Below are 54,570 nucleotides of genomic sequence, written 5' to 3' on the forward strand. Positions count from 1 at the left end.
CGGACCTGACGGCCCACGGGGCCGCAGGCCGGCTTGTGCAGTCGCAGGGGCTTAGACGGCGTCGCGGAGGGCGCGAAGCGTGACAAGAAAGAAGCGCACAGCGCCCGGGCGCGCCATGCGTATCTTTCAGAACAAGAGGTAACGTATGAGTAAAACACCGACTACTCTCATCATCATGGACGGCTTCGGCCTGCGCGGCGACAAGAACGGCAACGCCATCGCCGCCGCCCACACCCCCAATCTGGACAAGATCTTTGCCGAAAACCCCGGCTGCAAGCTGGCGGCCTCCGGCATGGACGTAGGCCTGCCCGAGGGGCAGATGGGCAACTCCGAGGTGGGCCACACCAACATCGGCGCCGGCCGGGTGGTGTTCCAGGACCTGCCCCGGATCACCAAAGCTATCCAGGATGGCGACTTCTTTGAGAACGAGGCCTATCTGGAGGCCATGGACGACTGCAAGGAGCGTGACAGCGCGCTGCACGTGTTCGGCCTGCTCAGCGACGGCGGCGTCCACAGCCACATCACCCACATTTTCGCCCTGCTGGAGCTGGCCAAGCGCCGGGGCCTCCAGAAGGTGTTCGTCCACTGCTTCCTGGACGGCCGGGATGTACCTCCCGCCTCCGGCAAGGACTATGTGCAGCAGCTGGTGGACAAGTGCAAGGAGATCGGCGTGGGCCAGGTGGCCACCGTTATGGGCCGCTTCTATGCCATGGACCGGGACAAGCGGTGGGACCGCCTGCAGCGGGCCTATGACGCCATCGTCCTGGGCGTGGGCACCGAGAACGCCGACCCGGTGGACGGGGTGCAGAAGTCCTATGACGCCGGGGTCACCGACGAGTTTGTGGAGCCCATCGTGTGCGCCAAGGACGGTAAGGTGAAGGAGGGCGACTCCATCATCTTCATGAACTTCCGCCCCGACCGGGCCCGGGAGATCACCCGCTGCTTTGTGGACCCCAACTTTACCGATGTGGAGCGCAAGCACGGTTACTTCCCCGTCACCTATGTGTGCACCACCGAGTATGACGCCACCATGCCCAACGTGCTTATCGCCTTCCCCCATCACGAGCTGGTGAACATTTTTGGCGAGTATATTGCCCGTCAGGGCTACACTCAGCTGCGCATTGCCGAGACTGAGAAGTATGCCCATGTGACCTTCTTCTTCAACGGCGGCGCCGAGCAGGTGTTTGCCGGGGAGGACCGGTGCCTGATCCCCTCCCCCAAGGTGCCCACCTACGATCTGCAGCCCCAGATGAGCGCCCCCGAGGTCACCGAGGAGGCCGTCAAACGCATCGAGAGCGGCAAGTACGACGTGGTCATCCTGAACTTCGCCAACTGCGACATGGTGGGCCACACCGGCGTGTTTGACGCCGCCGTGAAGGCCGTGGAGGCCGTGGATGAGGGCGTGGGCAAGGTGGTGGAGGCCACCACCAAAATGGGCGGCGTGTCCCTCATCACCGCCGACCACGGCAACGCCGACCGGATGCTGGACGACGACGGGGTCACCCCCTATACCGCCCACACCACCAACCTGGTGCCCTTCTACATCGTGGGCGCTGACGTGAAGCTGCGGGACGGCCGTCTGGCCGACATCGCCCCCACCATGCTGGACCTGATGGGGCTCGAGAAACCGGCCGAGATGGACGGGGAGACCCTGATTCTGAACTGAGAACGGGCGGACCTGGTGTCCCGCCCCTGCGAAGGCGGTATCCGGCGGAACTCCGCCGTACCAAATATAGCCCGGCGGGCATAGCCCGCCCCCCACAATCCAAGTTACCCCTGCGGGGCAGAAAACCGCCCCAAAATTGAAAGGAGTTTTTCACCATGAAGCAGATCATCGAGATTGTTGACGTTCTGGGCCGTGAGATCCTGGACAGCCGCGGCAACCCCACCGTGGAGGTCGAAGTCTATCTGGAGGACGGCACCGTTGGTCGTGCCGCCGTGCCCTCCGGCGCTTCCACCGGTATCTATGAGGCCTGTGAGCTCCGGGACGGCGACAAGAGCCGTTACCTGGGCAAGGGCGTGCTCACCGCTGTAAAGAACGTGAACACCGAGATCGCCGAGTGCCTGGTGGGCATGAACGTGCTGGATCAGGTGGCCATCGACAAGGCCATGATCGCCCTGGACGGCACCCCCAACAAGACCAAGCTGGGCGCCAACGCCATTTTGGGCGCTTCCCTGGCCTGTGCCAAGGCCGCTGCCGAGAGCCTGGGCACCTCCCTGTACAACTACATTGGCGGCGTCAACGCCAAGACCCTGCCTGTGCCCATGATGAACATCCTCAACGGCGGCGCTCACGCCACCAACAACGTGGAGATCCAGGAGTTCATGATCATGCCTGTGGGCGCCTGCTGCTTCCGTGAGGCCCTGCGTATGTGCGCCGAGGTCTTCCATCAGCTGAAGAAGACCCTGAAGGACAACGGCACTCCCGCCGCCGGCGTGGGCGACGAGGGCGGCTACGCTCCCAACCTGAAGAAGGACGAGGACGCTCTGAAGGTCATCGTGAAGGCCATCGAGGAGGCCGGCTTCAAGCCCGGCGAGGACTTCATGATCGCCATCGACGCCGCCTCTTCCGAGTGGTGGAACGAGGAGGAGAAGTGCTATATCCAGCCCAAGTCCGGCAAGAAGCTGACCCAGCAGCAGCTGGTCAACATGTGGAAGAAGTTTGCCGAGACCTACCCCATCATCTCCCTGGAGGACGGCATGGCCGAGACCGACTGGGAAGGCTGGGCTATGCTGACCCGCGCCATCGGCGACAAGGTGCAGCTGGTGGGCGACGACCTGTTCGTCACCAACGTCACCCGTCTGTCCACCGGCATTGAGAAGGGCGTGGCCAACGCCATCCTCATCAAGGTCAACCAGATCGGCACCCTGACTGAGACCCTGGACGCCATCCAGATGGCTAACCGGGCCGGCTACACCGCCATCGTGTCCCACCGTTCCGGCGAGACCGAGGACGCCACCATCGCCGACATCGCCGTGGCCCTGAACGCCGGCCAGATCAAGACCGGCGCTCCCAGCCGTACCGACCGCGTGGCCAAGTACAACCAGCTGCTCCGCATCGAGGAGGAGCTGGGCGATGTTGCTCAGTACCTGGGCAAGGACGCCTTCTTCAACCTGAAGTAAGAGGAAGCGCTGAGCGCCCGGGAGCAGGCGCACAGCGAACCGCGCAGACAAAAAAGCAGTTTGGCCGAAGGCCAAAGGTATTTTTTGCGGAGCGGTGAGCAGTGTGCCGTTGCGGAGGGCGCGAAGCGTGACAAATGAAGCAAGCGCAAGGGGCCGCTGCCACATGGCAGCGGCCCCGCTTTTGTTTTGGGTTAGCGGCCGCCATATATGGCGGCCCTACATGCAAATCACAGCCCATTGCAGGGACGCACATCGTGCGCCCGGCGGGACGTTTCCCGCTCTGTCACGGGCGGGCGGATGATATCCGCCCCTACAGACGGCAAAACTATCCCGGCGAAACAACTCACGCCATCCCATTTTCCGCCTCCACAGCACAAAAGGGCCCCGTCGCTATCGCGGCGGGGCCCTTTCACACCCTTATTTGTCCTCCAGCACCTGGAAGATATAGAATTTCAGATACAGGGACTGGTCCGCCCCCCACAGCACCGGATGGTCAGGGGCCTGGGTGCGGAACTCCACCTGCCGCAGCCGCCGGCGGGCGTCTCTGGCGGCCTCCCCCACGGTCTTGGCGAACAGCTCGGGGGTCATGAAGTGGGAGCAGGTGCAGGTGGCCAGATAGCCCCCGTCCCGCACCAGTTTCATGCCCCGCAGGTTGATCTCCCGGTAGCCGGTCACCGCCTTTTTCACCGAAGCCCGGGACTTGGTGAAGGCGGGCGGGTCCAGGATCACCAGGTCGAACTTCTCCCCCCGCTGTTCCAGGTCGGGCAGCAGATCGAACACGTCGTGGCACTCAAACCGTACCCGGTCCTCCATGCCGTTGAGCTGGGCGTTACGGGTGGCCTGATCCACCCCCAGCTGGGAGGCGTCCACCCCCAGCACCTCCCTGGCCCCGCCCTTGGCGGCGTTGAGGGCAAAGGAGCCGGTGTGGGTGAAGCAGTCCAGCACCCGTCCCCCTTTGGCCAGGGGCTGGATGGCCAGGCGGTTGTACTTCTGGTCCAGGAAGAAACCGGTTTTTTGTCCCTCGGCCACATCCACCTGGTAGCGCACCCCGTTTTCCACGATCTCCACCACCGGGTCGAAGGGGTCGGACAAAAAGCCCTTCACCCGCTCCATCCCCTCCTTCAGCCGCACCTTGGCGTCGCTGCGCTCGTAGATGCCCCGGATGGCAATGCCGTCCTCCGCCAGAATGTCCACCAGCAGCTCCAGAATGGTGGATTTCAGCTTGTCGATGCCCAGGGCCAGGGACTCCACCACCAGCACGTCGGAAAACTTGTCCACCACTAGGCCGGGGAGGAAGTCGGCCTCCCCGAAAATCACCCGGCAGGAGGAGGTGTCCACTGTGTCCTTGCGGTACTGCCAGGCAGCCCGCACCCGGCCCTCCAGAAAGGCCCGGTCGATGACGGCGTCCCCCTTCCGGGACAGGACCCGCACGGCGATGGTGGAGGCCCGGTTCAGGAACCCCACCCCCAGGGGGTAGCCGTTGTAGTCCTGGATGGCCACCACGTCCCCGTCGGCAGGGTCGCCCACAATTTCACCGATCTCATTGTCATAGATCCAGGGGCCGCCGGCCTTGAAGGCCCGGCCCTCTCCCCGTCTCAGGCGGATGGCAGGTTTATCAGACATAAGGAAGTTCCTCCCTGTATGGAATGGCCCCGCAGGGGCGTCTGGGCCGCCGACGGTGTGGCAGGCGGAGGGTCGGCATTACACGCTGTGCTTCACCCGGTCATGCTCTTCCGCCCGCTTGGCGTTGTTGAACCGGTCCAGGGTGCCAACCAGGTAGCCGGTGATCCGGCGGATGCGCTCAAAGGGCACGTCGTCCTCGGTGCGGCCGCAACCGGGGCAGCGGTCCCCGATGATGCCGGAGAAGCCGCACACCGGGTCCCGGTCCACCGGGTGGTTCACGGAGCCGTAGCCGATGCCGCTCTCCTTCATGCAGCGGATGACCTTCTCAAAGGCCTCCAGATTGTCGCTGGGGTCGCCGTCCATCTCCACGTAGCTGATGTGTCCGGCGTTGGTGAGGGCATGGTAGGGCCCCTCGATCTGGATCTTCTCATAGGCGGAGATGGGATAGTATACCGGCACATGGAAGGAGTTGGTGTAATATTCCCGGTCGGTGATCCCCTCCAGCACCCCAAACCGGGCCTTGTCCAGCCGGACGAACCGGCCGGACAGTCCCTCGGCGGGGGTGGCCAGCAGGGAGAAGTTGAGTCCCCGCTTTTCGCTCTCCTTATCCATCCGGGAGCGCATGTGGGAAATGATCTCCAGGCCCAGCACCCGGGCCTTTTCGCTCTCTCCGTGGTGGACGCCGATGAGGGCCTTCAGGGTCTCGGCCAGGCCGATGAAGCCCACCGACAGGGTGCCGTGTTTGAGGACCTCCCGCACCTCGTCGTTCCAGTCCAGCTTGTCGCTGTCCAGCCACACCCCCTGACCCATGAGGAAGGGGTAGTTGTACACGTGCTTGCGGCACTGGATCTCGAACCGCTCCAGCAGCTGGGCCACGCACAGGTCCATCATCCGGTCCAGGGACTCAAAGAAGGTGTTCACATCCCCCCTGGCCTTGATGGCCAGCCGGGGCAGGTTGATGGTGGTGAAGCTCAGGTTGCCCCGGCCGTTGCAGATCTCCCGGCTGGGATCGTACACGTTGCCGATGACCCGGGTGCGGCAGCCCATGTAGGCAATCTCGGTCTCCGGATGGCCGGGCTTATAGTATTGCAGGTTGAAGGGGGCGTCGATGAAGGAGAAGTTGGGGAAGAGCCGCTTGGCGGAGCACCGGATGGCCAGCTGGAACAGGTCATAGTTGGGCTCCCCGGGATTGTAGTTGACCCCCTCCTTCACCCGGAAGATCTGGATGGGGAAAATGGGGGTCTCACCGCCCCCCAGGCCGGCCTCGGTGGCCAGCATCACGTTTTTCATCACCATGCGGCCCTCGGGGGAGGTGTCCATGCCGTAGTTGATGGAGGAGAAGGGGGTCTGGGCCCCCGCCCGGGAGTGCATGGTGTTCAGGTTGTGGATCAGGGCCTCCATGGCCTGGTAGGTGGCCCGGTCGGTCTCCTTCACCGCCCGCTGCTGGGCGAACTGCTGGGCCTGCTCCAGCAGGGTCTGATCCCCGTACCGGGCCAGGGCCTCCCGCTCGGCGGCAAAATAGGCCTCGTCCCCCGCCAGGGTGGGGCACAGGCCGGTCTCCTGCTCCAGGGCGGCCATCATCCCCTTCAGCTCTCCCTCCGGGTCCTCCGCCCCGGCCAGCAGCATCAGGGCCCGGGCCAGGTTCTGGCGGTACACCCGCTTAAAGGTCTTGCGTACCCCGTCGGCCATGCCGTAGTCGAAGTTGACCACGCTCTGCCCACCGTGCTGGTCGTTCTGGTTGGACTGGATAGCGATACAGCACAGGGCGGCGTAGGAGGAGATATCGTTGGGCTCCCGCAGAGTACCGTGGCCGGTGGAGAAGCCCCCGGCAAACAGCTTTTGAATGTCGATCTGGCAACAGGTGGTGGTAAGGGTAAGGAAATCCAGGTCATGGATATGGATATCCCCCTCCCGATGGGCCCGGGCGTGGTCGGGGTTGAGGACAAACATATCGTAGAACTGCTTGGCCCCCTCGGAGCCGAACTTGAGCATAGACCCCATGGCGGTGTCCCCGTCGATGTTGGCGTTCTCCCGCTTGATGTCGGAGTCCTTGGCGGCGGAGAAGGTGATGTCCTCGTAGGTCTTCATCAGCCGGGTGTTCATCTCCCGGGCCCGGCTGCGCTCCTCCCGGTAGAGGATGTAGGCCTTGGCGGTCTGGATGTAGCCGTTGTCCATGAGTACCCGCTCCACCAGATCCTGGATGTGCTCCACGTCGGGCTGCTGCTCCCCCTCTACCTCCAGAATGGAAAGCACCTCATCGGCCAACCGCCTGGCCTCGGCCTCCTTCCCCGGCTTATAGGTGGCCCGGAAGGCCTTGTCGATGGCTCCGGCGATCTTATCCTCATTGAACTGGGTGAGCCGCCCGTCCCGTTTTCTGATCTTGGTGAGTGTCATTTGCGCTCCGTTCCTTTCTCCGCAGGGGAAACGATTACGTTTGGTTATAATTGGACACAATATATTGTGTATATAGTCTTCGCACAACCACAATGATACCGTATCTTGACAGGCCTCGTCAAGGCGCAAAACAAAAAGCACGTCCCAAATTCAGGACATGCTTTTTGTCTGTTTCGCTGATTTGCGGGCATATGGCTTGACAGCCTTACAGCAGCACCAGACCGTACTTTCGGGCCATGTCCCGCAAAAAGTCCTCCTCCAGGTCCACGGTGCCGTCCCAAAAGGCCCGGCCCTGATAGAGCCGCAGAGCCTTTTCCAGCAGCTGGGGCACGTCGGACCAGAGGCAGAGGGCATCTTTTACAACATACTGGTGTTCGGCAAAGATATCCAGGTCGTCCTCCTCCAGGATAGCGATCTTCAGAGCTCCCTGGGGAGACTCCTCCTCGGCCTCCAGAATGTCCTCCATCAGGTCGGGGGTGCACTCGATGGTCTCTCCCACATCCACGTCGGGAGTAATGAACCGTGCCTCCTTCTCGCTGGCGCAGGGGATCACGTCGGGGTCCCGCTCCACCGGGGGGAAGGCGGAAAAGTCCACCCGGGCCACCGCATGGCTGAGGGCGGCGATGTGGGCGGCGCCGGTGCCGCAGCACCCGCCGAAGATCCGGGCCCCGGCGGCCGCCCAGACCGGCACCAACGCCGCCAGCTCCTCTGGGGTACAACAGGCTCCGGGCAATCCGGCGGATGGTTTGGCGATGAGGGGTACGCTGGCATAGGGGGTGAGGCGGGCCAGCTGCTTCGCCGTGTCCGCCGGGGCGGTGCAGTTCAGACCAAAGGCGGCCACTCCCATGCCCTGCATGACGATGAGGGCGGCCAGCACGTCGGTGCCGGCGGGGGTGCGGCCCTCGTCGTCGCAGGTAAAGCACACCCACACCGGCTTGTCCGACACGCTCCTGCAGGCCAGCACGGCGGCCCTGGCCTGGGCCATATCGGTCATGGTCTCCAGGAAAAACAGATCCACTCCGGCCACGGCCAGGGCGGCGGCCTGCTCGGTATACACCGCCACCATTTCCTCAAAGCTGCTGTCACCAAAGGGGGTAAGCGTCAGACCCGCCGGGGCCAGATCTCCGGCCACCAGTACGCCCGCTCCGGCGGCCTGCCGGGTGAGCTCCACCAGCCGGCAGTTGAGCTCCGCTACCTGACCCGCCAGGCCGTGGGGCTCCAGCATAACCCGGTTGGCCCCGAAGGTGGGGGCCAGCAGCACCCGGCTGCCGGCGGCCACATAGCTCCGCTGGACCTCCAGCAGGGCCTGGGGGTGATCCAGCGCCCACCGCTCGGTGCAGGCCCCGGCGGGCATGCCCAGCTCCATCAGCCGGGTGCCGGTGGCGCCGTCCATCACAAGGGGCAGGGATATAGGGGTGGTGTCCATGGTTCTTCATTTCCTCCTGAGCAGGCATATTTGCGCATTATTATAGCACAGTCCGTCTACCCGGCGCAAGGTGGCGTTCCAGGAAAAATGGCCGCCCATGGCGGCCATTTTTCGGATCCGTTTGAAGTTCAGGCGGTGATAGCCACGAAGCGGGCCAGAATGGTGGCCACCTCGGCACGGGAGGCGCCGTCCTGGGGGTTCACGCGGCCGGCATCGTCCCCCTGGATGATGCCCTTGCCCACCGCCCAGCTCATGGCGTCGGCGGCCCACAGGCTGATCTCCTGGTAGTCGGGGTACTGGCTCATGCTGGTGGACAGGATGGGCTTGCCGGCGTACCGCCACAGCATGGTCACCAGCTGCTCCCGGGTGATGGTCTGATCCAGGTTGGTGCCGTCGGAGACGCCGTTTTCCACCGCCCAATCGGCCCCGGCCTCAAACCAGGTGTCGCCGGTGTCGGTGTCCACGCCCTCATACCGGGCCAGGACGGTGACCACCATGGCCCGGGTGGTGTCCTCAGCGGGGGCGAAGGTGGTCTCGCTGGTGCCGTTGAACAGCTCCCGGCTGGACGCGAAGGCCACGGTGTCCGCGGCCCAGTGGTCGGCGGGCACGTCCTCAAAGGTCTTGGTGTTGTCCACGATCTTCACGGTCTCGCCGCCGGACAGGGTGACGGCCACGCCGTTTTCAGTGGTAAGGGTGGACTTGATGACCTCCTCGGTGCCGTCCTCCTTCACCAGTACCGCCACAGTACCGGCGGTGACGTTCTCCACCGGGATCTCCACCTTGGCGGTGGTGTCCTCGGGCAGCTCCACGGTGACGGTGGAGGCGCCGGCCTTGTCGGACGTCACGGCCACCCGGGGCATGGGCAGGGCCACGGCCTGGTCGTTCTGGGCGGCGTCGTCGATCACCTGCTGGGGCAGGGTCACCTGGGTCTGGGTCTTGCCGGTCTCGTCCACGGTGGTGGCGGAGGTGGAGCCGTCGGCCTGCTCCATGGTGGTGGAGCCGGAGCCGTCGGGGTTGCTGACGGTCTCGGTCTTGTTGCCCTCGGCGTCGGTGGCGGTGGTGGTGACGGTGCCGTCGGCGACCTCCACCACCTGGGTCTGGTTGCCCTCGGTGTCGGTATTGGTGGTGGTGACGGTGCCGTCGGCGGCCTCCACCTTCTCGGTCTGGTTGCCCTCGGCGTCAGTGGTGGTGGTGGTGACGGTGCCGTCAGGCTTGGTTTCCACCGACTCCTTGGAGCCATCCGGGTTCTTGGTGGTCTCGGTCACCGTGCCGTTGGGCTTGGTCACCGTGGTGGTGGTGGACCCGTCCGGGTTGGTGACGGTCTCCACCTTGTCCGGGGTGGTGGAACCGCCGGAGCTGCCGGAGCCGGACCCGCCGCCGGAGGGGGCGTTCTGGGTCCACTGGGCATAGATGGTGGTATTCTGGGTAAAGACAGTGTCATTTGTCACCGCAGTACCGCCGCTCTGCTCCGTATACCAGCCGTTGAAGGTGTACCCGCTGCGGGAGGGAGTGGGCAGGTCGGCCAGCTTGCCGCCGGCTCCGGTCACAGCGGTGGTATCCCCGGTAGTTCCATCACAGTACACAAATGTAATGGTAAAACTCCGCTCAAATACCAGTTTGGTCCCATTGACCACCGACTTGACGTAACCGGTGTCAGCGTTAAACTGATTTTCGGAGGTTCCCGTGTCGCCCAAATCAATGGTGATGGCCTTGGAAATCGTGGTCACCGCTTCACCCTCATATTTTCCCAGCAGGGTCACGGTGTCACCATCCACAGCGGCGGAAATGGCGTTGGAAAGATCAGTGTAGTACTTGCCGTTGACCTCAGCAACCACGGCGGCGCCGGATTCAAAGCCATCCTCCAACGCACTGTTATGCAGAACCAGATAGTTTTCCCCGGCCTTAACGACGGTGTAGTCAACAGGCAGAAACTCACTTAAAGACACCTTTTCGGAAGCGGGCACGCCCTCGGGGCGAATATCAGTATACTGTCTTGTCACCGTATCGCTGGCAAAGCAGCCACCGGTGATGGAGAGCTCGGCGGTGTATTTTGGCGTCGTGGCCGTCGTTTTGTCATAGTAGGTGTGGGCGATCACGCTGTCGTAATTGCCCCCTGTCACAGTGCAGTCGCCGGAGGCGCTTACCTCCAGCAGATCCAGGTCGGCATCCTGGATGGTCACATCAGCCGCCGTGCTGTAAAAGCCGATGCGCAGCCTGTCACCGGAAACATACTTGAGATTGAAGGAGCTGCCCAGCAAATTGAGAAAGTCGCAGTTGTCCTGAATCACAATGCTGCCGGTGAAGCTGTGTTTGTTGGCATAAAGGCTGCGGCCACCGCTGTAAGGCGTGCGGATCACCACATCCTCATCGCTGTCTGTCTGGAGATAGGTCGTGTCTTTATCCGTGGCGTTGACGCCTTCGGTGACTCTGGTGTAGCAGTTGCCGGAGGAGCTGCTGCTGGTGGCCACCACACCCGCCTCCACCTTTTCAGCCATGGTCATCGAGGAAACCTTATAGGTGACGGGCTCGCCGCTCTGCTCCACCGCCTTGTACCACTGGGCAAGCTGGGTATCAGACGGTTTGGTGGAGAAGGTACCACCGGTGATGGTGACGGTGCCGCTGCCGGTGATCTTGCTCAGGTTATAGGTGGCGCCCCTGGTGATCTTGATCGTGCCGTTGTTCTCGATGTCGTAGACCGTGGCGGAGTTGCCGCTGAGGGACATGGTGCCGTTGTTCACGATTTGGGAACTCCCGGCCAGGTCAGAGCCGTAGATGGTGAGCTCCCCGTTGTTGGTCAGGGTGCCGATGTCATAGCCGTAAGGGTAGAAGGTGATCTTCCTGTCCACGGGAATGTTGGCATCCTCTGTCACGTCCGCCATTAGGTAGAGATAGGTTTTGGTTTTATCAATAGCTTCCTGCAGGGAGAAGTAAACCTCAGAGCCATAATAGGCCACAGGAGCGATGTCATCCACGTCCTTTTCAGGATCAGAGCGCATGGGATACAGGGCCTTTACTGTCAGCTTGTCTACCTCGGCGGTGGTGGGGGTTTCGATATAGTTTCCGTCCACCTTCAGCGTAATGGTGTTCCGGTTGATATACCACACGCCGATGGAGCAGATGGAAGAACCGGGATTTTCCGTATCATAAAACAGATTATCCGTAATGGTCAACTCATTGATTTTGTTGCCGGAGAAAATCGCCAGGTTATGCTCCACATGGACATACCTCAGCTGAGTGCTGTCGGTGGCGGTGTGCTGGAACACGTTATTTTTAATCACGATTCCCGCTGTAGTGGCTGCGGGCGTGATCTGGATGGCGTCCCAGTCGATGTTGTCAAAGGTGCAGCCGGTGATGGTGGCGGTGCCGGTGAGCTTGGAGGCGTAGATGGCGCTCTGGTTGCCGATCTTGCTTTTCCAGCCGTAGTATTCGCAAGTATCCTCGTCCACTTCCGTGGTGTTGTGGATATTTATGAAATTTACATTCTTTACTGTGGCGCCTGCCGCGGGGATGTGGACGCCGATGTGGCCGCTGAGGGTGTGGCCTTTCCCGTCCAGAGTGGTGCCGGCCTGCAGGGTGTAATTGATGCCCTTGTCATAGCCTTCCTTGTCCACACTGTTGTCGATGTTCTTCAGCAGCGTGACGGTCTGGCCGTCCGTGGCGGCATTCAAAGCCTCCTTCAGGGTATCATAGTGGGTGGTAGTCCCATCCTTTGTAATGGCCGCCTCATGGGTGCAGGTGTCACCGCCCTGACAGTTGGTAACACCCTCTGCCCCCGCCGTCACCGGCAGCAAGGACAGCACCATGGCCAGAGCCAGGATAGTGGATAGGAACTTTTTCTTCATCTCTTCTACACTCCTTTTCATCTCTCAGTTTTTGGCTAACAGCATTTGGATATGGCCATTATAGTGAATATATTCAGTATAGTCAATACCTTCACTATGTTAACTTTAAACAGGGTGAGAAATGTGATCAGCTATGGGCCGTTTTATCGGACTTTATTGGAAAAAGGGGTCACGGAATATTATTTGATCTATAAGCAGGGGGTGGATTCCCATACCATCCACCGCATGAAGCACGGAAAACCCATCACCACCACCACCCTGAATACCCTCTGCGAGATCCTGGACTGCCGGGTGGAGGACATTCTGGAGTACATTCCGGACGAGGAATAGGCCTCTGCGGCTATCCTGCTTGACCATACCATTCTTTCAAAATAAATGCAATAACCTATGTAAACATAATCCCATATTCCCGATTTTATCGTTCGACAATTTTTTACAGAAAACCGCCTGCCGCAGCAAAACGCACGGCAGGCGGTTTTTTCAGCTTCCCCCCATATCTTTCTACCGGCCGGCAGCGTTGGGTTCCGGGATCTACCCCAGCGCCAGGAAATCCCGGATGATCTCCTCCCCCACCGCCTTGCCCTTTGCAAAGTCCACGTAGGGGTTGTAGCAGGCCTCCAGTTCATCGTGCATGGCCTTGGCCTGGGCCAGGGAGGCCACCGCCTCCTCCAGCAGAGCAGCGGCCACCTTCCCGGCGAACCGCAGCCGTCCCCGGTCCCGGCGCAAAAGCTCCTGGTCCGCCATGGCGTCCAGCCGCAGCCGCCGGTAAGGCCGGTTGGGCCAGCTCTGCCACGGCCCCGAGGTAACAAAGGCCAGGGACAGGGCGGGAATCAGCAGGTGGGCCATCCGGTCGGGGAAGATGGGGTCGGGGCAGGCCACCACGTCGTACCCCGCCGCCATGGCTCCGGCGGCCAGGGCGGTGAGCATGGAGTGGGCCAGGCCATAGCTGTCCGCCAGCTCGTAGACCCGGCCGCACTGAGCCTCCACCGTTTCCCACTCGCACCGCACTCCCTGCCAGGTCACCGCCCCCAGGAAGCGCTGCACCGCCTTGCCTTCTTGACCGCCCACTTTTTTGCACTCCCGGGACAGGATACCCCGGACCCGCTTGGCCATTTTGGCCTCCAGGGCGGGGGTGAGCAGAGTTGCCCGCCCATCCTCCAGCAGCTGGGCCGCCGCCGTCAGGCACCGATAGGCACGGTTATAGCAGGCCTTGTAGCCCTTCATGCACCCCTTCAGCTCTCCGGCTACCTGCCGCAGCCCTGCCGGGTCGTAACAGGCCCCTAAATCCACATAGTGCTCCACCAGTCCGGGATATCTGGGCTCCACCACATGGGGGGCGGTGCCGTCCACCACCGCCGCCCCCAGGGCAGGCACCACCACAGCGTCCAGGGAGTCCGGGTCCCCGGAGCAGCGTATGTACTCCACCGTCAGGCCCGCCGCCTCCATGGCGGCTCCCACCTGCCGCATCAGGGTGGATTTGCCGCAGCCGGGGCCTCCCTTCAGAATGCGCACATCCCGGGCCCCCTCCGGGTCGATGAGCTGGCTGTACAGGGAATAAAAGCCCGTGGGCGCGTTGGCCCCCAAGTAATAACAGATCCTGGCCTCTGCCTCCATAAATGACCCTCCAAGCGTTTGATTTTCACTCTCAGGCTATGCGGAGACAGGCTTTCCGGTGCCTGGGCTCAGTCCTCCCGCCCCCGCCATTTCAGCAGCAGAGCGGAGTTGGAGATCACCAGCACCGAGCCGGCATTGTGCACCAGGGCCCCCACCACCGGGTCCAGCACCCCGGTGACCGCCAGGGCAATGGCCAGGAAATTCAGGCCCATGGAAAAGCTCATATTCACCTTGATGGTGGTCATCATCCGCCGGGACAGGCGGATCAGGTGGGGCAGCTCCTTGACCTCGTCGTCCACCAGGGCGATGTCAGCGGCCTCCACGGCGATGTCGCTCCCCACGCCTCCCATGGCGATGCCCACCTGGGCCCGCTTCAGGGCGGGGGCGTCGTTGACTCCGTCGCCCATCATACATACCGGCCTGCCCTCCCTTTGGCAGGCGTCGATGGCCGCCAGCTTATCCTCGGGCAGGCACCCCGCCCGCACCGCCCGGATGCCCACCTGACCGGCGATGGCCTGGGCTGCCTGGGCGTGGTCGCCGGTGAGCAGCATGGGCTCCACATCCAGCCCGGCCAGCCGGGCCACCATGCCGGCGCTCTGGGGGCGCAGGGTGTCCGACAGGGCCACGTATCCCGCCAGCTCTCCCTCCACCCCCAGGTAGGTGAGGGTGCAGCCTCTGGCCAGAGCGGCCTCCGCAGCCGGAGGCGGAGCTGCCTCGATCCCCTGGGAGGCCAGCAGCTCCAGATTGCCCGCCAGCACCCGGACCCCCTCCACAGTGGCCTGAATGCCCCGGCCGGGCAGCATCTGAAAATCCGTCGCCGGAGCTGGGGAAGCCTTGTTTTCCGCCTGCCAGCACCCCACGATGGCCTTGCCCAGAGGATGCTCCGACAGGCCCTCGGCGGAGGCCGCCAGACGGTACAGGGCCTCTTTGCTCCAGCCCGGGGAGAGGCTGACCACCTCCACCACCTGAGGGACCCCCTGGGTAAGGGTACCCGTCTTGTCAAATGCCACCACCTTTACCCCGGCCAGACGCTCCAGGGCGTCGCCCTCCCGCACCAGAAAGCCGTGGCGGGTGGCGTTACCGATGGCCGCCATGATGGCGGTGGGAGTGGCAAGCACCAGGGCACAGGGACAGAACACCACCAGAATGGTCACCGCCCGCAGGATCTCTGCGGTAAACAGCCAGGTGAGGGCGGCGGCGGAGAGAGCGGCCACCACGATCCAGGTGGCCCACCGGTCGGCCAGTCCCACGATCTTGGCCTTACCCGCGTCGGCAGACTGGACCAGCCGGATCATCCGCTGGATGGAGCTGTCCTCCCCCACCCGGGTGGCCTCCATCTCAAAGGCTCCGAACTGGTTTACCGTACCCGAGGATACCGGGTCCCCCACGCCCTTGTCCACCGGCAGGGATTCGCCGGTCATCACCGCCTGATTGATGGAGGTCTGGCCGGACAGGATCACCCCGTCCACCGGGACTCCCTCTCCGGGAAGCACCCGCAGCCGGTCCCCCACCCGCACCTGCTGGGCAGGAACTATCTCTTCCCGTCCCTCCCGCAGCACCCGGGCGTTCTGGGGCGTGAGACGTACCAGCTTTTCGATGCCCGCCCGGGCCCGGGCCACCGTCAGCTCCTCCAGCAGGGCCCCCAGCTGCATGATGAAGGCCACCTCACCGGCGGCAAAGGTCTGGCCGATGGCCACCGAGGCCACCAGGGCCAGGGAGACCAGCACATCCGCCTTGATATCGAAGGCGGTGATCAGGCCAATGACCGCCTCCAGGATAATAGGCACACCGCACAGGACAATGGCCACCCATGCCATGTCAAAGGGAAAGGGCCGTATCTGTGCCAGGCTGCACCCCACCGCGATACCCGAGAGAACCAGCAGCACCACGTCCTTTTTGATCCCTCCCAGGCCCAGAAGGACCTCCAGTTTTTCCACCATCCTGTCCTCAGCTCCCTCCATATACTATACCAGGTATGGTTTTATTATACCCATAGGGGTATGCCCTGTCAAGAAGAAAACGGATGGGCAGCCTATGGCTGGCCCATCCGCGGCATAGTATCCCTTACACCCCGCTTTGATAAAAGCACAGCAGCTCCTCCAACAGCATGGAGGCCGCCGGGGACAGGGGACTGGACCGGCGGTAAAGCAGGTAGAACTGCCGCTCCAGCAGGGGGCTGTCCGGAGAGAAGGCCAGGATCTTCCCCTCCTCCGCCGCCTCCCGGGCGGCGCATCCCGACAGGATGGAGATGCCCAGGCCGTTTTTCACCCCCTGGAGGATGCTCTCGGTGCTCTCCAGCTGGGCGGCCAGGCAGAGGTTCTTGGGGTCCACCCCGACGCCCCGCAGATACTGCTCCCCCTGCTTCCGGGTGCCGGAGCCCGCCTCCCGCACCAGATAGGGGGCGGTTTTCAGCACCTCCACCGGCATCTCGCCCCCCAGGGCCCGGTACTCCGGGGTGTTGGGGGTAACGATCACCAGCCGCTCGGTAAAAAAGGGCACGCACAGCAGCCCCACCCGCTGGACGGGGGCCCCCACCAGCCCCAGCTCCGCCCCGTTTTCCGCCATCCACTGGGTGACCTGGCTACTGTCCCCCTGGCGGATCTGGAAAAACACGTCGGGATACCGCTGCCGCAGCAGAGGGAGCACCTGGGGCAGCAGGTACTGGGAGGGCACGGTAGAGGCGGCGATGGACAGGGTGCCCGAGATGGCGGAGGCAGAGGTACGCACATCCTGGGCCGCCCGCTGGCACAGGCCCAGAATTTCAGCGGCGTACCGGCTCAAAACCCGACCGGGGGCGGTGAGCCGCAGCTCCTTGGTGGAGCGCACCACCAGCCGGGTGCCCAGCTCATCCTCCAGGGCGGCCACATGGGCGCTGACGGTGGGCTGGGTGAGGTAGAGGGCCTCCGCCGCCTTGGAAAAGCTGTGGAGCTGGGCCACCTGTAAAAAGATCTCCAACTGTTTCAGCTGCATGACTGACCTCCGATTGCTTTTTCTGTCAAAATGGGGTACACTGTGGATACCAAAGTACAGGGGGTGATGAGATGCCGTATGAGAAGCTGCGCCTGACCGCCATGACCACGGCTGGTGGGTGAGGGGCCAAAATAGGACCGGGCGTCCTAAGGAATGTATTGTCCGGCCTGCCCAGGCCGGCCGACCCCAACCTGCTGGTGGGGTATGACTCCAGCGACGACGCCGCCGTGTACAAGGTGAGCGACGACGTGGCCATGATCCAGACGGTGGACTTCTTCCCGCCGGTAGTGGACGACCCTTACACCTTCGGGCAGATCGCCGCCACCAACGCCCTCTCCGACGTGTACGCCATGGGAGGCAAGCCCACCCTGGCCATGAATCTGCTGGCCTTCCCCTCCTGCCTGCCCCTGGAGGCGGTGGGAGACATCCTGGCCGGCGGGGCCTCCAAGGTCACCGAGGCGGGGGCGGTCATCGCCGGGGGCCACAGCATCGACGACCAGGAACCCAAATACGGCCTGTGCGTTACCGGGCTGGTCCACCCCCAGCACATCCTCACCAACAGCGGAGCAAAGGAGGGGGATATCCTGGTGCTCACCAAGGCCCTTGGCACCGGCATTCTGTCCACCGCCGCCAAAGCGGAGCTGCTGGAGCAGGAGGATTATGACCACATGGTGGCCCTGATGACCACCCTGAACAAGTACGCCGCCCAGGCCGCCGTGCCCCTCCACCCCAATGCCTGCACCGACGTCACCGGCTTCGGCCTGGTGGGCCACGTGAAGGAGATGGCGCAGGGCTGCGGCCACACCATCGAGCTGTGGGCGGGCAAGGTACCCATCGTACCCGCCGCCCTGGCCCTGGCCCGGGACGGCATCATCCCCGCCGGGGCCTACCGCAATATGGACTTTGCCCAGGACGACGTCTGTCAGGCCGACGGCATCCCCCAGGAGGTGGTGGACTGCATGTACGATCCCCAGACCGCCGGGGGACTGCTGGTCAGCCTGCCAGAGGCCCAGGTGCCCGAGCTCCTCCGCCGGATGGAGGAGGAGGGGGTGCCCGCCGTGCCGGTGGGCATGGTCCGCCCCAGAGGGGACAAGTGGGTCCACATCAAACCCTAGCATCAGAGGGTCCGCCGGTCTCCGGCGGGCCCTTTCTTTTTCCACAGCATACCACACTTTATCGTTTTTTTCTATGAAGTTCATTGGAATTATGGAAAATTCGTATTTCAAATTTCTGCCCGTCCGGGCTATAATTTGAATAAGGAAGTTTTTTAGCTTCCCTAAAAATTTGTGTGAGGTGTTGTGTGTGTCTAAACTGAAACTGCACCTGCCGGTGATTCTGGCCGGTCTGGTGGTTGGCATTGCCTCGGTGGTGCTGGTTGCCCTGGGCAACCCGGTGAACATGGGCTTCTGCATCGCCTGCTTCCTGCGTGACATCGCCGGCGGCGTGGGGATGCATCGGGCGCCCATCGTCCAGTACATCCGGCCCGAGATCATCGGCCTGATCCTGGGCGCCATGATCATGGCCCTGGCGGGCAAGGAGTTCAAGGTCCGGGGCGGCTCTTCCCCCATGACCCGGTTCGTGCTGGGCTTCTGCGTTATGGTGGGGGCCCTCATGTTCCTGGGCTGCCCCCTGCGGATGGTCATCCGCCTGGGCGGCGGCGACGGGAACGCCATCCTGGGCCTGATCGGCTTCATCATCGGCATTTTTGTGGGTACCCTCTTCCTGAAGGCGGGCTTCTCCCTGAAAAAGTCCCAGCCTCAGCCGGCGGTGGAGGGCCTGCTGATGCCCGCCGTCAATGTGGGCCTGCTCATCCTGGTGTGCGCCGCCCCCGCCTTTATCTTCTTCTCCACTGAGGGCCCCGGCTCCATGCGGGCCCCCATTGCCGCCGCCCTCATCGCCGGTCTGGTGGTGGGCGCCATCGCCCAGCGCAGCCGCCTGTGCATGGCCGGCGGCATCCGGGACGCCATGATGCTCAAGGACTTCCACCTGCTCATGGGCTTTGTGGCCATCTTCGTGGCCGTGCTGGTGGGCAACCTGATCGTGGGCTCCATGGGCCTCAAGGGCGGCTTTAACCCCGGCTTCGCCGGTCAGGCCGTGGCCCACACCGACGGGCTGTGGAACCTGCTGGGCATGGTGCTGGTGGGCCTGGGCTCCGTGCTGCTGGGTGGCTGCCCCCTGCGGCAGCTCATCCTCTCCGGCAGCGGCAACAGCGACTCCTCCGTGGCCGTGCTGGGCATGGTGGTGGGCGCCGCCTTCTGCCACAACTTCGGCCTGGCCTCCTCCACCGACGGCCCCTCCTTCGCCGGTAAGGTGGCTGTCATCATCGGCCTGGTCCTGGTCTGCGCCATCGGCGCGGGCAACACCAAGAAAGCGTGAGGTGAACGGTATGAATCAAGTGGACGCCAGAGGCTACTCCTGTCCTGAGCCGGTGCTCATGACCAAGAAGGCCCTGAAAAACGGCACCCCCCTGGTGGTGCTGGTGGACAACGAGACCCCCCTCCAGAACGTGCGCCGGTTCGCCATGAACAACGGCTACCAGGTAACCTGGAAAGAGGTGGGGGAGGACTATGAGCTCACCATCACCAAGTAAGGAGCAGATCGCCACCTTCCACACCCACTTCGGGGCCCTCAGCTTTCACAAGCGGCTGCGCGCCCTGGGGGATCAGGCGGTGATGATGCCGGTGCCCAGAAAGCTGTCTGCCTCCTGCGGCACCTGCGTCAAGTTCTTCCTCCCCTTCGACCCGGCCTGGGCCGATGAGGACCTGGACAGCGTCTACGCTGTCCAGGGGCAGGATTTTCAGCTCCTGTTCCAGAACGAAGAGGCATGACAAACCCCGGCCCGCCGAAACAACGGCGGGCCGGGGCCTTTTTAGTCCAGGGTCAGCCCGGCAAAGAAATCTGCGTATTCACCTCGGAAAATCTCCTTCAATGCCACCAGTTCGCTTACCTTGATGTTCATCCGGTTGGTCTCCAGCTTGGCATAGGTGCTTTTGGAAATGCGCAGCCCCATGAGCTGGAGTCTGGCCACCGTCTGCTCCTGGGTCATGCCCGCCGCCTTCCGCAGCCGCTGTATATTGTTCCCGATATCCATGTCCGGTCTGATTTTTTGCATATCCACACCCACAATTCGCAATATAGAATTTTAAATATGCTCAATGGCCACCGACCTCAGTAACGCAAAACCGCCCGGCAAGGCATTTCCTTGCCGGGCGGCCGCAATATCGCATCAGAAATCGGCGTTGCCCACGGTGCGGGGGTGGAGCTCCACGTCCCGGATGTTGGAGATGCCGGTAAGGTACATCACCATCCGCTCAAAGCCCAGGCCGAAGCCGGCGTGGCGGCAGGAGCCGTACCGCCGCAGGTCGCAGTACCACCAGTAGTCCTCCGGGTTCATGCCCAGCTCCTTGATGCGGCCCTCCAGCAGGTCCAGCCGCTCCTCACGCTGGGAGCCGCCGATGATCTCCCCGATGCCGGGCACCAGGCAGTCGGCGGCGGCCACGGTCTTGCCGTCGTCGTTGAGGCGCATATAGAAGGCCTTGATCTCCTTGGGGTAGTCGGTGACGAACACCGGGCGCTTGAACACCTGCTCGGTGAGGTACCGCTCGTGCTCGGTCTGGAGGTCGCAGCCCCACTCCACCTTGTAGTCGAACTTGTCGTTGTTCTGGCGCAGCAGCTCCACCGCCTCGGTGTAGGTCACCCGGCCGAAGTCGGAGGAGGCCACGTGCTCCAGCCGCTCCTTCAGGCCCTTGTCCACGAAGGAGGAGAAGAAGTTCATCTCGTCGGGGCACTTTTCCATGACGGTGTTGATGATATACTTGATCATGGCCTCGGCGGTGTCCATATAGTCGTTCAGGTCAGCGAAGGCCATCTCAGGCTCGATCATCCAGAACTCGGCGGCGTGGCGCTGGGTGTTGGAGTTCTCCGCCCGGAAGGTGGGGCCGAAGGTGTACACGTTGCCGAAGGCCAGGGCGAAGTTCTCGGCGTTCAGCTGGCCGGACACGGTGAGGTTGGCCTTCTTGCCAAAAAAGTCCTTGGAGTAATCCACCTGGCCGTCCTCGGTCCGGGGCAGGTCGTTGAGGTCCAGGGTGGTCACCTGGAACATCTCGCCGGCCCCCTCGCAGTCGGAGGCGGTGATGATGGGGGTCTGGGCGTACACGAAGCCCCGGTCCTGGAAGAAGCAGTGGATGGCGTGGGCGGCCACGGAACGCACCCGGAAGGCGGCGGAGAACAGGTTGGTGCGGGGCCGGAGGTGCTGGATGGTGCGCAGGTACTCCACGCTGTGGCGCTTCTTCTGGAGGGGATAGTCGGGGGTAGAAGCACCCTCCACCGCCACAGTGGCGGCCTTCACCTCCAGGGGCTGCTTGGCCTGGGGGGTGAGCACCACGGTGCCGGTGACGATGAGGGCGGCCCCCACGTTCTGCCCGGCGATCTCCTTATAGTTGTCCAGCACATTGGCGTCCAGGACCACCTGCAAATTCTTGAAGCAGGAGCCGTCGTTGAGCTCCACAAAGCCGAAGCTCTTCATGTCCCGGATGGTGCGGGCCCAGCCGCAGACGGTGACCTCTTTGCCGCCGAACTGCTCCTGGTCCGCGAAAATCTGCGCGATCTTGGTGCGTTCCATATAAATCTTCCTCGATTCATAAAAATTGGTCTCAGTGGGCAATAGTATATCATTTTTTGCCGGATTTGCAAGGGGTTGCGGGCATTTCTCCCTCCAGCGCCCCGCCAAAGATCCGCTTTTCCCGTTCCACCCGGGACACCGACCGGTCCCGCAGCCGGTAGAGGGCCGCCCCCAGTGCGGCCAGCAGGGCGGCCAGGCCGTACTCCAGGCCGTCCAGGGCCCCGGGGCTCATGGGCAGCAGCAGGTTGCCCGCCAGGAAGAGGGAGGCCGCCACCCCCAGCACCGCCGTCACCCGCCCCCCGGGCATGGATACCGGACGGCGGAGGTTTGGCCTGGTTTTCCGCAGCCACAGCACCGCCAGCAAAGACATGACCCACATGACCACCGTGGTGAGGGAGGCCACGTTGATGAAGGGGAGGAACAGCAGCTTGCCGGTAAAGGGGGTCACAACCACAAAGGCGGCAGTAAACCAGATGCACCGGGCGGGGGTACCGTATCTGGGGTGGAGCCGGGTAAACCCAGCGGGCACCAGGGCGAACCGGGCCAGACCGTAGAGCATCTGGGCGGAGGAGTAGAGGGTGGAGTTCATCACCCCCACCGCTCCCACAAAGGCGGTGCCCAGAAAGAGGAGCCTCACCCAGCTCTGACCGGTGATGGACACCAGCACGTCGGCAAAGGGGGCGGTGCGGCCCACCGCCTGGGTCCAGGGCATGCACCCCGCCACAGCGGTGGACACCAGGCACAAAATGCCGGTGACCAGGAACAGGCAGGTGATGAGGGCGGCCCCCGCCTTCCGGGCGGCGGGGCCGGTGGCGTCGGCGGCGGCCTTGGACACCGTCTCCCACCCGGCCACCGAGAACACCAGCAGGGAGAGCAGGGCTGCCGAGCCGGAGAAGTCAAAGTCCAGCCCCCCGTCGGCGGCGTACACCGCCGGGTCGAAGTGGGCAAAGCAAAGGGCCAGCCCCACGGCGCACATCACCAGCAGCACCACGGTGGCGATCTTGGCCAGGGAGGCGCACACGTTGGCCCCTTTCAGCTGCACCCACAAAATGGCCCCCGCCAGGGCCAGCTGGAGCACCAGGTTGGGCAGGGTCACCGGAAAGTCTCCCACCTGATAGAGCACCGCCGTCTCCCGCAGAACGGGAAAGAGCTCGTCCAGCAGGGAGATGGCCGCCAGATCCACCCAGCAGAACACGATGGTGTTCATCAGAATCCCCGCCCACCCCACGGCAAAGGCCCCGGTGGGCCCGAAGGCGGCGTAGGAGTATACCACCTCCCCGCCGGGCAGGGGGAGCATGGGGATGGCCTCCATGTAGGCGAAGGCAAAGGGGAGCTCGATGACGACGCACAGGGCGAAGGCCACCGCCAGGTTGAGGGGGCCCCCCGCCGTGTCCAGCCAGGTGCCGGTGAGGAGCAGCCAGCTGGTGCCCAGCATACACCCCACCCCCATGGCCACCAGGCCAAAGTAGCTGATGCCCTTTCTGCCCATGTCCATCCCCCGTTCTGTATGAGATGGTTCTATTATAATGCCCCCGGCACAAAGCCGCAAGCCTTGTGCCGGGGGCGTTTTCTGCGGGCTGCCGCAAAATCATGCAACAGTCTCCGCTTTTTGTCATCCTGAGCGAATGCGAAGGATCTTTGGGGCCGGTTTGCGCTCTGCAGCAAGATTCTTCGCCCCTTTGGGGCTCAGAATGACAGAATCATTCTGTTTTACATCAGTGCATGCCCGCTCAATCGATATAGAGGGGGATCAAAAAGGTCCAGGGGGCGGTGACCACGGCCATGGTCAGGGCGATCACGTGCCGCTGCCGCCCGTCCAGCTGGGGACAGGATCTCATGGCCCGCTTGTCAAAGAAGTAGATGCACACCCCGGCGATGGCCACCCCCGCCAGGGTATAGAGAAAGCCGGGCAGGGTGCGGAAGGGATTGAGGGCGGCGGCGGAAAAGACCCCCTCTACCCAGGCCCCCACCGGGTCGGGCAGCAGGGAGAGATACCAGAACCCGAAGAGGAACAGGGCCCCCACAAAGTCGGCCAGAAAGCCCAGCAGCCAGAGCTTCCACCACAGCCGTTTCAGCACCGCCTTTTTTTCGGCGTGCTTCAATACCGCCAGGGCAATGAGCAGTACCATACAGTCGATAAGCAGGTTGCCCGGCAGGGTAATGATCCACACCTGGGGGAAAAAGTACAAGATCCAGATGGGCAGCAGGATGTTGTACAGCCTCACCTCCCGGTTCATGGGCCACCCCGCTTTCCTTTGCGGCGGGGCAGTCCCAGCTTTGCCCGAATGGCGGCTGCCTCCGCCAGCCACACTGCCCAGCGCATCAGCCAGATCAGCAGGTAGACTCCCGCCAGAAGGGCCAGATAGACCAGCAGCGGGGCCAGCTCTCCCCAGTTCCACCCGCACAGGCACACCATCAGGGTGAGGGCCCCGGCGGTGACGGCAAAGTGGGCCAGAGACCGCCGGGCCAGGGCGACCCCGTCGTCGGCAAAGGGGAGGGTGGACACCCCCACCACCGCCCCCATGAGGAAGTAGAGCCCCAGCTGCACCGCCAGGGCGGCGGGGCCTGCCAGCCGCTCCAGGTCATAGCTCACCAGCCGGAAGGGGGTGCGGATGGACATGGCCAGGAGGCCGCCCGCCACCAGGTCGTTGAACACCCCGCCCACCGGAATGAGGACGGCGATGCCGACAATCCCGCCCAGCAGGATGCGCACCAGCCATTGCTTCTGTCTGTGTGTCATGGTGTTCCCTCCTTTACAAGCCCAAGGCCTCTTTGATCTTCTTCACATACCGCCGGGAGACATAGCACACCGTCTCCCCTGCCAGGGTGATGCGGATGGTGCCGGTGAGGGCCAGGTCCAGGGCGGTGATCTGCCCCAGGTTGACGATCTCTGAGTGGGAGATGCGCACAAAGGCGTGGCGGTCCAGCCTGGCCTCCAGCTCGTAGAGCCGCTCCCTCAGATCAAACACCCCCCGGGTGGTCTGGACTTTTACCCCCTTCTCCTCCCCGTAGCACCGGAGGATCTCCTCCGCCGCCAGGGGCACGGCGGTATCCCCCCGCCAGCCGATGAGCACCCCGCCCCCCTCCAGCCGGGCGGCCAGGGCCTTCACCTCGTGGGTGAGGGCGGGGGCGGTGATGGTCACCGACAGCTCCCCACAGCCGGGCTCGATGCGGATCTCTACCTTCATGCCGCCCCCTCCTTTCACCCCCAATATACCCAAAAAAAGGCCGTCTGTCTACCGGTTTGAGACAGACGGCCTTGGGGGCGGGACAACTGGTTTCGCCCCAAGTTTTCATAACTATTTGTTATATTCTAGCGCAGAAATAACAAAACATCATCGCTTTTTGCCGCCCTTCCGGCGGCGGGGCAGGTGCATGGCCCGGCGGTTCCCCTCCCTGCGGCGGGGCTTCTTCTCCCGGGGCCTGTCCTCCTGCCTGCGCTCCCTGCGCTCCACCGGGGTGCCGCCGGGGAGGATGAGATCCACCTGGCCGCTCACCGGGTCGGCGGCGGCGCACACCACCTCCAGCTCCCCGCCGAAGGTGTACCGGCCCTTGCCGTTGACCTCCACCAGCAGCAGATGGGCCTGGTCGTACTCCCAGGGCCCGCCGGGCAGGGCCTCCACCGGCAGCAGTCCCTCCACGCCCCCGGCCACGGTGACGAACAGGCCGAACCGGGTGACCCCGGTCACCACCCCGGAGAAGGTCTCCCCCACGTGGCCCGCCATGAACTCGGCCAGGTACCGCTTTTCGATCTCCCGCTCGGCCTCCTGGGCGGCCAGCTCCCGCTGGGAGGACTGGACGGCCCCCCGCTGGACGGCGGCGGCCAGGTTCTTCTCCTGCCGGTCCAGGGAGCCCTCCAGCAGGGCGGACAGCACCCGGTGGACCAGCAGGTCGGGGTACCGGCGGATGGGAGAGGTGAAGTGGCAGTAGAACTCCGCCCCCAGGCCGAAGTGGCCCAGATTGTCCTTGTCGTACCGGGCCTTCATCAGGGAGCGGAGCACCATCATGGACACCGCCCCCTCCACCGGCTTGCCCCTGGCCCAGTCCAGCAGCTTTTGCAGGCCGGGGCCGTCGGCGGTTTTCAGGTCGTAGCCCAGGGGAGCCACCATGGTGCGCAGGGCCTCGGTCTTTTCGGCGGAGGGCTCCTCGTGGACCCGGTAGACGCAGGGCTTTTTCTGCCGGTTCAGATGCTCCGCCACGCACTCGTTGGCGGCCAGCATGAAGGACTCGATGAGCTTTTCGCTCTCCCCCTGCTGCCGCTGGCCCACCGCCACCGGCTTGCCCTCCCCGTCGCACACCACATAGCTCTCCTTGGTCTCCAGGTCCAGGGCCCCCCGGCGGCGGCGCAGCCCTTCCAGCCGCTTGGCCAGGGCGGCCATGTCTTTCAGCGTGGGCAGGATGTGGGCGTACCGTTCCGCCAGGGCGGGGTCCGCCCCCGCCAGCAGGGTGTTGCAGTCCTCATAGGTCATCCGCTCCTTGGAGCGGAGCACCGTCTTGGCGATCCGGTGGCGCAGCACCCGGCCGTCCGCCCCCAGGGTCAGGATGCAGGACAGGGCCAACCGGTCCACCTGGGGGTTCAGGGAGCAGATGCCGTTGGACAGGGCCTCGGGGAGCATGGGCACCACCTGATCGGCAAAGTACACCGAGGTGCCCCGCTCCCAGGCCTCCAGGTCCAGCTGGGAGCCGGGGCGGACATAGTGGCTCACGTCGACGATGTGGACCCCCAGCACCAGGTTGCCCTCACTGTCCCGCTCCAGGCTGACGGCGTCGTCAAAGTCCTTGGAGGAGGCCCCGTCGATGGTAAAGATCAGCTTGTCCCGCAGGTCCAGCCGCCCCGCCAGGGCAGCGGGGGCCACGGTCTGGGGGATGGCCTGGGTCTCCGCCATGACGGCGGGGGGAAAGGCGCGGACAATGTCGTGGCTGTACAGAATGGCCTCCACGGCGCTCTCCCGCCGGTCCGCCGGGCCGAACACCTCCCGCAGGATGCCCATGGGGGCGGTCTTGCCCCCGCCGAAGCCGGTCATGGCCACGGCGGCCCGCTCCCCTGCCCGGATGTTTTTCCGCTTGGTGTACACCTGGATGGCGGCGGGCAGCCGGTCATTGTCGGGCCGCAGCCACAGGCCCCGGTCCCGCCGCTCCAGCACGCCGGTGACCGTCTTGTTGGCCCGGGCCAGCACCGCCGTCACCCTGGCCACCCGGCGGCCCTTCTCCCGGTCCTCCTCGGTGACCACGGCGGACACCCGGTCCCCGTTCCAGGCTCCGCCCTCCGCCCGGGGCGGGATAAAGCAGTCCTCCCCCTCCTCCGGGATCAAAAATCCAAATCCACGGCCGCTGGCCTGGTAAATTCCAATCAACTTTTGTAATTCTTTCATAGATAATTCCTTTCTGTGTTCACTCTGATTATTATACCCCCTTTTTCTCCCCGTCTCAACGAAAAGATAGGGTCCTCCGGCAAAGCCTCCGGAGGACCCTCAAACTCAGTCAGACGTTTTCCCGCTACAGCCCCGGACCAGGGCCAGAGTCATGGTGAGGGCCGCCGCCAGGGCGGCGGTCTGTCCGGCGGAAAACAGGCCCTGAACCAGCCCCCCCACCAAACCCGGCAGCAGGATACGGCCATCCTCCCCCACGAAGGGCAGGAAAACCAGGCTGTACAGCCGTCCGGCAAGCAGGGTGGCCGCCCACAGCACTCCCGCCAGCACCACCCTGCCGGGGTTGGGCTGCCACATCAGCCGGGCAAAGCTTCTGACAGTTCCCACCGCCAGGGCCACCATGGCCGCCAGCATCAGCCAGCCCACAAACAGCCGCATGTAATTCATCTCAGGGGTGTAGTGGAGGGTGGTCAGGGTCAGACGCCAGGTAATCCCGGTAGCCATAGTCCAGTAAATCTGCTAGGGCAGGTACACCGCCCAGGCACACCACAGCCCCAAACGCCGGTTTACCCGCAGGCAGAGCACGCCGCACAGGAGGAAGGGCAGCAAAAACAGCAGCCCCAGCGGCAACCCGTCCAGCCCGGTCAAAAACAGGAGCAGCAGCAGGCCCAGCAGGCCCACCCCCAGCAGCACCCCGCCCACCACCTGACGGCTTTGGGCGGGGCCCGCGGACCGGGGCGGTTCCGGCTCCTCCTCCTGCTGCCCGGCCGGTTCCTCTCCGCACACCAGCTGATCCAGGGTCACACCGAACAGGCGGCTCATGACCACCAGCTTGTCCAGGTCGGGCACCGAGCCGTTGGTCTCCCATTTGGACACCGACTGCCGGGACACCCCCAGCCGGTCGGCCAGATCTCCCTGGGACATGCCCCGTTCCTTCCGCAGGCGGCAGATGTTCTCCCCCAATGTCATAGTATCCCCTCCTCGTCTCCTCCAGTATAGCCGAAGGCCCCCGCCTTGTCCACCAAGCCCCCTTGAAAGCCCCGCAACCAGCGGTTGCTTTTGGTCTTTCAAACAACAAAAACGCCCTTTCGAAAACCGAAAGGGCGTTTTTGATCACTTGCTTACAGCAGGCAGATGACAAAGGTGAGGATCATAAATCCGATGGCCACCCACTTGGTCATCTTGGCCAGCTTGGCGTCCCAGCTCTTGGCCTTGTTCTTGGCCAGGAAGGTGTCGGCCGCACCGGCAATGGCGCCGGACAGGCCGGCGCTCTTGCCGGACTGGAGCAGCACCACGGCGATGAGGAACAGGCAGGCCGCCACATCAATAATGCTCAGAATCAGCTTCGTGATATCCACGCTACATCGTCCTTTCGCCCCGTCTACGGGGTCTCTCGCACTCTATTTGGGCGCAGCTGTGCTGCGCCGCATCTTACACGTAAGAAGTATGATAGCACAAAGAAAGGGCGATTGCAAGTGGTTTTCACATTTTTTACGCGGAAGCCCGAAGCATCCGCCGGCTGCCCCAGCAGGTGGCCAGGAAGTAGCCGCCGTACACCGCCACCAACAGCAGGGCGGTGACAGCCCCGGAGGCCCCCACGTCCACGCGGCCCACCTGGGCAATGATCTCATTTGCGGCGGTCATGCCCACCACGGCGTGGATCAGCGCCAGGGCCAGTGGGAGAAAGAAGGCCAGAAAGACCTGCACGTCCACCGACCGGCCCCGGTCCCGCTCCGACACACCCAGCCGGGAGAGGATCTGATAGCGGCCTGCGCTGTCTGCGGCCTGGCTGAGCTGCTGAAGGGCCAGCACCGCCGCCGAGGCCACCAGGAACACCACCCCCAGGTACAGTCCGATGAAGAGCACCAGCACCTTGGTGCCCATCAGGTCCATCCAGGCGGCCTGCTTGGTGGAGTAGGAGTAGCCCCCGGTGTTCGTCAGGTCGCTCACCGCCGCCAGAAAGGCCTCCTCCGCCCCCTGAGGGTCCCCGGCGTAGTCGGCCAGAAAGTGCCACAGCACGGCGGTGTACGCCCCGCCGTCATCATTCGGCAGGACCTCCGCCCCCTGATGCTTCAAAAAGGCCTGGGCCCGCTCGGTGCCCCAGGCGGACTCCAGGGCGGCGTAATCCGCCTCCCGAAGCCCGAACTCCCCCTGGCTATCCCGGCAGAGAGGGAAGGCCGCCCAGGGGCCGCACCAGCGGTCCGGGTCAAAGCCCCGCTCCGCCAGGGCGGCGGGCAGGTCCATGGCCTGCCCCTCCTCCTCCGGCCACACCGTCAGCTCCACGCTCCAGGGCTGGGCCTCCTCCGTCATCCGCTCCACCGTGTTGTTCAGCCCCACCGAGGTGGCGGTGATGCCGATGGCCAGCAGCAGCATCAGGCAGATCACTGTCATGGACCGGTAGGTGGTGTTGATGCCGGCGTTGAACTGCCGGAGGATAAACAGGTTCAGGCCCTTGTAGTACAGCTTTTTGCTGCCCTGGCACAGCCGCAGCAGAAAGCCGGACAGCCCCCGGAAAAACAGCAGGGTGCCCAGGCTGCCCAGGCCGATCATCACCCAGAACAGGGCGTCCACCCGGAGCATGCCCCGGATGAGCAGCATGGCGTAGGCCACCCCCAGCAGGGCGCAGCCCACCAGAAACAGGGCCACCGAGGCCCCCAGGCTCCTGGCCTTCAGCTCCTGGTTGGTGCGGTTGGCCCGCAGCAGGTCGATGAGCCGTTTGCGGAACAGGGACAGGGTATGGCAGACCATCACCAGCAAAAAGATCCCCACAAAGGCCAGGGCGGTGCGGACCAGGGCGGGGACGGACACGCTGAACCGGAAGGCGGTCTGGGGCACGGCAAAGAGCCCGGCGGTAAATACCGACAGGGCCTGGGACAGCACCACCCCCAGAGCCAGCCCTACCGCCAGGGCGGTCAGGGCGGTAAAAGCGGTCTCGGCCAGCAGCAGACCGGCTACCTGCCGCCGCTCCATGCCCAGCAGCAGGTAGGTGCCCAGCTCCCGGGACCGGCGGCGCACCAGGAACCCGGAGGCGTACAGGATGAGGAAGGCCAGCACCACCCACACGAACACCGACAGCATCCCGATGAGCCGCATGATACTGTCCACCAGATCCTGCCGCTGGTTGCCGCTCAGGTATTGGAGCACCGTCTGGGTCTCCAGGGCGTTGAACACATAGAAGAGGCACACGCCGAAGGCCACGGTGAGGAAATACACCCCGTAGTCCCGGAAGCTGCGCCCCACGTTTTTGACCGCAAGCTTAGAGAACATCGCTCTGGTCACCTCCCAGCGTGGCCACCACATCCATGATCCGCCGGAAAAAGTCCCGCCGGCTCAGGGTCCCCCGCTCCAGCTGGGTAAACACCGCCCCGTCCCGCAAAAACAGGATGCGGTGGCAGTAGCTGGCGGTAAAGGCGTCATGGGTCACCATGAGGATGGTGGCCGCCAGTTGGGTATTCAGGGCCTCGAACCGGTCCAGCAGCAGCCGGGAGGCCTTGGAGTCCAGGGCCCCGGTGGGCTCGTCAGCCAGGATCAAAGCGGGCCGGGTGACGATGGCCCGGGCGGCCGCCGTCCGCTGCTGCTGGCCCCCGGACATCTGGTAGGGGTACTTGTTCAGGCAGTCGCCGATCTCCAGCAGCCCGGCGGTCTCCCTGACCAGGCCCTCTACCTGTCCCGCCGGAGTGCCCCGAATGGTGAGGGCCAAAGCGATGTTTTCAAAGGCGGTGAGGGTGTCCAGCAGGTTGCAGTCCTGGAACACAAAGCCCAGCCGCTCCCGCCGGAATTTGGCCAGGGCCTTGGGCTTCAGCCCCGTGATCTCCTGCCCTTCCACCCGGATGCTGCCGCCGGTGGGCCGGTCGATGGTGGCAATACAGTTGAGCAGAGTGGTCTTGCCGCTGCCCGAGGGGCCCATGATGCCCACAAACTCGCCTTTTTCCACCGAAAGATCCACATGATCCACCGCGTGGGTAATACTGCCCTTGCCGTAATCCCGGCACAGGCCCTTGACCTCCAAGATCTGGTCCAATCCGATCCCTCCCTTTTGTTGGGATCAGTATAGCAGGTCTATCTTAAAAATTTCTAAATCCCATCTTACCGATTGATAAAATTGCCCCGGGCCCAGGGGCAAAAAAAGTCCCGGAGCACACGCTCCGGGACGCAATGTACCGTCAGATCAGCCGCTGGAACAGCCCGCAGGCGACCTCCAGCAGCGGGTCGGGAAAATCAAAGTTTTCGCTGTGAAGGGGCGGATGGTCCTCCCCGTCCCCCAGCAGGAAGAGGGCCCCCTCCGCCTGCCGCAGGTACCAGCCAAAGTCCTCCGAGCCCCGCATGGGCTCGGCCATGTCCACCACGGTAAGGCCCAGGGCCTCCGCCGCCAGGCGGACCTTCTCCACCCCGGCGGGATGGTTGGCGGTCTCGGGGAACACGTCCTGCTCCTCCAGGGCAAGCTCCAGGCCGTAATCCGCCGCCTGCCCCTCCGCCAGGGCCGCAATGGCCCGGTGGAGCCCGTCCAGCTCCTGCTGGTACTGGGCCCGCAGGGTGAGCAGCAGCCTCCCCCGCCAGGCGGAGATGCCGAAGGCAGGCTCCCCCACGTCCATCTGCACCACGGTGGCCATCACCAGGCCCCGGTGGTCCTCCCGCCGGGTGAGCCCGGGCAGGGCGGACACCACCGCCGCCACGGCGTAGGCCGGGTTGCGGCCCAGCTCGGGGGTGCTGGCGTGGGTGGGGGCGCCGGTGAAGGACAGGATGACCCCCTTGGAGGCGCAGTTCATGGTGCCCTCCCGGAGGGCCACCGCCCCCAGGGGGTAGCCGGGCATGTTGTGGAAGGCGTATACCTCCCCGATGCCCTCCTCCTTCAGGAAGGCGGCGCAGGCCTCGCCTCCCGCCCCCACCTCCTCGGCGGGCTGGAAGATGAGGTACACGTCCCGCTCCGTCCCGGTCCCGGCCAGGGTGAGCCCCAGCAGGGCCAGAGCGGCGCTGTGGCCGTCGTGGCCGCACTTGTGGGCAACCCCCGGGTTCTGGGAGCGGTAGGGCAGGTCGGTATGTTCCTCCATGGGCAGGGCGTCAAAGTCGGCCCGGAAGGCTACCTTGCCCGCTCCCCTGCCCCGGCACAGGGCGTAAAACCAGGTTCCCCGGTCGTACAGCTCCAGACTGGTATGGGTCCGCAGAAAGTCCACCAGGCAGGCCTTGGTCCAAATCTCCCGGCCGGACAGCTCCGGGTGGGCATGGAGCTGGTGGCGCAGCTCCGTGGCCAGGGCGATCAGGTCTTTTTTCACTGGTCCTTCCCCTTTTCCTCTTCCTCAGGCAGGACCTCCACCCGGATCTCCAGCACCCGGCGGTGGTCCACCTTGGTGACCGTCACATCCAGTCCGTCGGAGGCAAACCGGTCTCCCTCCTCAGGAATGCGGCCGATCTGGTCCATGACCCAGCCAGAGATGGTGTTGGCGTCGCACTCGCCCTTGATGGAGAACAGGTCGAACAGATCGGCCAGATCAGCGGTACAGGAAATGATGTAGCTGCCGTCCTCCTGTTTTTTGAATTCCTCAATGACCTCGTCGTGCTCATCCCAGATCTCGCCCACCAGCTCTTCCACGATATCCTCCAGGGTGACCAGACCCTCGGTACCGCCGTACTCATCCACTACGATGGCCAGATGGCCCTTCTCCCGCTGAAGGATCCGCAGCAGCTCGGAGATCTTGGTGTTTCCTGTGGTGTAGAGCACCGGACCGGTGATAGATTTCAGATCCTCGATGCCCCGGTAGCGGGCGGCGTGGAAATCCTTTTCGTGGATCACGCCGATGATGTCGTCCACATCCTCATGATACACCGGCAGACGGGAGTAGCCGCTCTCGGCAAAGGCCTGGGCCACGTCCTCCATGGTATCGGTGTCCTCCACCGCCACGATATCCACTCGGGGGGTCAGGATCTCATCCACTTCCATATCGTTGAACTCAATGGCGGAGCGGATAAGCTTGCTCTCGTGCTGGTCCAGGCCTCCCTCGCTTTCAGCCTGGTCCACCATGGTGACCAGCTCCTCTTCGGTGATGCCGTTGTCACCCTCCTGGTGGAATACCTTGGACAGCAGCCGTTTCAGCAGGCTGAACAGGAAATTCACCGGAGTGAGGATCACCATCAGCACCCGCATGATGGGAGCGGAAAACATAGCGAAGCTTTCAGGATACTCCTTGGACAGGCTCTTCGGGGAGACCTCGCCGAAGATGAGCACCACCAGGGTGATGACTACCGTGGAGATCACCGCGCCGTTGCGCAGACGCAGTCCCTCGGTAAAAAGAACGGTGGCCAGGGAGGAGGCGGACAGGTTGACGATGTTGTTGCCCACCAGAATGGTGGACAGCAGGTTATCGTAGTTATCCACCAGCTTCAGGGTAAGGGTGGCCCGGCGGTCGCCGGCGTCCGCCTTGCTTTTCAGGCGAATGCGATTGAGGGAGGTAAACGCGGTCTCTGTGGCGGAAAAGTAGGCCGACAGGATCACCAGGACCACCAGAACGGCGATCATGGTCATATTGGAACCTTCTAACATAGAAAAAAGATCAACTCCAAACACTATACATGGCATGGTTTACGGAACACCAAAAGGACACCCCTATTCCCGCCTGCCGGGAAATAAGGCTGCCCTGGTCCATGGGATGTTCTGATGTAACGCAACTGGGCGGAGGTTCGTCCACGAGGATTCACCGTCTCCTTCACGATAGATTGTAGATAAGTATAGCATAGCATACGACAGATTGCAAGAGCCCGGCCAAAAAAGAACCTTTTCTCCACAATTCCAGGGAAAACACTCCCTTTTATACAAAAAAACACACCCTGTCAATGACAGGGTGTGTTGGAAAGCAAAGCGATCACACCAGCTGGATGATGGCCATCTCAGCGGCGTCGCCGCGGCGGGGGCCGATCTTCACGACCCGGGTGTAGCCGCCGTTGCGGTCAGCATACTTGGGGCCCAGCTCGTCAAAGGTCTTCTTGGCCACGTCCTCCTTGGTCAGGAAGGACAGAGCCTTACGATAGTTGGCCAGGTTGGCGTGCTTGGCCAGAGTGATCATCTTCTCGGCCATGGGAGCCACTTCCTTGGCACGGGCATAGGTGGTCTTGATCTGACCATTCTCCAGCAGGTAGGTGGTCATGGCGCGCAGCATAGCCATGCGCTGATCGGTGGGCTTGCCCAGCTTACGATTGTGAGACATGAGACACAACTCCTATCGGATGTTCGCCAAGGCGAACTCCACATTTTAAATTCGTCCGGGGGAAAACTCCCCTGAAAGGGCGCTTGCGCCAAACAGGTCCGGGAGGGGACGTTACGTGCCCCCGGGCCGCCCTTTCCCCTGGCCTTCTCAGGCTTCCTCGTCGGCCAGGTGCAGGCCCATCATGGCCAGCTTGTTGATGACCTCTTCCAGGGACTTGCGGCCCAGGTTGCGCACCTTCATCATCTCGTCCTCGGTCTTGGAGATCAGATCCTCCACCGTGTTGATGTTGGCCCGCTTGAGGCAGTTGAAGGAACGGACGGACAGGTCCAGCTCCTCGATGGTCAGCTCCAGCACTTTGTCCCGCTGAGCCTCCGCCTTCTCCACCACCGTGGACTTGGAGCCCATGGTCTCAGAGAGATCGGTGAAGAGGACGAAGTGATCGCACAGGATCCGGGCGCCCAGGCTGACAGCGTCCCGGGCGGTGATGGTACCGTCGGTCCACACCTCCAGGGTCAGCTTGTCAAAGTCGGTCAGGTCACGGACACGGGTGTTCTCCACCGTGTAGTTGACCTTGCGCACCGGCGTGTAGATGGAATCCACCGGGATCAGGCCGATAATGGTCTGAGCCGGCTTGTTCCGGTCAGCGGGAACATAGCCCCGGCCATGGGACAGAGTCAGCTCCATGTTGAGGCTGGCGTCAGGGCCCAGAGTGGCAATGTGGAGGTCGGGGTTGAGGATCTCCACCTCGCCGTCAGCCTTGATGTCGCCGGCGGTGACTTCACACTCGCCGTTGGCCTCGATATAGACTGTCTTGACCCCCTCGGAGTAGAGCTTTGCGATGATGCTCTTCACGTTGAGGACGATCTCGGTCACGTCCTCCTTCACACCGGGGATGGTGGAAAACTCGTGCTGCACACCGGCGATCTTGATGGAGGTAACCGCCGTGCCGGGCAGGGACGAGAGCAGAATGCGGCGCAGGGAGTTGCCAAGGGTGGTACCGTAGCCGCGCTCCAGAGGCTCCACCACGTACTTGCCGTAGGAGCCGTCGCCGGGGTTCTCCACACATTCAATGCGGGGCTTCTCGATTTCTACCATGTGTTACCCTCCTTTATACGGCGGCGGGCCGCGCCCGCCGCCTGATACAGCTCACCAATAATCGAGGGTACAAGCACGATTACTTGGAGTACAGCTCGACGATCAGGTGCTCCTCGATGGGCAGATCCACGTCCTCGCGGGCGGGGAGGGCCACCACCTTGGCCACCAGATTGTTCTGATCGAAGTCCAGCCACTTGGGAGCGGGACGGGAACCGTTGGCCTCCAGGGAAGCCTTGAACTTGTCCTTGCTCCGGCTGGTCTCCTTCAGGGCGATGACTTCGCCGGGCTTGACCAGGTAGGAGGGGATGTCCACCCGATGGCCGTTGATGGTGAAGTGACCGTGACGGACCAGCTGACGGGCCTCAGGACGGCTCATGGCGAAGCCCAGACGGTAGATCACATTGTCCAGGCGGGTCTCCAGGATGGACAGCAGGTTGTCGCCGGTGACACCCTTGCGGGCGGCGGCCATCTCATAGTACTTGCGGAACTGGCTCTCCAGCACGCCGTAGTAGCGGCGGGCCTTCTGCTTCTCCCGCAGCTGCATGCCGTACTCGGACAGCTTCTTGGCCCGGCCCTGGTTGTGCATGCCGGGGGCAAAGGGACGGCGCTCCATGGCGCACTTGTCGGTGTAGCAGCGGTCGCCCTTCAGGAAGAGCTTCTGGCCCTCTCTGCGGCACTGGCGGCAGACTGCTCCGGTATATCTAGCCATAATTCGTAACTCCTCCTTCTCTTACACGCGGCGGCGCTTGGGCGGACGGCAGCCGTTGTGGGGAATGGGGGTCACGTCCTTGATCAGGGTGACCTCCAGGCCCACGGCCTGCAGGGCGCGGATGGCGGCCTCACGGCCGGCGCCGGGACCCTTCACGTACACCTCCACGGTCTTCAGGCCGTGCTCCATGGCAGCCTTGGCGGCAGTCTCGGCAGCGGTCTGAGCGGCGAAGGGAGTGGATTTCCGGGAGCCCCGGAAGCCCAGGCCGCCGGAGGAGGCCCAGGACAGGGCGTTGCCGCCCATATCGGTCACAGTGACCATGGTGTTGTTGAAGGAAGAGCGGATATGCACCTGGCCCTTTTCAACGTTCTTGCGCTCACGGCGCTTACGGATAACCTTCTTACCCTTGGTAGCGGTAGCCATGTGTCTCTCCCTCCCTTACTTCTTCTTGTTGGCGACGGTGCGCTTGGGACCCTTACGGGTACGAGCGTTGGTCTTGGAACGCTGACCGCGGACGGGCAGACCCTTGCGGTGCCGCATGCCCCGGTAGCAGCCGATCTCAGTGAGACGCTTGATATCCATCGCCACGTCACGGCGGAGGTCGCCCTCCACAGTGTAGCTGTGGCTGATGATCTCGCGCAGCTTAGCCTCGTCGGCCTCGGTCAGATCCTTCACGCGGGTGTCGGGGTTGATACCGGCCTCAGCCAGGATCTTGTTGGCGCTGGTGCGCCCGATACCAAAGATATAGGTAAGGCCGATCTCGACCCGCTTATCCTTGGGCAAATCAATGCCAGCAATACGTGCCATACTGTTTCAGCACCTCCTATTAACCTTGTCTCTGCTTATGCTTGGGGTTTTCGCAAATAACCATGACCTTGCCCTTGCGCTTGATGATCTTGCACTTCTCGCACATGGGCTTCACGGACGGTCTAACTTTCATGTCATTAACCTCCTGTAGAGCCTGATGGCCCCGGCGCGGCGGAGGCAAGGCCCCGCTGACCCGCGCCGGTCATTGATAGGGTGGGCGGCAAGCCGCCAAAGGGGATGGATCACTTGGAACGCCAGGTGATCCGGCCCCGGGTCAAATCGTAGGGGGACATCTGCACGGTGACCTTGTCCCCGGGCAGGATGCGGATAAAATTCATCCGCAGCTTGCCGGAGATGTGGGCCAGAATAATGTGGCCGTTTCCGATGTCCACATGGAACGTGGTATTGGGAAGGGACTCGGTGACGACGCCCTCCACTTCGATCATATCGTCTTTTGCCAAAGCGTCATACCCTCCTTGACTCTTCAACTCGGAAAGCGGCCAGCGCCCTCCGCACCTCTCGGTTGGTGATGGGGTTCCCCGCCCGGAGCCGGTCCAGAGCAGGGTGTTGGCTGTCCCCAACGGGGGCCGTGTGGACGGTCTTTTTCCGCTTGGGGGATTCAGTCTTGCGCCGCTTCCCGTCGCAGAGCAGCAGATAGGGCCCGTCTGTGTCCAGGACACAAAACAGCTCTCCCTTGTCATGCCCCGCCAGTGAGCGGACGATCCGCGGCAGTTCCAGCGTCATGGTCAGGCCTCCGCCACGGTAAGCACTTCCGGCTCCCCGTCGGTGATGAGGATGGTGTTCTCATAGTGGGCGGTCAGGCTGCCGTCGGCAGACACCGTGGTCCAGCCGTCCTTGAGCACCTTCACCCGCCAGTCGCCTGCGCACACCATGGGCTCCACCGCCAGCGTCATACCCGGCTGGAGCCGGGGCCCGTGGCCGGCGGGGCCGTAGTTGGGTACCTCGGGAGGCTCGTGGAGTTTTGCTCCCACGCCATGCCCCACAAAGTCCCGCACCACGGAGAAGCCGTTGGCCTCCACATACTGCTGAACGGCGTGGGAAATGTCAAACACCCGCTTGCCCGGCCGGGCCAGACGGATGCCCTCCCAGAAGCTCTGCTCGGTGACCCGGATGAGCCGCATGGCCTCGTCGCTCACCTCTCCGCAGGGGAAGGTAGCGGCGCAGTCGCCATGGAACCCGTCCAGATAGGCGCCCACGTCAATGCTGACGATGTCGCCCTCATTCAGCTTCCGGGGACCGGGAATGCCATGGATCACCTGCTCGTTGATAGAGATGCAGGCAGAGCCGGAAAAGCCGCTGTAGCCCAGGAAGGAGGGCTTGGCTCCATGGCTCTCGATGAAACGGCGCACCGCGGTGTCGATCTCGTGGGTGGTGACACCGGGGCGCACCATGGAGCCGGCCAGCGCCCGGGCCTGGGCGGTGAGCCGCCCAGCCCGGCGCATGAGCTCAATCTCCCTTGGGGATTTCAGTGAGATCATTTCCATCTCAAATCACTTCCCCAGCAATTCCATGATCTTATCGTTGGTCTCCTCGATCCCGCCCAGGTCGGGCACGCTCTTCAGCACGCCGTGGGCCTGATAGTAACCCTTCAAGGGCTCGGTCTCGTTGTGGTAGACCTCCAGCCGGTGCTTGACGGTCTCCGGCTGGTCATCCTTGCGCTGCTCCAGCACCCCGCCACACTTGTCGCAGATCCCCTCCTGCTTGGGAGGAGCCGCCTTGACATGGTAGGTTGCGCCGCAGCTGTGGCAGGTCCGCCGGCCCGTCATCCGGGCCTCGATGACGCTGTCAGCGATCTCCAGGGAGAGCACCGCATCAAAGTGGATACCATGGGCATCCAGGGCCTGGGCCTGGGCGATGGTGCGGGGCACCCCGTCCAGGATAAAGCCGCCGGCACAGTCGCTCTGGGCCAGCCGCTCCTGAATGATCCCGATAATGACCTCATCGGGCACCAGCTTGCCGGCGTCCATATAGCTCTTGGCCTGCAGGCCCACAGGGGTCTCCGCCTTTACGGCAGCCCGCAGAATGTTTCCGGTGGAGATGGTAGGAATACCCAGTTTCTTGCTGATCAGCTCAGCCTGGGTACCCTTACCGGCGCCAGGGGCGCCCAAAAGGATGATTTTCATAATCTCTCCCCTTTATTACTCCAGGAAGCCCTTGTAATGCCGCATCATCATCTGAGCCTCCATGGCCTTGGTGGTCTCCAGGGCAACGCCCACCACAATGATGACGGAGGTACCGCCAATGGCCAGGCTGTTGACGCCGATAATGGCGCCGGTGATGATGGGAGCGATGGCGATGATCGCCAGGTAAAGCGCGCCGAACATGGTGATCTTACCCAGTACCTTGTGGATAAAGTCGGCGGTGGGCTTGCCGGGACGGAAGCCAGGGATGAACCCGCCATTCTTCTTCAGGTTGTTGGCCACCTCCACGGGGTTGAACTGCATGGTGGAGTAGAAGTAGCTAAAGCCAACGATCAGCAGGAAGTAAACCACAATATAGATGATGCTGGTAGTATCGAAAATTCGCAGGAACACACCCCAGCCGCCCTCACTTTGGGCGCTCTTGCCAAAGAACATACCGATGGTAGCAGGCAGAGAGGCAATGGCCTGGGCAAAGATGATGGGCATAACGCCGCTCATATTCACCTTCAGGGGGATGTGGCTGGACTGGCCGCCGTACATCTTGCGGCCCACCACCCGCTTGGCGTACTGGACAGGGATGCGGCGCTCGGAGTTCTGGATGAACACAATGAGCACCACGATGGCCAGCATACCGATGACGATCAGGATGGCGCCCCACCAGGGCAGGTTGAAGCTGTCGGTGACCCCGTTGAGGTTGTTCTGAATGCCGGTGTACATGGTGGTGACCATGCCGGGGATCCGGGACAGGATGCCGGCAAACAGGATGATGGAGATGCCGTTGCCGATGCCGAACTCGGTGATCTGCTCACCCAGCCACATGACAAAGGCGGAACCGGCAGTAAAGCAAAGGATGATCACGATGGCGGCCCACCAGCCGGGGAGACCGGCGGTGTCCAGCAGGGCGCCGCTGTTGGTGTTGGCGATCAGGGTGTAGTAACCCAGACCCTGGAGGATAGCGATAGCCACAGTCACGTAACGGGTGATGGCCGCGATCTTCTTCCGGCCCTCCTCGCCGCCCTCCCGCTGGAGACGCTCCAGGGCGGGGATGGCTACGGTGAGCAGCTGGATGATGATGGAGCTGTTGATATACGGCTGTACACCCAGGGCAAAGACGGCGGCCATGGAGAAGGCGGTGCCGTTCATGGTGCCCAGCAGGGAGAAGATGCCTCCCATGCTGTTGAGCGTATTGCCCAGCAGGTCACTGTCGATGAAGGGGACAGGGACCACCGAGCCCAGCCGGAAGATGAGCAGCGCGAAGATGGTAAAGAGGATCTTCTTGCGCAGCTCGGGGATCTTCCACGCGTTACGGATGGTCTGGATCACTTAGACCACCTCGTACTTTCCGCCAGCAGCCACGATCTTCTCCTTGGCGGAGGCGGAGAAAGCGGAGGCACGGACGATCAGCTTCTTGGTCAGGGTGCCGTTGCCCAGCACCTTGTAGCCATACTCGCACTTGGAGAGGATGCCCTTCTCCAGCAGGTCGCAGACATTGACGGTGGCGCCGTCCTCGAACTTCTCCAGGGCGGAGACGTTGATGGCCTCCAGACGCTTGGCGAAGATGTTGTTGAAGCCGCGCTTGGGGATGCGGCGGGTCAGAGGCATCTGGCCGCCCTCAAAACCCACGCGGACACCGCCGCCGGAGCGGGCCCACTGGCCCTTCTGACCGCGGCCGGCGGTCTTGCCGTTGCCGGAACCGTTGCCGCGGCCCTTGCGGTAAGCCTTGGGGTTGGAGCCGGCAGCGGGAGACAGATCATGCAGATTCATTTCGCGCACCTCCTTACTGTTCCTCGGACACCTGCAGCAGGTAGCCGATGTGGGCGATCTTGCCGCGGGTGGCCTCGTTGTCGGGCTGTACGGTGGTGTCGCCGATGTGGCGCAGGCCCAGAGCCTCGGCGGTGGCCTTATGCTTGGCGATCCGGCCGTTCAGGCTCTTGACCAGCTTGATGTTCAGATTAGCCATGTTTACGGCCCTCCTTAACCTACGATCTCGCTGACGCTCTTGCCGCGGATGCGGGAGATCTCCTCAGGGCCACGGAGAGCCTTCAGGCCCTCAAAGGTGGCGGAGACCACATTCTGCGGGTTGTTGGAGCGCAGGCACTTGGCGCGGATATCACGGATGCCGGCGGCCTCCATGACGGCGCGGACGGGGCCGCCGGCGATGATGCCGGTACCGGGGGCAGCGGGCTTGAGCAGCACGCGGCCGGCGCCGAACTCACCGATGACCTCGTGGGGAATGGTAGTGCCGGACAGAGTCACATTGCACATATGCTTCTTGGCATCCTCGATGCCCTTGCGGATGGCCTCGGGCACCTCAGCGGCCTTACCAAGGCCGAAGCCCACGCGGCCCTTCTCGTCGCCTACCACCATCAGGGCGGCAAACTTGAAGATACGGCCGCCCTTGACGGTCTTGGACACGCGGTTCAGGGCAACCAGCTTCTCGGTGAACTCGCTGGGTTCTCTTTCAAAACGAGCCATTTATTCTTCCTCCTCCCTTAGAACTGCAGGCCGCCCTCGCGGGCGCCTTCGGCCAGGGCCTGCACGCGGCCGTGGTACACGTAGCCGCCGCGGTCAAACACGACGGTCTCGATGCCGGCGGCCTTGGCGCGCTCGGCGACAGCCAGGCCCACCTTCTTGGCGGCCTCGCAGTCGGAGCCCTTGCCCTCAAAGCCCTTTTCCATGGAGGAAGCGGACACCAGGGTCTTGCCGTTCACATCGTCGATGATCTGGGCATAGATGTTGGTGTTGCTGCGGAACACGTTGAGACGGGGACGCTCGGGCGTGCCGGAAATCTTGCCGCGCACTCTCTTGTGGCGCTTAAGCCGCTGAGCGTTGGTATCGGGTCTGTTGATCATAGTGGCACACCTCCTTATTTCTTCTTGACGCCGGTCTTGCCTTCCTTGCGGCGGATGACCTCGTCGGTGTATTTGATGCCCTTGCCCTTATAAGGCTCGGGGGGACGCTTCTCGCGGACTTCGGCGGCGAACTGGCCGACCTTCTGCTTGTCGACGCCGCTGATGACGATCTTGTTGGCGCTGGGCACCTCGATGGAGATGCCGTCGATCTCCTCGACGATCACCTGATGGGAGAAGCCCAGGTTCATGACCAGCTTGTTGCCTTCCTTGGCCACACGGTAGCCGACGCCGTTCACGTCCAGCTCCTTCTTGTAGCCCTCGGTCACGCCCACCACCATGTTGTTCAGCAGGGTGCGGGTCAGGCCGTGGAGGCTGCGGTTCTCCTTCTCGTCATTGGGACGGGTGACATGGATCACATCGCCCTCCTGGGCAATGTTCATGTTGGGGTGCAGCTGCTGGGTCAGAGTGCCCTTGGGGCCCTTCACGGTAACCAGGTTACCGGCTTCGATCTTCACGTCCACACCGGCGGGGATGGAGATCGGCATTCTTCCGATACGAGACATATTCTACTCTCCCTCCTTACCAGACAAACGCCAGGACCTCGCCGCCGACATGAGCCGCGCGGGCGGCCTTGTCGGTCATGACGCCCTTGGACGTGGATACGATGGCAATGCCCAGGCCACGGAGGACGCGGGGCAGCTCGTCAGCACCGGCATAGACACGCAGGCCGGGCTTGGAAACGCGGCGAAGGCCGGTGATGACCTTCTCCTTGCCGGGGTTGTACTTCAGAGTTACGCGGATGACACCCTGAGTACCGTCGTCGATCAGCTGGAAGTTCTTGATATAGCCCTCGTCCAGCAGGATCTGCGCGATGGATTTCTTCATGTTGGACGCGGGAACGTCCACGGTGTCATGCTTCGCATTGTTCGCGTTGCGGATGCGGGTCAGCATATCCGCAATGGGGTCTGTGATGTGCATGAGTTTACCCTCCTTCTTGATTTACGGACCCGTGAGAAAGCCCGTTAAGGCGGCAAGGTATCGGAGTTCGCGAGGCTCCGACCTGTTAGCCGTCTGCCAAGGAAATATTATATCGTGAAAACCCCGCTGTGAAAAGTAGAAAATGTCGTATTCCAAAACTTTTGGAGGAATGCCCTAGCCACCCCCCAGCAGAGCGGCCCGGTTATTCACTTTTCACAGTAAGATCGCCACAATCAACGGGTTTTTCTCCTATACGGAGAATTTTACTTTTTGAACTTTTAGACAAATTCAAAAAGGGCGTAACGCAACGCAAGCGCCTGACGTGTGTTCCACGTCGGGCGCGGGCGCTTGCGTAACTGTTACGGTTCCTGCTTACCAGGAGGCCTTCTTCACACCGGGGATCTGGCCCTTGTAGGCCAGCTCGCGGAAGCAGATACGGCAGATGCCGTAGTCCCGCAGGTAGGCGTGGGGGCGGCCGCAGATCTTGCAGCGGTTGTAGCGGCGGGTGGAGAACTTGGGCTCCGCCTGCTGCTTCAGGATCATAGACTTCTTAGCCATTACGTTCTCCTCCTTTACCGGGCAAAGGGCGCGCCGATGAGGGTCAGCAGCTCTTTGGCCTCTTCGTCGGTCTTGGCGGTGGTGCAGATGACCACGTCCAGGCCGCGGATCTTGTCGATCTTGTCGTACTCGATCTCGGGGAAGATCAGCTGCTCCTTGATGCCCAGGGCATAGTTGCCGCGGCCGTCAAAGGAGTTGCCGTTGATGCCCCGGAAGTCACGGACACGGGGGAGGGCCACATTGAACAGGCGGTCCAGGAACTCCCACATCCGGTCGGCACGCAGGGTGACCTTGGCGCCGATGGGCATACCCTCGCGGAGCTTGAAGTTAGCCACGGACTTCTTGGCCTTGGTGATGATGGCCTTCTGACCGGTGATCTTGGTCAGGTCGCCCACCACAGCCTCCAGCACCTTGGAGTTGTCCCGGGCCTCGCCGCAGCCACAGTTGACCACGATCTTGTCGATGCGGGGGATCTCCATGGAGCTCTTGTAGCCGAACTTCTGCATGAGAGCAGGAGCGACCTCGGCCTGATACTTGGCCTTCAGATTGGGCATTTTCTTCTCAGACATGTTTCACTCCTCCTCTCTCAGATCTCGGCGCCGCACTTCTTGCAGACGCGGACCTTCTTGCCGTCGGCCAGCAGCTTGTGAGCGGGCCGGGTGGGCTTGTTGCACTTGGGGCAGACACGCTGCACCTTGCAGGCGTAGATGGGGGCTTCCTTCTTGATGATGCCGCCCTGCTCGCCCTGACGGCGGGGCTTGGTGTGACGGGAGACCACATTGACCTTCTCCACAACCACCTTGCCGTCCTTAGGCATAACCTCCAGGACCTTGCCCTGCTTGCCCTTGTCCTTGCCGGACAGAACGATAACGGTATCGTCCTTACGAATGCTCATCTTGTTCATGTCTTCTCCTACCCCCTTACAGCACTTCGGGAGCCAGGGACAGGATCTTCATATAATCCTTGTCGCGCAGCTCGCGGGCCACGGGCCCAAAGATACGGGTACCGCGGGGATTCTTGTCGTCCTTAATGAGAACGGCGGCGTTCTCGTCAAAGCGGACATAGCTGCCGTCGGCACGGCGAACGCCCTTGGCGGAACGGACGATAACGGCCTTGACGACCTCGCCCTTCTTCACGGTGCCGCCGGGCTGAGCCTTGCGCACGGAAGCCACCACAACGTCGCCGATGTTGCCGAACTTACGGCTGGAGCCGCCCAGCACACGGATGGTCTTGATCTCCTTGGCGCCGGTGTTGTCGGCCACCTTCAGATAAGTTTCCTGCTGAATCATACCGACACCTCCTTACTTCGCCTTTTCGATGATCTCAACGACCCGCCAACGCTTGTCCTTGGACAGGGGCCGGGTCTCCATGACCCGGACGCGGTCGCCGATGCCACACTCGTTCTTCTCGTCATGAGCCTTCAGCTTGTAGGTGCTCTTGACGATCTTCTTGTACAGGGGGTGGGCCACACGGTCGGCAATGGCCACCACCACGGTCTTGTCCATCTTATCGGAAACCACCAGGCCGACTCTGGTCTTACGGGAAGAAGTTCTGTTTTCCATGTTCTAGCTCCTCCTTCTTATCGGCCTGCGAGCTGCTGCTCACGGATGATGGTCTTTACACGGGCGATGTCCCGCTTGACCTCGGCGATCTTCACCGGGTTCTCCAGCTGATTGGTGGCATGCTGAAGACGGAGCTGGAAGAGATCCTTCTTCAGGTCGCCCAGCTTGCTCTCCAGCTCGCTGGCGCTCATCTTACGGATTTCAGTAGCCTTCATCTTCATTCACCACCATTCTCGGTCTCGGCGGTCTCTTTCGCCACGATCTTGCACTTGACAGGCAGCTTGTGGGAAGCGAGACGCAGGGCCTCGCGGGCGACCTCCTCGGAGACGCCGGCGATCTCGAACATAACACGGCCGGGCTTGACCACGGCCACCCAGTACTCGGGGGAGCCCTTACCGGAACCCATGCGGGTCTCAGCGGGCTTCTCGGTGATGGGCTTATCGGGGAAGATCTTGATCCAAACCTTACCGCCACGCTTGGTGTAACGGGTCATGGCGATACGGGCGGCCTCGATCTGGTTGCTGGTGATCCAGCTGGGCTCAACGGCCTGCAGGCCGAACTCACCGTAGGTCACGGTGTTGCCGCGCATGGCCTTGCCCTTCAGGCGGCCGCGATGCACGCGGCGGTATTTCACTCTCTTCGGCAGCAGCATTAGTTGGAGCCTCCTTCCTTGGGAGCAGCAGTGCGGGCGCCGCCCTGGGGACGGGCACCGCCCTGGGGACGGTTGTTGTTGAAGCCACCCTGGCGGTTGCCGCCGTTGCGGTTGAAGCCGCCGTTGCGGTTAAAGCCGCCCTTGCGGTCGCCGTCGCGGCGATCCCGGCGAGGACGCTGATCCCGCTCCTTGAAGTTCTTGGTGTCCAGGGTACGGGGGGTGGTACGCAGGGTCTGAGTGAGCACCTCGCCCTTGTAGATCCACACCTTCACGCCGATGCGGCCGTAGGTGGTGGCAGCCTCAGCAAAGCCGTAGTCGATGTCGGCCCGCAGGGTCTGCAGGGGGATGGTGCCGTCGTGATAGTGCTCGGTGCGGGCGATCTCAGCGCCGCCCAGACGGCCGGACACCTGGGTCTTGATGCCCCGGGCGCCCATACGCATGGCGCGACCCATGGCGTTCTTCATGGCCCGGCGGAAGCCGATGCGCTTCTCCAGCTGCTGGGCGATGTTCTCGGCCACCAGCTGAGCGTCCATATCGGGGCTCTTGACCTCAACGATGTTGAGGGCCACGGCCTTGCCGATCATCTTCTCCAGCTTCAGGCGCAGAGCCTCAATGGCCTCGCCGCCCTTGCCGATGACCACGCCGGGACGGGCGCAGTGCAGATAGATGCGCACCTTGGCGTTGTCACGCTCGATCTCGATCTTGGGGATACCGGCGGAATACAGGGTCTTCTTCAGGTAGTCCCGGATCTTCTTGTCCTCCACCAGCAGGTCGCCCACCTTCTCATTGCGGGCATACCAGCGGGAGTCCCAGTCCTTAATGACGCCCACGCGCAGGCCGTGGGGATTGACTTTCTGTCCCATATTCTTCCTCCTCCCTTAGCGCTCAGCCACAGCGATGGTGATGTGAGAAGTCCGCTTGTTGATCCGATAGGCGCGGCCCTGGGCCCGGGGCATCATCCGCTTGATGATGGGGCCGGGGCAGGCGAACACCTGGGAAACATACAGCTTCTCGGGATCCATCTGGTGGTTGTTCTCCGCGTTGGCGGCGGCGCTCTTGAGGAGCTTCAGCAGCAGCTCGGAGGCGGCCTTGGGGGTGGTCATCAGAATGGCGTTGGCCTGGGCCACGCTCTTGCCGCGGATCAGGTCGCAGACGATCTGGACCTTGCGGGGAGAGATACGGGCATATCTCAGATGTGCTTTAGCTTCCATGTTCTCTCTCTCCTCCTTACTTACCAGTCTTGCTGCCGGCGTGGCCGCGGAAGGTACGGGTGGGGGCGAACTCGCCCAGCTTGTGGCCAACCATATCCTCGGTGACGTAGACGGGCACATGCTTGCGGCCGTCGTGCACGGCAAAGGTGTGACCGACAAAGGAGGGGAAGATGGTGGAGGCGCGGCTCCAGGTCTTCAGCACCTTCTTCTCGCCAGTCTGGTTCATCTCATCGACCCGCTTCAGCAGCTCGGGGGCGCAAAAGGGGCCTTTCTTGATACTTCTGCTCATCTTTTACTGCCTCCCTTACTTCGCGTTGCGGTGCTTCACGATGAACTTCTCGGTGCGGTTCTTGCCCTTGCGGGTCTTGTAACCCATGGCGGGCTTGCCCCAAGGAGTCACAGGGCCGGGACGACCGACGGGGCTCTTGCCCTCGCCGCCGCCGTGGGGGTGGTCATTGGGGTTCATGACGGAGCCGCGGACGGTGGGCCGCCAGCCCATGTGGCGCTTACGGCCGGCCTTACCGATCTGGATGTTGGCCCAGTCGGTGTTGCCAACCTGACCGATGGTGGCCTTGCACTCCTCACGGACGTAGCGGACCTCGCCGGAGGGCAGACGGACCTGAGCCATGCCGTTCTCCTTGGCCATGAGCTGAGCGGCCTCGCCGGCGGCGCGGACCAGCTGAGCGCCCTTGCCGGGGTAGAGCTCCACACAGTGGATCATCTCGCCCACGGGGATGTTGGCGATGGGCAGGCAGTTGCCGGGCAGGATGTCGGCCTCGGGGCCGGTCATGATGATGTGGCCGGCCTTCAGACCCACGGGAGCCAGGATATAGCGCTTCTCGCCGTCCTCGTACTGGATCAGGGCGATGTTGGCGGAGCGGTTGGGGTCGTACTGCAGGTTGATGACAGTAGCGGTGCCCTCTTTGTTGCGCTTGAAGTCGATGATGCGGTACTTCTTCTTGTTGCCGCCGCCGCGATGGCGGACGGTGATGCGGCCGTAGCTGTTGCGGCCGGCATTCTTCTTCAGGTTCTCCAGCAGGCTGCGCTCGGGCTTGGCCTTCTTATCGATGCCCTCGAAGGCGCTCACGGTCATGTGGCGGCGGGAGGGCGTAGTGGGCTTATAAGTTTTGATAGCCATTGTTCCTTCTCCTCCTTACACCATGCCCTCGAAGAACTCGATGGTCTTGGAGTCCTCGGTCAGGGTAACCATAGCCTTCTTCCAGTTGGCCCGGCGGCCGGCGGGGAAGCGGCCGGTGCGCTTGGCCTTGCCCTGCATGTTCAGGGTGTTGACCTTGGCCACCTTCACGCCGAAGATCTCCTCCACGGCCTTGGCGATCTCGATCTTGTTCGCGTCCTTGGCCACCTCGAAGGTGTACTTCTTGGCCTCGGTCTCGGCCATGGACTGCTCGGTGATGATGGGGCGCTTGATGATATCATAAGCGGTGGTAGCCATTACGCAAACACCTCCTCGATGACGGCCAGGGCCGCCTTGTCAACGATAAACTTGCCAGCGTTCACGATGTCGTACACGCTGAGGATCTTGGCGGTGGTGGTCACCACGCCGGGAATGTTGCGGGCGGACTTGAGCACGTTCTCGTTCACCTCGGGGGTGACGACCACGGCCTTCTTGGCGCCCACGGTGTTCAGGAAGCCCTGCATGGTCTTGGTCTTGATGGCATCCAGGTCCAGGCCGTCCACCACGATCACGTTGCCCTCAGCCGCCTTGGCGGACAGGGCGGACTTCAGGGCCAGGCGCTTGACCTTCTTGTTCAGCACGTAGCTGTAGTCCCGGGGCTTGGGGGCGAACACGATGCCGCCGTGGGTCCACTGGGGAGCCCGGGTGGAGCCCTGACGGGCCCGGCCGGTGCCCTTCTGGCGCCAGGGCTTGATGCCGCCGCCGGAGACCTCGGCGCGGGTCAGAGCACTCTGGGTGCCCTGCCGGCAGTTGGCCAGGTGGTTCTTGACCACCTCGTGGACGACGGTCTGATTGGGCTCGATCCCGAACACAGCTTCGGAGAGCTCCACTTCGCCGACCTGGTTGCCGGCCATGTTCACAAGAATTGCCTTAGGCATTTGAGTTCTCTCCTTTCTTACTTGTTACGGGCGGAAGCCTTCTGGGGATTGACGCGGGCGGAAGCCTTCTGCGGGTTGACGCTGATGGCGGCGGCGGCACCCTTCTCCTTGACGTTGATCACGGAGTTGCGCAGGTACACGATGCCGCCCTTGGGGCCGGGGATAGCGCCGCGCACGGCGATGATGCCCAGCTCGGAGTCCACCTTGATAACGTCCAGGTTCAGAACAGTGACCTGCTCGTTGCCCATCTGGCCGGCGCCGATCTTGCCCTTGAAGATACGGGAGGGATCGGTGCTGGAGCCCATGGAGCCGGCGTGACGGTGCACAGGGCCGGTACCGTGGGATTCCTTCAGGCGGGCGGCGCCATGGCGCTTGATGACGCCCTGGTAGCCGTGGCCCTTGCTGATGCCGGTCACGTCCACCCGGTCGCCCTCGGCGAACACATCGGCCTTCACCTCGTCGCCCACGTTGAGGGCGTCGCAGTTGGCCAGCTTGAACTCCTTCAGGGTCTTCTTCCGGGCCTCGCCGGCCTTCTTCAGGTGACCCAGCTCAGGCTTGGTGAGCTTCTTCTCGGCTACGTCCTCGTAGCCCAGCTGCACGGCGTTGTAGCCGTCCTTTTCCTCGGTCTTCTTCTGCACCACGGTGCAGGGGCCCGCCTCAATGACGGTGACCGGGATGACCTTGCCGGCTTCGTCGAAGATCTGCGTCATGCCGACCTTCTTGCCGATAATGGCCTTTTCCATGTTTTTTCCTCCTTATTAAGGTTATTGGTCGGGAGAGTTACCCATCGGGCCGGTATTGCTCTCGCGACTTGACCCGCCTGTCTCAAATAACGCGACAGGCCGCGGTACTAACAAAGGAATGGTCGCTGTTATCACGCTTCGCCTGTTCGCAACGCGGTCACTGTTCACCGCTCCGCGAAAAATGCCGCTCCGCCTTCGGCGTCGCCTGTTTTTTCGTCTGCGCGGTTCACTGTGCCGCTGCTCACGACGGCTCAGGCGCTTACAGCTTGATCTCGATCTCCACGCCGGCGGGGAGCTCCAGGCTCATCAGGGCCTCGACGGTCTTGGGAGAGGGCTTGAGGATGTCGATCAGGCGCTTGTGGGTGCGGCGCTCGAACTGCTCCCGGCTGTCCTTGTACTTGTGGACGGCCCGCAGGATGGTGACGACCTCCTTCTTGGTGGGCAGAGGGATGGGGCCGGACACGGAAGCGCCGGTGCGCTTGGCGGTCTCAACGATCTTCTCAGCGCTCTGGTCGATGAGCTGGTGATCGTAGGCCTTCAGACGGATGCGGATCATTTCTTTCTGAGCTGCCATGGTGTTTGTTCCTCCTTAAACATACGAAGTGGTGCGCTCTGGCCGGGTCCACGGGGCCTCGGCGCGGTGTTTTCCTCGCTTCGTACGGTGAGAGATTTCAGTACACGTTTCCGTGCGTATCACTCCGTGACATGAAGAAAACCGGCACAAGCAGGCCGGTTTACTCCATGCATGGCGATATACGCCGCGCACAGATCCCTCAGCCGCCCGATTCTAGCTCGGACATACTCCGCGGAAGTTACCTCATTGCTGAGCAATCTCCCGCATCATCGCACAATGCGCCCCAAACAGGCGCTTGATAATGATACACTCAAACCGAGGGACTGTCAAGGGCTTTCCCGTTTTTTTCGCAAAATTTTTCTCCAGTCCAGGGCGGGGCTCATGAGCACCGGCTGGGCCAGCAGCAAAAGGGCAGGCAGGATGGAGTAGTGGTACCGCCCCGCCACCTCCACCAGCATCTGGGCGCAGGTGAGCCCCAGGATATACAGGGGCAGCAGCAGCATGGCGGACCGGTCGTTCCGCCGCCACAGTACCACCGCCCCCGCCGCCCCCAGCAGCAGGACGGCATAGTAGAAGGTATTGCACAGCAGGGAGAACGCCTCGTGGTGGCGGAGCACCGCCCGGGAGTAATTTACGCAGGCGTCGTCGGTGCCCATCAGATTTTTCATCTTCTCCTTCATCAGGGCGGGGAAATTGATCTGACCGGAGGTGATGCGCTCCTTGGCGGCCTCCATTGCCTTCTCCTGGGCCTGCTGGGCGGTGGCCCCCGGCTCATTGCTGAAGGAGAAGAGCAGGTCGCTGTCCCCCTGGTTCCACTGGCCGCTGTAGTTGTAGTTGAACCCCACCAGGAAGCTGTAGCCCGAGCTGGTGGCCGGCTCCTCCCCGATGCGGGCGGCCAGATGGGCGTTCCACAGGGGACCGGTGACCAGATAGGCCGCCAGCGTCAGCCCCACCAGGGGCAGCCAGTACCGCCGGCCCTCCCGGCGGCCCAGCTCCTCCGGCTTCAGGCAGAACCGCCAGATCACCAGGGCAATGAGCACCACTGCGGCGATGGGCCGCACTCCCTGGAACAGCCGCAGCAGCACCCCCGCCGCCAGGCCCACCACTACCGGCAGCTTCTTTCCCTCCTCCGCCCAGGCGATAAGGGTCAGCACCGCCAGCAGCAGGGTGGTGTACAGGGGCTCGGACAGGGCAAAGACGTTATACATGGTCTGGGAGGGGCAGGCGATCCACAGCAGATAGACCGAGATCCCCCCGGCCAGGCCCCACCACCGCTTGCCGATGAGGAAGAGGAAGCTGCCCGAGATGGCAGTGAGGACCACGTTGACCCACTGGGCCACCAGCTCTCCCTCCCCGAACAGCCGGATAAACCAGCTCAGGAAGGAGGAGTAGCCGAACACATGGGGAAAAAGGGCCATATACCGGCCGTAGGCCAGCGTATCCTGCTGGGCCAGCTGCTGGGCGTAGGACCAGAAGGTGGCGTAGTCGTAGGCCTGGGGCACCCGCACCAGCAGGATCCAGGCCCCCTTAACCGCCAGGCACAGCAGGGTGAGAATCACCCAGGCCCACAGGGGCCCCAGCCTGGCCAGCAGCCGGGACAGCAGAGGCAGCACCAGCACCATGGCGGCCAGGGCCAGCAGGCCCAGCCCGAAGGCTTTTTGGGTCTCGCCGTTTTGAAACGCCCCCAGATACAGGGTGCAGGCCATCAGGGCGATAAACAGGGCCAGCATGATCCGGGTCAACAGAGCGGGCAGAGCCCCCAGACAGGTTTTCATGGTGTACGCTCCTTTCCGTTTCTCTGTGACAGAAATTCTATCCCCCACCCCTCCTTCTGTCAAGTCCGGGTCGATGCGCCCGTTGGCCGCCAGTCCCGTTCATCCGTCCAAAAGCAGCCCCGCCGGCGGTTCCAGCGGGGCTGCTTTGGAAAGAAATCGTCCCAAACCGTGTGGGGCCACCCATCAGGGCAGCTTGTCCGCCAACAACTTTTTCATCTCCGCAGCGTCGATGGGCTGCCCGGTGAAGTACTCCAGGGCCAGCACCGCCTGATTTACCAGCAGACCCAGCCCGTTCACCGTCTTGTGGCCCCGGTGTCTGGCCTGCCACAGCAGCTCGGTCTCAGCGGGGGCGTAGATGAGATCCACCACCGCCGTACCCGTTTTCAGCCCGTCCAGAAAGGTGAAGTCCTCAAACTGCCCGGCGGCCCCCTCCATGCCCAGGGAGGTGCAGTTTACCAGCAGGTCACAGGCGGTCGCCTCCTTATATAAGGTGGCCCGGTCAAATCCGGCGGGGCGCATATGGAGGGGGTCGAAGGCGCACAGCTCCTCCGCCTTCTCCACCGTGCGGTTGCACACCGTCAGCTGCGCCCCCGCCTGGACCAGCTTGAGGCACACCGCCTTGGCGGCGCCTCCCGCCCCCAGGATGAGGATCTTCATCCCCGCCGGGTGGATGCCCTCGTCGTCCAGGGCCCGGAGGAACCCCTCCCCGTCGGTGTTGTAGCCGTAAGCCTTTCCATCCCGGATGCACACCGTGTTCACCGCTCCGATGAGCCGGGCGTCCCCGTCCAGCTCATCCATCAGGGGCACCAGCTCCTCCTTGTGGGGCATGGTGGCGTTGAACCCGGCGTAGCCGGCGAACTTGGCGCAGTCCAGCCACTGCTTACACTGCCCCCGGGGCACCGGCTGGCACAGGTACACATAGTCCAGCCCCAGGGCCTTCAGCATGGTATTGTGGAGCAGGGGGGACTTGGAGTGGCCCACCGGGTCCCCGATGACGCAGAGCTTTCGGGTGGAATTTTTCACTTCTACCTTCATATCGATCTCTCTCCGTTCCTCTACCGGCCGGTGGTCAGGGAGGGCGGCGTTCACCGCCAGGGCAATGAGCAGGCCCACAATGGTCTCGATCATCCGGGCAATGGCGTAATAGTACCGGGTCACTCCAGTGACCCCGGTGATAAGAATGACGCAGGGCAGGATGCAGGCCATACCGCAGGCGGTGGGCCGCTTGATGAGCAGGCAGAGCCACACCCCTGCCACACACACCGCCCCCAGCACCAGGGTTTTGAGCCAAAAATTCTCCAGGGCGGGGCCCAGCAGCAGGGTGGCGGTGCCCAGCACGCCGCCCACCAGCACGCCGATGAGACGGGACAGACCCTGATGGAAGGTCTGGCCCAAGGTGCTCTGGGTGCAGATGATGCAGGCGATGCAGGCGTACAGGGGCCCCATCTGGCCCAGCACACCCCCCAGCTCCTCCCGATAGGTGAGCCCGAAGGGGAGGAAGAGGGCGTAGGATACCATCACCGCCACGGCGGTCTTGATGACCCGCATACCGATGCGGGGCAGGGGTACAGAGGGATGTTTCATGCTTTCTCCTTATTTATGATGGAAGCTCTCATGGATTAGTTTCTCTGGAGAGAAAGTAACCAATGGCCGCCTCGTAGCCGTAGAGTCCCAGGCCACAGATCTGCCCTACGCAGGCGGGGGCGGTGACGCTCTTGTGGCGGAACTCCTCCCGCTGGTGGACGTTGGAGATGTGGACCTCGATGCAGGGCGCGTCCACCGCCTTCAGGGCGTCCAGGATGGCGTAGGAGTAGTGGGTGTAGGCCCCGGGGTTCATGATGATGGCGTCGTACACCCCATCGGCCCCGTGGATGGCGTCGAGGATGGCCCCCTCGTGGTTGGACTGGAAGCAGTCCGCCGTGGAGCCGTGGGCAGCGGCAAAGTCCTTCAGCCGCCGGCACAGGGCCTCATAGGTATTCTGCCCGTAAATACCCGGCTCCCGCTTGCCCAGCAGGTTCAGGTTGGGCCCGTTGATGATGAGGAATTTCATACCCTCGCCTCCTGTTCATAAAGAGCGGCGATCTGTTCCGCCGCCGCCTGGGCGGTATCGGTGTTGGAAATGGTATACTGAGCGTATTTTCGATAGAGCTCGATCCGCTCCGTATACAGTTTTTTCAGCTTATCCGGCTGGCTGCCCACCAGGGGCCGACCGCTGTGGTCCTCCCCGATGATAGCCTCCAGGGCCCGGTCCCGGAAGAAGATCACCCCGGTGGCCCCCAGGGCCTCCATGTTCTCCGGCCGGAGGACCATCCCCCCGCCGGTGGCGATGACCGTCCCCTCCAGCCCGGCGGCCTGCCGGGCGGCGGCAGTCTCCCGGTCCCGGAAGGCCAACTCCCCCTCCGCGGCAAAGATCTCCGGGATGGTGGCCCCGGCGGCCCGCTCCACCAGCTCGTCGGTGTCCACCAGGGGCAGGTCCAGCAGCTGGGCCAGGATGCGGCCCACGGCGGTCTTGCCGCAGCCGGGCATGCCGATGAGCACGATGTTCTTCCTCATGGCCGCTCCTCCCAGGCCCGGTAGTTCCCCAGGATCCGGAACTCCGCCGCCAGCTGGCTCAGCTCATGGAGCACCCCGTCCATGCCGT

General features: G+C 63.1%; 64 protein-coding genes and 1 pseudogene (1 of these 65 only partly in view). 7 read left to right on the forward strand and 58 right to left on the reverse strand.

Annotated elements, in window-relative coordinates:
• Positions 1-145: 145 nt before the first annotated feature.
• Both gpmI and eno read left to right on the forward strand, forming a co-directional pair.
• Positions 146-1,666, forward strand: a complete 1,521-nt coding sequence (gene gpmI / locus H6B51_RS03070) for a 2,3-bisphosphoglycerate-independent phosphoglycerate mutase (RefSeq protein WP_204882279.1) — start codon at positions 146-148, stop codon at positions 1,664-1,666.
• A 155-nt stretch (positions 1,667-1,821) separates the two neighbouring features.
• Complete coding sequence (gene eno / locus H6B51_RS03075) at positions 1,822-3,123, forward strand: phosphopyruvate hydratase (protein ID WP_204882280.1); 1,302 nt, start codon at positions 1,822-1,824, stop codon at positions 3,121-3,123.
• 417 nt (positions 3,124-3,540) lie between these two features.
• Here the strand turns inward: eno and H6B51_RS03080 are convergent, their stop codons facing one another.
• From H6B51_RS03080 to H6B51_RS03095, 4 genes are all read right to left on the reverse strand, one after another.
• Positions 3,541-4,746, reverse strand: a complete 1,206-nt coding sequence (locus H6B51_RS03080) for a class I SAM-dependent rRNA methyltransferase (protein WP_204882281.1) — start codon at positions 4,744-4,746, stop codon at positions 3,541-3,543.
• 78 nt (positions 4,747-4,824) lie between these two features.
• Positions 4,825-7,140 (reverse strand): anaerobic ribonucleoside triphosphate reductase, encoded by a 2,316-nt coding sequence (locus H6B51_RS03085; RefSeq protein WP_204882282.1) that lies wholly within the window; start codon positions 7,138-7,140, stop codon positions 4,825-4,827.
• Positions 7,141-7,345: 205 nt separating this feature from the next.
• Positions 7,346-8,566 (reverse strand): homocysteine S-methyltransferase family protein, encoded by a 1,221-nt coding sequence (locus tag H6B51_RS03090; RefSeq protein WP_204882283.1) that lies wholly within the window; start codon positions 8,564-8,566, stop codon positions 7,346-7,348.
• 128 nt (positions 8,567-8,694) lie between these two features.
• Positions 8,695-12,408 (reverse strand): S-layer homology domain-containing protein, encoded by a 3,714-nt coding sequence (locus H6B51_RS03095; protein ID WP_204882284.1) that lies wholly within the window; start codon positions 12,406-12,408, stop codon positions 8,695-8,697.
• A gap of 96 nt (positions 12,409-12,504) precedes the next feature.
• Here H6B51_RS03095 and H6B51_RS03100 point away from each other — a divergent pair, with 96 nt between their 5' ends.
• Positions 12,505-12,738: a helix-turn-helix domain-containing protein gene (locus H6B51_RS03100; protein ID WP_207753825.1), complete on the forward strand. Its 234-nt coding sequence runs from the start codon at positions 12,505-12,507 to the stop codon at positions 12,736-12,738.
• Positions 12,739-12,939: 201 nt separating this feature from the next.
• Here the strand turns inward: H6B51_RS03100 and H6B51_RS03105 are convergent, their stop codons facing one another.
• The 3 genes from H6B51_RS03105 to H6B51_RS03115 form a co-directional block, all read right to left on the reverse strand.
• Positions 12,940-14,022, reverse strand: a complete 1,083-nt coding sequence (locus H6B51_RS03105; RefSeq protein ID WP_243421112.1) for a hypothetical protein — start codon at positions 14,020-14,022, stop codon at positions 12,940-12,942.
• 68 nt (positions 14,023-14,090) lie between these two features.
• A complete protein-coding gene (locus tag H6B51_RS03110) occupies positions 14,091-15,962 on the reverse strand; it encodes a heavy metal translocating P-type ATPase (protein ID WP_204882286.1) in 1,872 nt (623 codons plus the stop codon).
• A gap of 124 nt (positions 15,963-16,086) precedes the next feature.
• Positions 16,087-16,992: a selenium metabolism-associated LysR family transcriptional regulator gene (locus H6B51_RS03115; protein ID WP_204882287.1), complete on the reverse strand. Its 906-nt coding sequence runs from the start codon at positions 16,990-16,992 to the stop codon at positions 16,087-16,089.
• A 71-nt stretch (positions 16,993-17,063) separates the two neighbouring features.
• Here H6B51_RS03115 and selD point away from each other — a divergent pair, with 71 nt between their 5' ends.
• The 4 genes from selD to H6B51_RS03135 all read left to right on the forward strand — a co-directional run bounded on the left by selD (position 17,064) and on the right by H6B51_RS03135 (position 19,820).
• Positions 17,064-18,107 carry a selenide, water dikinase SelD gene (selD, locus tag H6B51_RS03120; RefSeq protein WP_204882288.1) on the forward strand — a complete coding sequence of 348 codons (1,044 nt, stop codon included), beginning with the start codon at positions 17,064-17,066 and terminating at the stop codon, positions 18,105-18,107.
• 196 nt (positions 18,108-18,303) lie between these two features.
• Entirely contained in the window at positions 18,304-19,368 is a 1,065-nt protein-coding gene (gene yedE, locus H6B51_RS03125; RefSeq protein ID WP_204882339.1) for a YedE family putative selenium transporter, read from the forward strand.
• Positions 19,369-19,378: 10 nt separating this feature from the next.
• Positions 19,379-19,582 carry a sulfurtransferase TusA family protein gene (locus H6B51_RS03130; RefSeq protein WP_204882289.1) on the forward strand — a complete coding sequence of 68 codons (204 nt, stop codon included), beginning with the start codon at positions 19,379-19,381 and terminating at the stop codon, positions 19,580-19,582.
• The gene (locus tag H6B51_RS03135) at positions 19,560-19,820 is read left to right on the forward strand and encodes a putative Se/S carrier protein (RefSeq protein WP_204882290.1); all 261 of its coding nucleotides are present in this window, start codon (positions 19,560-19,562) and stop codon (positions 19,818-19,820) included. The genes H6B51_RS03130 and H6B51_RS03135 overlap by 23 nt, the downstream gene beginning before the upstream one ends.
• Positions 19,821-19,861: 41 nt before the next feature.
• On the opposite strand, the gene H6B51_RS03140 is transcribed toward H6B51_RS03135, so the two are convergent.
• From H6B51_RS03140 to pheA, 51 genes and pseudogenes are all read right to left on the reverse strand, one after another.
• A complete protein-coding gene (locus H6B51_RS03140; protein WP_204882291.1) occupies positions 19,862-20,104 on the reverse strand; it encodes a helix-turn-helix domain-containing protein in 243 nt (80 codons plus the stop codon).
• A 114-nt stretch (positions 20,105-20,218) separates the two neighbouring features.
• Complete coding sequence (asnS, locus tag H6B51_RS03145; RefSeq protein WP_204882292.1) at positions 20,219-21,613, reverse strand: asparagine--tRNA ligase; 1,395 nt, start codon at positions 21,611-21,613, stop codon at positions 20,219-20,221.
• A gap of 49 nt (positions 21,614-21,662) precedes the next feature.
• Positions 21,663-23,102, reverse strand: a complete 1,440-nt coding sequence (locus H6B51_RS03150) for an APC family permease (protein ID WP_204882293.1) — start codon at positions 23,100-23,102, stop codon at positions 21,663-21,665.
• 241 nt (positions 23,103-23,343) lie between these two features.
• A complete protein-coding gene (locus tag H6B51_RS03155) occupies positions 23,344-23,850 on the reverse strand; it encodes a hypothetical protein (protein ID WP_204882294.1) in 507 nt (168 codons plus the stop codon).
• Complete coding sequence (locus H6B51_RS03160) at positions 23,847-24,353, reverse strand: DUF3021 domain-containing protein (RefSeq protein WP_204882295.1); 507 nt, start codon at positions 24,351-24,353, stop codon at positions 23,847-23,849. Before H6B51_RS03160 ends, H6B51_RS03155 begins: the two co-directional genes overlap by 4 nt.
• Before the next feature lie 13 nt (positions 24,354-24,366).
• Positions 24,367-24,801: a LytTR family DNA-binding domain-containing protein gene (locus tag H6B51_RS03165; RefSeq protein WP_204882296.1), complete on the reverse strand. Its 435-nt coding sequence runs from the start codon at positions 24,799-24,801 to the stop codon at positions 24,367-24,369.
• Between the two features lie 147 nt (positions 24,802-24,948).
• Positions 24,949-27,012, reverse strand: a pseudogene (gene rnr, locus H6B51_RS03170) (ribonuclease R); the annotation flags it as partial.
• A gap of 78 nt (positions 27,013-27,090) precedes the next feature.
• The gene (locus H6B51_RS03175; RefSeq protein WP_204882298.1) at positions 27,091-27,486 is read right to left on the reverse strand and encodes a hypothetical protein; all 396 of its coding nucleotides are present in this window, start codon (positions 27,484-27,486) and stop codon (positions 27,091-27,093) included.
• Positions 27,487-27,501: 15 nt separating this feature from the next.
• Positions 27,502-27,951 carry a helix-turn-helix transcriptional regulator gene (locus H6B51_RS03180; protein WP_204882299.1) on the reverse strand — a complete coding sequence of 150 codons (450 nt, stop codon included), beginning with the start codon at positions 27,949-27,951 and terminating at the stop codon, positions 27,502-27,504.
• Between the two features lie 152 nt (positions 27,952-28,103).
• Positions 28,104-28,340, reverse strand: a complete 237-nt coding sequence (gene secG, locus H6B51_RS03185; protein ID WP_204882300.1) for a preprotein translocase subunit SecG — start codon at positions 28,338-28,340, stop codon at positions 28,104-28,106.
• Between the two features lie 133 nt (positions 28,341-28,473).
• Positions 28,474-30,249 carry an FtsX-like permease family protein gene (locus H6B51_RS03190; protein ID WP_204882301.1) on the reverse strand — a complete coding sequence of 592 codons (1,776 nt, stop codon included), beginning with the start codon at positions 30,247-30,249 and terminating at the stop codon, positions 28,474-28,476.
• Positions 30,239-31,003, reverse strand: a complete 765-nt coding sequence (locus tag H6B51_RS03195) for an ABC transporter ATP-binding protein (protein WP_204882302.1) — start codon at positions 31,001-31,003, stop codon at positions 30,239-30,241. The genes H6B51_RS03190 and H6B51_RS03195 overlap by 11 nt, the downstream gene beginning before the upstream one ends.
• Positions 31,004-31,145: 142 nt before the next feature.
• A complete protein-coding gene (locus tag H6B51_RS03200) occupies positions 31,146-32,252 on the reverse strand; it encodes a M20 metallopeptidase family protein (protein WP_204882303.1) in 1,107 nt (368 codons plus the stop codon).
• The gene (locus H6B51_RS03205) at positions 32,249-33,499 is read right to left on the reverse strand and encodes an HlyC/CorC family transporter (protein ID WP_243421113.1); all 1,251 of its coding nucleotides are present in this window, start codon (positions 33,497-33,499) and stop codon (positions 32,249-32,251) included. Before H6B51_RS03205 ends, H6B51_RS03200 begins: the two co-directional genes overlap by 4 nt.
• Positions 33,500-33,836: 337 nt before the next feature.
• Positions 33,837-34,178 carry a 50S ribosomal protein L17 gene (gene rplQ / locus H6B51_RS03210; protein WP_204882305.1) on the reverse strand — a complete coding sequence of 114 codons (342 nt, stop codon included), beginning with the start codon at positions 34,176-34,178 and terminating at the stop codon, positions 33,837-33,839.
• A gap of 147 nt (positions 34,179-34,325) precedes the next feature.
• A complete protein-coding gene (locus H6B51_RS03215) occupies positions 34,326-35,273 on the reverse strand; it encodes a DNA-directed RNA polymerase subunit alpha (RefSeq protein WP_204882306.1) in 948 nt (315 codons plus the stop codon).
• A gap of 79 nt (positions 35,274-35,352) precedes the next feature.
• Positions 35,353-35,982: a 30S ribosomal protein S4 gene (gene rpsD / locus H6B51_RS03220; RefSeq protein ID WP_204882307.1), complete on the reverse strand. Its 630-nt coding sequence runs from the start codon at positions 35,980-35,982 to the stop codon at positions 35,353-35,355.
• Between the two features lie 21 nt (positions 35,983-36,003).
• The gene (gene rpsK / locus H6B51_RS03225; RefSeq protein WP_007494608.1) at positions 36,004-36,405 is read right to left on the reverse strand and encodes a 30S ribosomal protein S11; all 402 of its coding nucleotides are present in this window, start codon (positions 36,403-36,405) and stop codon (positions 36,004-36,006) included.
• A gap of 15 nt (positions 36,406-36,420) precedes the next feature.
• Positions 36,421-36,789, reverse strand: coding sequence for a 30S ribosomal protein S13 (rpsM, locus tag H6B51_RS03230; protein ID WP_087335593.1), 369 nt, complete (start codon positions 36,787-36,789; stop codon positions 36,421-36,423).
• A gap of 19 nt (positions 36,790-36,808) precedes the next feature.
• Positions 36,809-36,922: a 50S ribosomal protein L36 gene (gene rpmJ, locus H6B51_RS03235; RefSeq protein WP_006573428.1), complete on the reverse strand. Its 114-nt coding sequence runs from the start codon at positions 36,920-36,922 to the stop codon at positions 36,809-36,811.
• A gap of 109 nt (positions 36,923-37,031) precedes the next feature.
• On the reverse strand, positions 37,032-37,250 hold the full coding sequence (gene infA, locus H6B51_RS03240; protein WP_204882308.1) for a translation initiation factor IF-1: 219 nt from the start codon (positions 37,248-37,250) through the stop codon (positions 37,032-37,034).
• A 4-nt stretch (positions 37,251-37,254) separates the two neighbouring features.
• Positions 37,255-37,533 carry a KOW domain-containing RNA-binding protein gene (locus H6B51_RS03245; protein ID WP_204882309.1) on the reverse strand — a complete coding sequence of 93 codons (279 nt, stop codon included), beginning with the start codon at positions 37,531-37,533 and terminating at the stop codon, positions 37,255-37,257.
• A 2-nt stretch (positions 37,534-37,535) separates the two neighbouring features.
• A complete protein-coding gene (gene map / locus H6B51_RS03250) occupies positions 37,536-38,288 on the reverse strand; it encodes a type I methionyl aminopeptidase (protein ID WP_204882340.1) in 753 nt (250 codons plus the stop codon).
• A gap of 12 nt (positions 38,289-38,300) precedes the next feature.
• Complete coding sequence (locus H6B51_RS03255) at positions 38,301-38,933, reverse strand: adenylate kinase (RefSeq protein WP_204882310.1); 633 nt, start codon at positions 38,931-38,933, stop codon at positions 38,301-38,303.
• 15 nt (positions 38,934-38,948) lie between these two features.
• On the reverse strand, positions 38,949-40,274 hold the full coding sequence (gene secY / locus H6B51_RS03260) for a preprotein translocase subunit SecY (protein ID WP_204882311.1): 1,326 nt from the start codon (positions 40,272-40,274) through the stop codon (positions 38,949-38,951).
• A complete protein-coding gene (gene rplO / locus H6B51_RS03265; RefSeq protein WP_204882312.1) occupies positions 40,275-40,715 on the reverse strand; it encodes a 50S ribosomal protein L15 in 441 nt (146 codons plus the stop codon). It lies immediately after the preceding gene.
• Between the two features lie 13 nt (positions 40,716-40,728).
• Positions 40,729-40,911: a 50S ribosomal protein L30 gene (gene rpmD, locus H6B51_RS03270; protein ID WP_204882313.1), complete on the reverse strand. Its 183-nt coding sequence runs from the start codon at positions 40,909-40,911 to the stop codon at positions 40,729-40,731.
• A 14-nt stretch (positions 40,912-40,925) separates the two neighbouring features.
• The gene (gene rpsE, locus H6B51_RS03275; protein ID WP_204882314.1) at positions 40,926-41,426 is read right to left on the reverse strand and encodes a 30S ribosomal protein S5; all 501 of its coding nucleotides are present in this window, start codon (positions 41,424-41,426) and stop codon (positions 40,926-40,928) included.
• A 17-nt stretch (positions 41,427-41,443) separates the two neighbouring features.
• Complete coding sequence (rplR, locus tag H6B51_RS03280; RefSeq protein ID WP_204882315.1) at positions 41,444-41,803, reverse strand: 50S ribosomal protein L18; 360 nt, start codon at positions 41,801-41,803, stop codon at positions 41,444-41,446.
• Positions 41,804-41,817: 14 nt separating this feature from the next.
• The gene (rplF, locus tag H6B51_RS03285; RefSeq protein ID WP_204882316.1) at positions 41,818-42,366 is read right to left on the reverse strand and encodes a 50S ribosomal protein L6; all 549 of its coding nucleotides are present in this window, start codon (positions 42,364-42,366) and stop codon (positions 41,818-41,820) included.
• A 16-nt stretch (positions 42,367-42,382) separates the two neighbouring features.
• Positions 42,383-42,781, reverse strand: coding sequence for a 30S ribosomal protein S8 (gene rpsH, locus H6B51_RS03290; RefSeq protein ID WP_204882317.1), 399 nt, complete (start codon positions 42,779-42,781; stop codon positions 42,383-42,385).
• 372 nt (positions 42,782-43,153) lie between these two features.
• Entirely contained in the window at positions 43,154-43,339 is a 186-nt protein-coding gene (locus H6B51_RS03295; protein ID WP_006573415.1) for a type Z 30S ribosomal protein S14, read from the reverse strand.
• Positions 43,340-43,353: 14 nt separating this feature from the next.
• The gene (rplE, locus tag H6B51_RS03300; protein ID WP_275967496.1) at positions 43,354-43,908 is read right to left on the reverse strand and encodes a 50S ribosomal protein L5; all 555 of its coding nucleotides are present in this window, start codon (positions 43,906-43,908) and stop codon (positions 43,354-43,356) included.
• Positions 43,909-43,925: 17 nt separating this feature from the next.
• Positions 43,926-44,243, reverse strand: a complete 318-nt coding sequence (gene rplX, locus H6B51_RS03305; protein WP_243421114.1) for a 50S ribosomal protein L24 — start codon at positions 44,241-44,243, stop codon at positions 43,926-43,928.
• A 16-nt stretch (positions 44,244-44,259) separates the two neighbouring features.
• Positions 44,260-44,628 carry a 50S ribosomal protein L14 gene (gene rplN, locus H6B51_RS03310; RefSeq protein WP_204882318.1) on the reverse strand — a complete coding sequence of 123 codons (369 nt, stop codon included), beginning with the start codon at positions 44,626-44,628 and terminating at the stop codon, positions 44,260-44,262.
• A 12-nt stretch (positions 44,629-44,640) separates the two neighbouring features.
• Positions 44,641-44,901 carry a 30S ribosomal protein S17 gene (rpsQ, locus tag H6B51_RS03315; protein ID WP_007494646.1) on the reverse strand — a complete coding sequence of 87 codons (261 nt, stop codon included), beginning with the start codon at positions 44,899-44,901 and terminating at the stop codon, positions 44,641-44,643.
• A gap of 17 nt (positions 44,902-44,918) precedes the next feature.
• On the reverse strand, positions 44,919-45,122 hold the full coding sequence (gene rpmC, locus H6B51_RS03320; RefSeq protein ID WP_470382107.1) for a 50S ribosomal protein L29: 204 nt from the start codon (positions 45,120-45,122) through the stop codon (positions 44,919-44,921).
• Positions 45,119-45,553, reverse strand: a complete 435-nt coding sequence (gene rplP, locus H6B51_RS03325; RefSeq protein ID WP_204882320.1) for a 50S ribosomal protein L16 — start codon at positions 45,551-45,553, stop codon at positions 45,119-45,121. Before rplP ends, rpmC begins: the two co-directional genes overlap by 4 nt.
• Positions 45,553-46,416, reverse strand: coding sequence for a 30S ribosomal protein S3 (gene rpsC / locus H6B51_RS03330; protein ID WP_204882321.1), 864 nt, complete (start codon positions 46,414-46,416; stop codon positions 45,553-45,555). Before rpsC ends, rplP begins: the two co-directional genes overlap by 1 nt.
• Positions 46,417-46,431: 15 nt before the next feature.
• The gene (gene rplV, locus H6B51_RS03335) at positions 46,432-46,764 is read right to left on the reverse strand and encodes a 50S ribosomal protein L22 (RefSeq protein ID WP_204882322.1); all 333 of its coding nucleotides are present in this window, start codon (positions 46,762-46,764) and stop codon (positions 46,432-46,434) included.
• Positions 46,765-46,780: 16 nt separating this feature from the next.
• Positions 46,781-47,053 carry a 30S ribosomal protein S19 gene (gene rpsS / locus H6B51_RS03340; protein WP_007494656.1) on the reverse strand — a complete coding sequence of 91 codons (273 nt, stop codon included), beginning with the start codon at positions 47,051-47,053 and terminating at the stop codon, positions 46,781-46,783.
• A 15-nt stretch (positions 47,054-47,068) separates the two neighbouring features.
• Complete coding sequence (gene rplB / locus H6B51_RS03345; protein ID WP_204882323.1) at positions 47,069-47,902, reverse strand: 50S ribosomal protein L2; 834 nt, start codon at positions 47,900-47,902, stop codon at positions 47,069-47,071.
• A 15-nt stretch (positions 47,903-47,917) separates the two neighbouring features.
• Complete coding sequence (gene rplW / locus H6B51_RS03350) at positions 47,918-48,217, reverse strand: 50S ribosomal protein L23 (protein WP_087240965.1); 300 nt, start codon at positions 48,215-48,217, stop codon at positions 47,918-47,920.
• Complete coding sequence (rplD, locus tag H6B51_RS03355) at positions 48,217-48,837, reverse strand: 50S ribosomal protein L4 (RefSeq protein WP_204882324.1); 621 nt, start codon at positions 48,835-48,837, stop codon at positions 48,217-48,219. The genes rplW and rplD overlap by 1 nt, the downstream gene beginning before the upstream one ends.
• Positions 48,838-48,854: 17 nt before the next feature.
• Positions 48,855-49,580: a 50S ribosomal protein L3 gene (gene rplC, locus H6B51_RS03360; protein WP_204882325.1), complete on the reverse strand. Its 726-nt coding sequence runs from the start codon at positions 49,578-49,580 to the stop codon at positions 48,855-48,857.
• Between the two features lie 259 nt (positions 49,581-49,839).
• Positions 49,840-50,154: a 30S ribosomal protein S10 gene (rpsJ, locus tag H6B51_RS03365; RefSeq protein ID WP_006573401.1), complete on the reverse strand. Its 315-nt coding sequence runs from the start codon at positions 50,152-50,154 to the stop codon at positions 49,840-49,842.
• A gap of 326 nt (positions 50,155-50,480) precedes the next feature.
• The gene (locus tag H6B51_RS03370) at positions 50,481-51,929 is read right to left on the reverse strand and encodes a glycosyltransferase family 39 protein (protein WP_204882326.1); all 1,449 of its coding nucleotides are present in this window, start codon (positions 51,927-51,929) and stop codon (positions 50,481-50,483) included.
• Between the two features lie 183 nt (positions 51,930-52,112).
• On the reverse strand, positions 52,113-53,513 hold the full coding sequence (aroE, locus tag H6B51_RS03375; protein WP_204882327.1) for a shikimate dehydrogenase: 1,401 nt from the start codon (positions 53,511-53,513) through the stop codon (positions 52,113-52,115).
• Between the two features lie 28 nt (positions 53,514-53,541).
• Positions 53,542-53,979: a type II 3-dehydroquinate dehydratase gene (aroQ, locus tag H6B51_RS03380; protein ID WP_204882328.1), complete on the reverse strand. Its 438-nt coding sequence runs from the start codon at positions 53,977-53,979 to the stop codon at positions 53,542-53,544.
• A complete protein-coding gene (locus H6B51_RS03385; RefSeq protein WP_204882329.1) occupies positions 53,976-54,482 on the reverse strand; it encodes a shikimate kinase in 507 nt (168 codons plus the stop codon). Before H6B51_RS03385 ends, aroQ begins: the two co-directional genes overlap by 4 nt.
• Positions 54,479-54,570: the end of a prephenate dehydratase gene (gene pheA, locus H6B51_RS03390; RefSeq protein ID WP_204882330.1), read on the reverse strand. 1,072 nt of this gene lie beyond the right edge of the window; the window shows 92 of its 1,164 coding nt (coding positions 1,073-1,164); its start codon lies off the right edge, out of view — the gene reads right to left on this strand; the stop codon is at positions 54,479-54,481. Before pheA ends, H6B51_RS03385 begins: the two co-directional genes overlap by 4 nt.

It is taken from the genome of Pseudoflavonifractor phocaeensis, assembly GCF_016901955.1.
GTDB lineage: Bacteria > Bacillota > Clostridia > Oscillospirales > Oscillospiraceae > Flavonifractor > Flavonifractor phocaeensis_A.

Bases quoted from the DNA above. Each gene is read 5' to 3' on its own strand.
- gpmI (WP_204882279.1), top strand. From the start codon at position 146: ATGAGTAAAACACCGACTACTCTCATCATCATGGACGGCTTCGGCCTG.
- eno (WP_204882280.1), top strand. From the start codon at position 1,822: ATGAAGCAGATCATCGAGATTGTTGACGTTCTGGGCCGTGAGATCCTG.
- H6B51_RS03080 (WP_204882281.1), bottom strand. From the start codon at position 4,746: ATGTCTGATAAACCTGCCATCCGCCTGAGACGGGGAGAGGGCCGGGCC.
- H6B51_RS03085 (WP_204882282.1), bottom strand. From the start codon at position 7,140: ATGACACTCACCAAGATCAGAAAACGGGACGGGCGGCTCACCCAGTTC.
- H6B51_RS03090 (WP_204882283.1), bottom strand. From the start codon at position 8,566: ATGGACACCACCCCTATATCCCTGCCCCTTGTGATGGACGGCGCCACC.
- H6B51_RS03095 (WP_204882284.1), bottom strand. From the start codon at position 12,408: ATGAAGAAAAAGTTCCTATCCACTATCCTGGCTCTGGCCATGGTGCTG.
- H6B51_RS03100 (WP_207753825.1), top strand. From the start codon at position 12,505: ATGTTAACTTTAAACAGGGTGAGAAATGTGATCAGCTATGGGCCGTTT.
- H6B51_RS03105 (WP_243421112.1), bottom strand. From the start codon at position 14,022: ATGGAGGCAGAGGCCAGGATCTGTTATTACTTGGGGGCCAACGCGCCC.
- H6B51_RS03110 (WP_204882286.1), bottom strand. From the start codon at position 15,962: ATGGTGGAAAAACTGGAGGTCCTTCTGGGCCTGGGAGGGATCAAAAAG.
- H6B51_RS03115 (WP_204882287.1), bottom strand. From the start codon at position 16,992: ATGCAGCTGAAACAGTTGGAGATCTTTTTACAGGTGGCCCAGCTCCAC.
- H6B51_RS03130 (WP_204882289.1), top strand. From the start codon at position 19,379: ATGAATCAAGTGGACGCCAGAGGCTACTCCTGTCCTGAGCCGGTGCTC.
- H6B51_RS03135 (WP_204882290.1), top strand. From the start codon at position 19,560: ATGAGCTCACCATCACCAAGTAAGGAGCAGATCGCCACCTTCCACACC.
- H6B51_RS03140 (WP_204882291.1), bottom strand. From the start codon at position 20,104: ATGCAAAAAATCAGACCGGACATGGATATCGGGAACAATATACAGCGG.
- asnS (WP_204882292.1), bottom strand. From the start codon at position 21,613: ATGGAACGCACCAAGATCGCGCAGATTTTCGCGGACCAGGAGCAGTTC.
- H6B51_RS03150 (WP_204882293.1), bottom strand. From the start codon at position 23,102: ATGGGCAGAAAGGGCATCAGCTACTTTGGCCTGGTGGCCATGGGGGTG.
- H6B51_RS03155 (WP_204882294.1), bottom strand. From the start codon at position 23,850: ATGAACCGGGAGGTGAGGCTGTACAACATCCTGCTGCCCATCTGGATC.
- H6B51_RS03160 (WP_204882295.1), bottom strand. From the start codon at position 24,353: ATGACACACAGACAGAAGCAATGGCTGGTGCGCATCCTGCTGGGCGGG.
- H6B51_RS03165 (WP_204882296.1), bottom strand. From the start codon at position 24,801: ATGAAGGTAGAGATCCGCATCGAGCCCGGCTGTGGGGAGCTGTCGGTG.
- H6B51_RS03175 (WP_204882298.1), bottom strand. From the start codon at position 27,486: ATGGCTACCGGGATTACCTGGCGTCTGACCCTGACCACCCTCCACTAC.
- H6B51_RS03180 (WP_204882299.1), bottom strand. From the start codon at position 27,951: ATGACATTGGGGGAGAACATCTGCCGCCTGCGGAAGGAACGGGGCATG.
- H6B51_RS03190 (WP_204882301.1), bottom strand. From the start codon at position 30,249: ATGTTCTCTAAGCTTGCGGTCAAAAACGTGGGGCGCAGCTTCCGGGAC.
- H6B51_RS03205 (WP_243421113.1), bottom strand. From the start codon at position 33,499: ATGACCATGATCGCCGTTCTGGTGGTCCTGGTGATCCTGTCGGCCTAC.
- rplQ (WP_204882305.1), bottom strand. From the start codon at position 34,178: ATGTCTCACAATCGTAAGCTGGGCAAGCCCACCGATCAGCGCATGGCT.
- H6B51_RS03215 (WP_204882306.1), bottom strand. From the start codon at position 35,273: ATGGTAGAAATCGAGAAGCCCCGCATTGAATGTGTGGAGAACCCCGGC.
- rpsD (WP_204882307.1), bottom strand. From the start codon at position 35,982: ATGGCTAGATATACCGGAGCAGTCTGCCGCCAGTGCCGCAGAGAGGGC.
- rpsK (WP_007494608.1), bottom strand. From the start codon at position 36,405: ATGGCTACCGCTACCAAGGGTAAGAAGGTTATCCGTAAGCGCCGTGAG.
- rpsM (WP_087335593.1), bottom strand. From the start codon at position 36,789: ATGGCACGTATTGCTGGCATTGATTTGCCCAAGGATAAGCGGGTCGAG.
- rpmJ (WP_006573428.1), bottom strand. From the start codon at position 36,922: ATGAAAGTTAGACCGTCCGTGAAGCCCATGTGCGAGAAGTGCAAGATC.
- H6B51_RS03245 (WP_204882309.1), bottom strand. From the start codon at position 37,533: ATGACGCTGGAACTGCCGCGGATCGTCCGCTCACTGGCGGGGCATGAC.
- map (WP_204882340.1), bottom strand. From the start codon at position 38,288: ATGATCTCACTGAAATCCCCAAGGGAGATTGAGCTCATGCGCCGGGCT.
- H6B51_RS03255 (WP_204882310.1), bottom strand. From the start codon at position 38,933: ATGAAAATCATCCTTTTGGGCGCCCCTGGCGCCGGTAAGGGTACCCAG.
- rplO (WP_204882312.1), bottom strand. From the start codon at position 40,715: ATGAATCTGCATGATCTGTCTCCCGCTGCCGGCTCCAACCCCAAGGCT.
- rpmD (WP_204882313.1), bottom strand. From the start codon at position 40,911: ATGGCTAATCTGAACATCAAGCTGGTCAAGAGCCTGAACGGCCGGATC.
- rpsE (WP_204882314.1), bottom strand. From the start codon at position 41,426: ATGGCTCGTTTTGAAAGAGAACCCAGCGAGTTCACCGAGAAGCTGGTT.
- rplR (WP_204882315.1), bottom strand. From the start codon at position 41,803: ATGATCAACAGACCCGATACCAACGCTCAGCGGCTTAAGCGCCACAAG.
- rplF (WP_204882316.1), bottom strand. From the start codon at position 42,366: ATGTCTCGTATCGGAAGAATGCCGATCTCCATCCCCGCCGGTGTGGAC.
- rpsH (WP_204882317.1), bottom strand. From the start codon at position 42,781: ATGCACATCACAGACCCCATTGCGGATATGCTGACCCGCATCCGCAAC.
- H6B51_RS03295 (WP_006573415.1), bottom strand. From the start codon at position 43,339: ATGGCTAAGAAGTCTATGATCCTGAAGCAGCAGGCGGAGCCCAAGTTC.
- rplE (WP_275967496.1), bottom strand. From the start codon at position 43,908: ATGTCTGAGAAGAAAATGCCCAATCTGAAGGCCAAGTATCAGGCCGAG.
- rplX (WP_243421114.1), bottom strand. From the start codon at position 44,243: ATGAACAAGATGAGCATTCGTAAGGACGATACCGTTATCGTTCTGTCC.
- rplN (WP_204882318.1), bottom strand. From the start codon at position 44,628: ATGATTCAGCAGGAAACTTATCTGAAGGTGGCCGACAACACCGGCGCC.
- rpsQ (WP_007494646.1), bottom strand. From the start codon at position 44,901: ATGGAAAACAGAACTTCTTCCCGTAAGACCAGAGTCGGCCTGGTGGTT.
- rpmC (WP_470382107.1), bottom strand. From the start codon at position 45,122: ATGAAGATGAAGGCTACTGAAATCCGTAAGATGAGCGCCAGCGAGCTG.
- rplP (WP_204882320.1), bottom strand. From the start codon at position 45,553: ATGCTGCTGCCGAAGAGAGTGAAATACCGCCGCGTGCATCGCGGCCGC.
- rpsC (WP_204882321.1), bottom strand. From the start codon at position 46,416: ATGGGACAGAAAGTCAATCCCCACGGCCTGCGCGTGGGCGTCATTAAG.
- rplV (WP_204882322.1), bottom strand. From the start codon at position 46,764: ATGGAAGCTAAAGCACATCTGAGATATGCCCGTATCTCTCCCCGCAAG.
- rpsS (WP_007494656.1), bottom strand. From the start codon at position 47,053: ATGAGCAGAAGTATCAAGAAAGGCCCCTTTTGCGCCCCCGAGCTGCTG.
- rplB (WP_204882323.1), bottom strand. From the start codon at position 47,902: ATGGCTATCAAAACTTATAAGCCCACTACGCCCTCCCGCCGCCACATG.
- rplW (WP_087240965.1), bottom strand. From the start codon at position 48,217: ATGGCTACCACCGCTTATGATATCATCAAGCGCCCCATCATCACCGAG.
- rplD (WP_204882324.1), bottom strand. From the start codon at position 48,837: ATGCCTAAGGCAATTCTTGTGAACATGGCCGGCAACCAGGTCGGCGAA.
- rplC (WP_204882325.1), bottom strand. From the start codon at position 49,580: ATGGAAAAGGCCATTATCGGCAAGAAGGTCGGCATGACGCAGATCTTC.
- rpsJ (WP_006573401.1), bottom strand. From the start codon at position 50,154: ATGGCAGCTCAGAAAGAAATGATCCGCATCCGTCTGAAGGCCTACGAT.
- H6B51_RS03370 (WP_204882326.1), bottom strand. From the start codon at position 51,929: ATGAAAACCTGTCTGGGGGCTCTGCCCGCTCTGTTGACCCGGATCATG.
- aroE (WP_204882327.1), bottom strand. From the start codon at position 53,513: ATGAAACATCCCTCTGTACCCCTGCCCCGCATCGGTATGCGGGTCATC.
- aroQ (WP_204882328.1), bottom strand. From the start codon at position 53,979: ATGAAATTCCTCATCATCAACGGGCCCAACCTGAACCTGCTGGGCAAG.
- H6B51_RS03385 (WP_204882329.1), bottom strand. From the start codon at position 54,482: ATGAGGAAGAACATCGTGCTCATCGGCATGCCCGGCTGCGGCAAGACC.